The organism is Streptomyces sp. NPDC048565, assembly GCF_040650935.1.
Classification (GTDB): domain Bacteria; phylum Actinomycetota; class Actinomycetes; order Streptomycetales; family Streptomycetaceae; genus Streptomyces.
Genome location: NZ_JBEZIH010000024.1, coordinates 81,925 through 138,161 on the forward strand (window position 1 = coordinate 81,925; position 56,237 = coordinate 138,161).

Consider the following 56,237-nt stretch of genomic DNA (forward strand, 5'->3'; position numbering starts at 1 on the left):
TGAAGACGAGGTTGCCGGCGACGTGCCGGATCGGCAGGCGCATCTCACTTCTCCTTCTCATCGGTGGATGCGGTACGGCGGGCCAGCAGGGCCTGCACGCCGGACGCCACCGCGGGGCCAACAGCGGCACCCAGGGCGGGTGTCCCGAGGTGGTCAGCAAGGGCCGCGTTTGGAGCCGGGGCGGGCGCCGAATCTCTGAACACCTCGGGGGCGGCCGGCGAGAGGCGCGGACCGTCAGGCGCGGCGAGGGTGATGCGGATGTCCTCGCGGGTGGGGCGGGTGGGCCGCAACGGCCGGCCGTGCAGCCGCCCCCATCGCGGCCCGGTGAGCATCGTCATGACGCTGACGAGAGCGGCGGCCGGGTTACGGCCGTCGATGTGCAGGTGCCGCAGCGCGAACGCAGCGGCGAACGGCAGGCCGAGCAGAAGGCCCACGTCCAGCAGCCCGTGACCTCCCCATACCGCGCGGGTCAGGATCAGGACTACGAAGGTGGACACGATCGCGGCGAGCTGGGTCAGCGTGTACGGGCCGCCCGGGAGTCGGATTCCGCGGCCGCCGTTGACGTCACGGATGACGCCGTGGACCAGCGGGGCACGTCGGGCCTTGGTGTAGCAGCGGCCGATCTCTTCATCCGTCTCGGCGGTGTCGACCAGATGCGTGGCCACTACTCATCACCACCGGTGAGCGTGCCGCCGCCACTGCCGCCGTCGTACTGGGTGATGTCCTCGGTCGTCTTGTCCTTGAGAGTGTCCATATTCGCGGAGCCACCCCAGACGATGGCCGCGAGAATCACGGCCAGGATCGTCGGCCCGGGGGCTTTCGTCTTCACGCCGACGATGACGACGAACGCCCCGCACAGCACGGGGATCGCCACGTCGAAGATGAAGGTCTTGATGTCGTTGCCGAGGCCGGTCCCGGTCTGGATCCATCCGGCAGCGAGCGTGACGGTGTCGTAGTTCATGGCGTGTCCCCTTCAGAGGGCGCAGCGGGCGTTCGGGAGGTGGTGCCGGTATCGGGCGTAGGGGAAGCGATGGCGCCGCCAGCAGACGCCGCGGCGGGGTGAGGTGCGCCGTCCAGGCTCGCGATCTCCCACCGTCCGGCCCGGGCTTTGAGCGTCAGCGCGTACGAGAGCGGGACACGGACCTCGTCATGGCCGGTGCCGCGCAGGGCGACCAGCAGCCGCAGCGTTGTGCCGTCGGTGGGAACAGGGCCGACCGGCTCGCTTCCCTTCTCTCCCTCGATGGCCAGGGTGTCGACGGCGACGCCGGTGTAGGGGGCGGGGGCGACCGGGGCGAGGTCGGTGCCCGGGGCGAGATACCGGTCCAGCTCACCTGTACCGGTGAGGTATGCGACCAGGAACTCGGTGACGGCCTGTGTACGGGGGTCCGTGGGAAGGGCCGGCCGCATCGGCCCGTAGACGAGCTCCGGGGCGGGGATCCGCCCGGGCGCGGCGACCTCGGACGGCATGGCGAGCGCCGTGTAGCCGCTCGCTCCGCCGGCCAGGGGGGCGGTGGCGACCGGCACCTGGAAGTACCGCACGGCGGAGGCACCAGCGTCGCGGGTGCCGTCGGCCCGCTTCGTCAAGATGCGGGCGGCCACGGTCACTGACCAGACACCGGGATCGGTTTGCCTCAGTCGGACCACGGCGAGCTGCTCACCATGCTGCCGACTGGAATCTCCCTCCAGGCGCAGGCTGGTGGCGCCGGGGTAGTAGGCGGCGAGCTGCTCCTGGTCGCTCTCCCCCGCGGAAAGGAACTCTGCGACGAACAGCTGGGCGTAACCGGCCGCGCCGTGAGCTCCGGTGGTAGCCGGAGCGGCGGGGGTGGCCTTCCGCTGAGCCGGGCCGCCTTGCGCCGGTACGGACAGGTACGCGACGAAGCCGAGCAGCGGGCCCAGGATGATGAGCCCCCACACGGCCCAGCGCATCATCGTGGCGGTGTTGGCCTGGGCGCCGGTCGACCAGCCGCCAACGTCCCCGGCGGCTTCGTCGATCTGCCAGTCCTCCGGCTCAGGGCCGGGTGCGGTCGCCTCCTTGGCGGGGCGGCGGGCCCATAGGGACTTCATGCCGAGCCTCCCGCGGGCAGCAGGTTGTGGCCTGCCAGTTCGGCGATCCGCTGGCGCAGCTCTGTCTCCGGGCGCTGTCGCAGTGCGTCCAGGGAGGCGAGAACAGCGGCTGCGTCCTCGGCGAGGAAGAGGCGCAGCCGGTCGTGGGTGTGGGTGTCGAAGGGCTGCGAGACCAGCGCGGCGCCCAGGTGGATCAGCAGGCGCTGGGCGCGGGTGACGCGTTCCTCGTCAGCGTCCAGGGGCGTCTTGTCGGGCGGCGGCATGTGGGTCTCCTCGAGTACGGGGCGGCGGTCGGTGGCAGGAGAAGAAGTCGCCTCACGCGGCCTAAGCGAGCGAGGCGGTGAGTCGGGCGACGGCGCGGGAGCGGCGGCGCTGCCAGGCGCCGGCCGTGGTGTTGTTTCGTGCCGCCGCGTCGGTGTCGGTGACCGGCTCGGTGCTGTAGTGCCAGGTGATGGCTCGGCCGTCGGCGTGGGTGAGGGTGCCGGCGTCCAGCGCTTCCAGGACCAGCTCGAGGAGTTCCAGGCGGGCGCCGCGCGAGGTGGCGCTGACGGCCTGGACGGGGTGAAGGCCGGCTACGGCAGCGGCCGAGTGAACGGCGCAGGCTTCGGCGGCCTCGGCCGGATCGCAGCCGCTGTCGGTGAACGCCTCGGCGGCGGCCAGGTCCTCGCCGCGCTCCTCACGGTCGGCGGCGAGCTCACGGCAGACGTAACGCAGTGTGTCCAGGGCAAGGTTCGCCGCAGGGCGACCAGGCCGGGTGTGGATGCGTCCCGAGCGTGCGACTTCGAAGAGCGCGGCCACGGTCACCGATGCGACAGCCTCGAAGGACCGGCCACCGAAGGGACGGACCTGGCCGCGCGTCATTCGGACCGCTGCCGGGATCATCGTCTGAACGATGACGCGTGCGGCGAGCGTGGCCGATCGGTCACGGCCGGCAGCGCGGCGCAGCAGCGAGCGCAGCACGGCATCGGTCACGGTGTCGGCCATGCGCCGGTCGCGTGTCCGCAAGGCAGCCAGTAGCTCGGCCGGGCCGGGGTGGCACGATGCGCGTTCGGGCACCCCATCAGTCACGGATACGACAGCGTCAGTAAGCTGATCGGCCACCAGCCAATCGGTCACCGTGGCGTGGACGGCAGGGTCGGCGCACAGTTCCACCCACTCGGCGTCCAGGTTGCTGAAGATCCCGCCTGCGGTGTGGGCGGGGTGCAGTACGTCGGGCACGGCACGTCTCCTTCCGGATCTCGTGCCGTGAACTCTCCTCAGCCCGGCTTGCCCGAAGGCTTGCCCAGTTTCCTGAAAGACCAGGTGGATGGCTTGCCCGTGCACTGGGCAAGCCCTTCCTGACCGATTGGGCAAGCCTGCCCGGGGGCTGGGTAAGCCAGGGTGACCGGCCGATGCAACTCCCGGACAAGCCCTCTGCCGGGGTGGGCAAGCCGTCGACCTGAAAGCACCTGGCGCCCGCGGGGGTGGGGGTGTGAGGCGGGTGACCGATACGGCGTCTTCGGTCATGACCGGTGACCAATGACTCCTGGATGGGCCATCGGTCACGACAGAGGGGATCGGTCACCGCTTGGTCGGCCTTCGGTCACAGCCATCGGTCACGGCCCATCGGTCACCCGGCGACCGGTCACCCCAGACGGCCCGGAGAGGCCAGTGGCCGGCGACCATCTCCGGTCACCGGCCACTCACAGAACCTGCCGTCGGTCAGGAAGTGACCGACCGAAGATGCCCCCGGCCCTGCTGCCGACGCTGTTCCTGAAGGTACTCGGCGGCCGCCGTCACACGCCGCTGACCGGTCTTCGGAGAGAGACTGAGGCGGCGGGCGACTTCTGCCCCGGACAACTTCTCGCCGGCTTCCTCGGCATCAGCCAGCCACCCCGCAACGGTCACAATCTGTTGCTGCACCGGATCCAGATCGACCTCGTCGACCTGCGGCTCGGGGAGCCGTGCCGTCGCTGCGCCGCTCTCGGTAGCGGTCGATTCCCAGGTGCCCGGTTCACCGGGAGCGGGCTGCGGAGTGCGGGCTGAAGGCACATCCAGGGACGTCTGCTGAGGCGCTTCGTTGCCGACCCGGTGTTCATCGGTCACCTCGGCCGTCGGAGCCGGCACCGGTGCCCCGATGCGCGGCGCGGCATCCAGGGGCGTACTCGGCGCCTCGAAGTGCTGAGGCCCGGCCGACTCCTCGATGAACGCCTGGGCCAACTCCGGCGCCGGCACGTTCGGCAACGGGGTCGTGGAGTCGTCGTCGAGGGGCTCGTTCACGTGCTCCGTGACGTCCAGCGCTCCTGCGGGCTCCTGGTCGTCCAGCGATGGGTAGGCGAGCTTGACCTCTTGCAGTACCGGACGGAGGAGGGCTTCGGGCAGCGGGCCGCCGGTTGCTGGGTCGGTGATCGCGTACTCGGCAAGGAAGAGGCCGAACTGTCGGGCGTTCGGGAACGTGCCGTACTGGGTGATGTAGCCCTGCACCGCCTCCACGTAGTCCACGTCCGGGAGCATCGGCATCTCCGGCTCAGCAGCCTCGAAGGAGTTGGCACTGGCTCCCTCAGGCAGGGCATCGTGATGCCCACCCACAGGATCGATGCTCTCCCCCGCGTCCAGCGCCCGTGCATGCGCGTGGGCCGGCACCAGTTCCCGCTCGGTCTCCACGGCTGCCGGGGCGGGCGGCAGCAGGGCCGGCTCGATGCCCGCGGCGGTGAGGCCGGCCGGGGCGGTCTCGGCGAGCGGGACGCCGTACTTCGCCAGACGCAGCGGCATCATCGACTCGACGGGGGCCTTGCGGCGCCAGTTGCGGCCGAATCGGGCCTGGAGGCGGGCCTGGTAGATCAGCCGGTCCTGTTCGAGCTTGATGACCTGCTCGTAACTGCGCAGCTCCCACAGCTTCATCCGGCGCCACAGCTTGAAGGTGGGCATCGGGGAGAGCAGCCAGCGGGTGAGGCGGACGCCCTCCATGTGCTTGTCGGCCGTGATGTCCGCGATCCGGCCGACCGCGTGCCGTGCGGCCTCGACGGCGACGACGAACAGGATGGGGATCACCGCGTGCATGCCGGTGCCCAGCGGGTCGGGCCAGGCGGCGGCGCCGTTGAAGGCGATCGTCGCCGCGGTCAGCAGCCAGGCGGTCTGACGCAGCAGCGGGAAGGGTATGCGCATCCACGTCAGCAGCAGGTCCAGCGCGAGCAGGACGCAGATGCCCGCGTCGATGCCGATCGGGAAGACGACGGAGAACTCGCCGAAGCCCTTTTCCTCCGCGAGTTCGCGCACGGCGGTGTACGAGCCCGCGAAACCGATCGCGGCGATGAGCACGGCCCCGGCGACGACGACCCCGATCAGGGCCCGGTGCGTTCGGGTGAGCAGGACTGGTGAATTGCCCTTGGTCATGCCCGTCCCTCCTGCATCTGCATCATTTTGTTCACACTCTCACGATGGGTCCCGCGTGCTACTCGTTCGACGAAGTACGTCTCGGATCGTCAGCGAATAGTGATCACAGGGATGGCGGATCGGGCGGGCGGCTTGGCCGCAGAGGCGTCGTGCCAGACCGCTGGGGTTGCCTCCTGGGCGTGCCTTGAGCAGGACGAGTTTTACCGCGTAAAAGTTGGGGCTGAAGCGTCTGCCTCTGGTAGCAGGGGCGGCCAGACTTTTACGCGGTAAAACTACGACGGCGTCAGAGGGCGTCGAGCAGGCGTTGGGCGATCTTCTGCACGGCCTCAGCTGGGCAGCGCTCCAAGATGGCTGCAACGACCGCATCAGGGTTCGTCCAATCGACCGAGGCATCAAGCCTGTCCGGGGCCGGCGACTCGATACGAGGTTCGGGAACGCTCTGCTGCACCGTCGGCACATCAACGCTCGGACTCTGCTCGGGCTGAGGCAACGTTGTTGTGGGAGCACCTGCAGCGGAGGAGTGCTGAGGCTGATCCTTCTTGATGGCAGCGGCCGCCCGGCCCCTCACTGGCTTCGGCTTCCGGGCCTGTTCTGCTTCGCGCTCCGCCATCTTGGCTTCGACGAAGGCGGTCTGCTCTTCACGAGGGAGGGAGCCCGCTTTGCGTGCAATCGCGATCGGCACCTCTTTGGCTGCGACGCGATGCTGGATCGGCTCCGGCAACTTGAGGAGCGCCCGCCGGGTGGAGATCCAAGAGTCGTTGACCGCTCCGCCCAGGACCGTTACGACTGCGGCTGCGCTGCCGTGGAAGGTCACCAAGGCTTCGATGGCCTCGGCTTCTTCAATCGGCGTCAGGTCTTTGCGGAAGTGGTTCGCGCTGAGGGCTGCGGCGAGGAGGTCTTCCCGGGTGCCGACCGACGAGTCGTCGACGGTGATTCGCAGGTCGATGTCAGCCTTGCGCGCTGCCCTGAGTCGGCAGTGACCGTCAATGACAACGTACTCGCGGTCAGCGGGAACGGCGTCCTGGTGCTCAGGGTGCGCAACGAGGAACGCCAGTCGGGTCATGACGGTAGCCGTCTGGATCTGCCCGACTTCTCGCATATTCCGAGCGAGAGTGTCCAGGTACTCCTCGTCGAAATCCCGGCGCGGGTTCTCCGGGTTCTCGGCAACGAGGTCAGGCGGGACGCAGGCCGGGGGAGCGCCTACAACAGAGTCGATGATCTGTCCGCGGGCGCTGCGCTGAGCTCGGGCAGAGCCGAAGGCAGCGCTGGGGCCAGTGCGTTCGGCGGCGGACTTTCGACGGTCGGGGCTCATGAGGAGATCTCCTTGACGATCTGGCGCATGACGCGTGACTGGGCGCAGGACGGGTCATAGGCGAGGAGCGGCCGACGTGCCCGTGCGGCTTCACGCTGTTCCTTGCGCCGGGGGATGACCCCTATGACACGGGGCTCCTCAAGGGCGTACCACTCGTTGAGTGAGCTGGTGACGACGTGTCCGTCGCGGGCGTCGTAGAGGTTGACGACGAGGCCGAGGTAAGTGGTCGTGATCCGCCAGTCGGTCATGCCGTCATCAATCTGCTCGACGAGCATGGTGTAGGCATCGGCTGACGAGTCCTCTGCCTGTACGACGATGACGATTCCGGACTGCCCTTCCAGCTCGCCGTCCCGCTCTCGGCCGTAGTAGATGGCGGCGTCCATCGCCATGCCCAGGCTTGGAGGGCAGTCGACGATGATCACGTCGTAGTGAGCTTCGAGGGGTTCGAGGGCGTGCTCGAGGGTGGCCTGCCGATTTCGGGCCGCCGAGATCATGACGTCCAGCAGGAAGGCGTCCTGACAGGAAGGCAAGAGATCCAGGCGACCGCCGAAGCGGTCGTCGTCCACGGGGATGATGAGGTCATGGATGTCGCCGGTGACCTGCCGAGACATGAACTTCGCAAGGCTGGGGCCATTCGCGGGGAGCTGTTTGACACCAAGCTGCTTGGTCAGGTGGCCCTGCGGGTCGTAGTCCACGAGTAGCACCCGCAGTTGGGGGGCGTCGTACGCGTCATCCGCCTCGATAGGGGCGGACGCTTCCGTCTCGGACGCTTGCTCCGTCAGGAGCGCGGCCAGCCGAGCAAGTTCGGCATCGCCAGCAAATGCCCCGCCGGCGATACGTGCGAGTTCGGCATCCTCAGCGAAGGCGCCTCCAAGGCCAGAGGTGACCGCGGTTTTGCCGACGCCCCCCTTCTGGTTGCAGACGATGAGACGGCGCGTGGTGCGCTCGAGCGGCCGGTGGCGGGGGGAGAGGTGCGCGGTCAGCCAGAGGGTCACGGCCTGCGCAAGCCCCTGAACGTACGGGATCCCTCTTTCGCTGCACTCCGCCTTGAACTGCGAGATGCTCGATTCTGTGAGCCACGTCGCGAATGGCGGCGCTCCCGCCGTGTCGACCTGAGGAACCGTCCCTTGGGGCGCGGCCTTCCACTCGCTCATCGCGTCGGCCACTGCATCTTGGATGTCTACGTGGAGCTCTGCCGCGCGGATCTTGAGTTCGGCTTTCAGGGAAGCCGGTAGCTTGAAGGTAACCTTCTGCCTGTCTGCTTGATCGCCTGAGTGCAACATGGGGAGAGCTTACTTACCTCGGTGCGGTTCGGGGAAGTTGGCACGCCGCTGTACGCCCTCCTGGCGGCCTGCGGCGACTCCAGTCACACCCTTACTCCGACCGTCGAGAGGTCGGCCGTGTGACCCCCCTTTCTGTGTGCCGGTTTTCCGCGGACTTGGGCAGTATTGGTTCAAGGGCGGCTGTCCCGTCTCGCTGAACCTTGACCGACGGCAGTGTGCCCTCAACCACTTATCGTTTTCTGAGGAACACCCGAGCATCCCTCGAAGGGTTCCCCGGAGCCTTCAATCCGTTGGCAGCCAGATATAGGTTCGTCAGCCTCGAACGGGCTCCACCGCCATTGGGCTAGGAGGTCTTCCCCTTCCAGCGGAAGAAGAGCTGCTCCCCCGGGGCGGCTCCCAGCCCAATCGGACGCCCTGTCAGCACGAAACCCACGTCGGTGATCTCGCCTGGTTCCAGCACAATGAACCCGTGGCGCGAGTAGTAGGGGCCCAGGGCGCGTTCGATCTCGAACTCACCGAAGAGCAGCATGAAGTCGAGTTGCCAGTACACCTGAGTGCAGCGTTTCAGAAGCGCGCCCCCCACACCGCGGCCCCGCGCCGCTTCTGTCACAGCAAGGCCTTTGATCTTGACGTACTTCAGCATCGCCAGGAGGGAGTGCTGTTCGTAGCCCGCCTCCTGAACGGTTTGCACCACGCCGCCAGGCGGTAGCGCCAAGAGCGCACCCACCAGCGTGCCGTCCCGGTCTTCAGCGACCAGTGGGAGGGAGAGGGCCAGAGCAGCCTCTTGGAGGCGACCGCTAGTAGCTGCGCGCACCAGAGGCTCCGTTAACGCCCCGCCCGTCAGCAGTCCGTCGACCACCCACTTGCCGCACTGGCCCGCCGCCACCCCGTCGACGTGCTCGACCTCGATCTGTTCAGTGGCCAAGTGCAGCAACTCGCCAAAACGGAGACTATCCTCCGGGCGTGCGAGCCGGATCTTTGTCCCGTCGGGCCCGGATATGCCGTCCACCAAAAGCTGCCGGGTGAGCCGGACGCTGGGGGAGGAGGAAGGACGTTTTCGTCTCTGCAGCTTTGCCTTCTTCGCCATCCCAAGGGGCTACCCACCCCGTTTCGCCAGCACGCCACGAGCAGCGGCTGACTCTGCTGACGAGGGCGACAGGCTAGCTCCTCATTACCATCGCATTCCTAGGGCTGAGAGCTCGTCTGCTCGTTCAGGTGCCAGCTTCGTGGCCTTCACACGCTGCTGGCTGATCCAGGCCCCGAGACGCACGACCTGGTCGCTGATCTGTTCGGTGTGGCTGCGGGGGACTTCCAGGTGCCCTTCCCGCTTGTGGTACTGCCGTGCGGCGGCCAGGTTCTGGGACCACATCTCGGCACGGGACCGCTTCGCCGGTGCGGCACTGATGTCCAGCATGCTGGTGAGCATCCACTGCTGGGTCGCGGTCAGCTTCGTGAAGCCGGCACGTTGGGCGGAGGCCCACTTGCCGAGGTCCTCGCCGTCGGTGGCGGTCAGGCCGGCCTTGTCCGGCAGCGGGTTGCCGCTCTTGACGTGGTTCCAGGAGAGCCGGAAGAGGCGCTGCCAGTCGACACCCCAAGCCGGGCACCACCCGGGGTCGATCTCCTCGAGCGCCGCGCGGCGCTCGTCCGCGAGGGGAGTCACGCCCGCTTCCGGCTCCGGCAGGCCCGCTGCACGACGTTGCTGAATCTCCGCGGCCTTGCGGGCGGCAGCTCGCTGGTTCTTGAGCCAGCGCCCCACCGGATACCCGCTCTGGACCGCGTCGACCGGCGCGGCGAGGCCGACCTGGTGGTCGGCCGCCCAGGCGGCGGCCGCCGCGAGGCCTTCCTCGAAACCGGTATCGAAGGCGGACCACACCATGCCCAGCTTCTCCAGCTGCGCGACGCGGTCACTCTCCAGCCGGCCGGTGTTGTAGAGGCGCCTGCAGTCCGCGATCCACGCGCCGAGCGCGAACTCGGCGGGGTTCCAGGTCGCGGGGGTGCGGTAGCCGTTGGGCACGCGCAGGTCCTGGTGCTCGCCGACGTAGGCCTGGGCGGCCTGGATGCCGCGCCGCCAGTGGACACGCTCGGGATTGAGGACGCGCAGCTCCATGAAAGCCGCGAGCTGACGTGCGTCGCGCGGCGCCGAGAAACGCAGCAGCTCCTTCGCGGGCTTGCTCACCGGCCCTGCCACCTGGTTGTCGTCGTCCAGATCTGCGGCGCCGTCGCCCTGGTCCTGTTGCTGTTCGGGGGCGCGGGAGGCGGACTTCTTGGACTCGGTGAGCTTCTCGATCCGGGCGTCGTGTGCATGCAGAGCGGTCAGGAGCTTGACCAGGCCGGTGTAGGCGGGCGAGGTCAGCATGGCGTCTGGCTTCTCCCCGGGGGCGAGGATCGCGGGCACGACGAGGGTGGCGAGCTTGCCCTGGCCGGGGTGCATGCGCAGGGCGCGTCCGACTGCTTGGACGAGGTCGGACATGGAGCCGCGGACGTCCACGAAGACGACCGCGTCGCATTCGCGGGTGTCGACGCCTTCGCCGAGGACTTTGACCGAGGCGATCAGGGACAGCGATGCGTCCGTGCCGGCGTCCGTGGTTCCGGCGGCGAACTGGCCGAGGGCACTGCGGCGGTGGGCGGGCTTGTGTTCGCCGTGCAGCCACGTGGCCCAGACGTCGTTCCCGCTCGGGTAGACGCTGGGATCCTTCGCGTGGAGCTGCTCGGCCTTGCCGGACAGGCCCAACGAGAAGGCCTCGGCCTCGGCGACGCGCTGGTGGAAGCTGAGGATCCGGCGGAGCTCTTCCTCGGCTGCCACCTTCAAGGTGGCGGCCTGCAGGGCGCCGAGACGCTTGCCGCGTGCTTCCTCGCTCCCGTCGCCGGCGGTGTGGAGGGCGGCGTTCAGGCCTGGGTCCTGTACGTCGACCACCAGGATTTGGTACGGGGCGATGATGCCTCGGCGGATCGCCTCTGCGAGGGGGAGGGAGTAGGCCACCCTGCCGAAGGTGCCGTCGGGGTCGTCCAGCATCGACGCCACGAGTTCGCCCTGGCCGCGGTGACCGGGGTCGTCCTCGTCGGCTTCGCCGGCCTGCCAGATGCGGGGGGTGGCGGTCATGTAGAGGCGTCCCTCGGCGGGGATGCGCGTGTTGTCGTGGACGACGGCCCAGGGCTTACCTGCCCGTCCGCTTGTGCGGTGGGCCTCGTCCACGATGATCAAGTTCCAGGCAGGGAGGCCTGCGGCGTGGGCGGCTTCGAGGAGCCCGAGCCCGAGGGATGCGTAGGTCGCGAAGACGGTGACGCGGCCGGAACCACTGGTGAGCCGCACCAGCTCGGCGGGGTCGGTGGTGTTGGGGAAGCCGACCTCCTCGGACTTCAGGGAGGAGACACCGAAGAAGGCGCCGGGCCGGCCGCCTTCCCGCCATGCGCGGGCCGTCTGGTCCAGGAGGTCGAGGGAGGGGACCAGGACCAGCACGCGGTTGGCGTCGAGTTCCTCGGAGGCATGAACGGCCACCAGCGTCTTCCCGCTGCCTGTCGCCATGATGACCTGCGTACGCAGTCCCTCGGGCGGCGGGGGAGTACCTGCCGGCAGTTCGAGTTCGCGCACCGACGCGACGACCGCTTCGGTCTGGTGCTCCCGCAGGGGTTTCAGCATCCCGTGTCTCACTCTCTGCGCGTTCGATGAGGCTTTCAGATGGCGGCGCCGGCGTCCACTTGCCCCCACGACCTTGCGGATCGTGGTCTTCAAAGACACCGACCCCACCCATTATGCAGAGTCGCAATATGCATTGCAATAGAATGCTTAATGATGGGTGCCGGGGCAGCGAACAGCCCCGGCAAGCAGAGCCTGCCGGGGCGCGGGTCGCAGGGCGTTCAGTTCTCTCGGGGCATCCAGGCGCGGATCTCCAAGCCGACCAGCGGAGTGCCGGCCTCGATCCGGTCGTTGTCGACCAGCCACTTCTGCACCGCGGCGGACACGTCTCCGCCCGCGGCGTCCACCATCGCCTTGAACGCGGCCCCGTCGAAACCCTCCTCACCGCTGCCGGGGCCGCCGCGGTTGTCGGCGTACGCCCGCTCCTCGGTGTTGTCGCGACGCTGAATGACGTTGCGGCGAAGCCCGGGGGAGTCGGTCCTGCGACCGGAGTCATGCTTGAAGGCGCCTTTGCGGGCACGGACCGTGAATGCGATCCTCCCGCCGTGCCGCGCCGCGTCCTCGACGACCGGACGAAGGCGGCTCGCGCCCGACGCGATGTGCTGCCGGCCCGCCCTGGCCAGGGACGAGGACCAGGCCTTCACTGCCTTTCCGTCCGGTCCGATCACCGGCTTCCCCCGGTTGTCCTTGACCGTCTTCTCGGCACGCTGGCGGGACTTGCCGCGCACACGCGCCTTGTAGCCGGCCGCGTTCAGCCGGGGCTGGACCAGGCCGGCCGCGAGGGCCTTGAGGCTGGTGATGTCCCGCGGCCCTCCGGCCTGGACTTCCTGGACGACCGCCCTGAGCGCCTCCACCATCGAAGCACCCTTGTTCTTCGTGAAGAACTGGCTGACCAGGGAGGGGTTCCGGTCGAGGATCTGCCCGACCTGGTTCTTGGTGAAGCCGGCGTCGAGCAGCTCGTCCGTGAGCCGGGCCGCCTCGCTGCGTTGCTGGCGGCGACTACCACCCGAACTGCGCCTTCGCCGCGGTGTCATGCCGCCGCCTCCTCGTCATCGCATTCGTGATCGGCGTAGGTGACGGTGTCGTCGTCGAATTGGCCGTCACCGCCAGCGCCGCAGCCGTGGCACGTCCACTCGGCGCTCCACATCACCTCCGCCCCAGCCGGGCCGATGTTGCAGTCGTCGTGACCAGAGGACGCGGTGTCCGAGTCCTCCCAGACCGCTTCGCCGGCTGCCCCGCAGTCCGGGTGCTCCCACCGGCCGCCCCACACCACCTCGGCGCTCACAGTCCCTCCGCCTCCAGCGCCTGCCGACCGAGGCCCTGCAGGATGTAGAACTCGGCATCGGTCGTGGGCGTGGTCTGCTCCCAGGGCATCGCCCCCTTGAGGAGGTAGTCGCCGGGCTCGCCGGTGTAGGGCCACTCGGGCCGCACCGAGCTGTAGATGGCGTCGGTACGGAACGCGAGGATCGAGCCGGCGGGAAGGTGCAGGGCACCGGCCTTTGCCGGTTTTCCGGTGGCAGGGTCCTTCGCCCCGCTCGGACCGGACAGGAGAGCGGCCCGAGCGGCCGACCACACGCCGGCCGACCACTCCGGGTGCGCGTACTGGTTGCGGCTGAAGCCGGCGTTGCGCTCCCAGGTGACGTGGGTGTCGGTCATGCCCGTGAGGCGGGAGCCGTCGGGGATTTCGGGCACGTCACCGCCCGTTGACAGCTGGATCGAGCCGGTGGTGATCTGCGGGCGCTGGGCGAACGTCCCGATGCCGTACAGCAGGATGCTGCGGACCGCGCGGGAGGCCAGGGCGGCGGCCGTGCGCTGGCGCTCGTCACCGTGGAGCTCGCTCTGGGCGCGCAGGCGCCTCCAGGCGTCCTTCAGCTTGTCGGCCCAGTCCTTGAGCGGGTCGCCCTTCTGCCACACCAGGCCGTCCAGGATCTCGATACGCCAGGGCTGGATCGGGTTGCGCAGAGCGAGGTTGACCTCGGCGCCCCCGGCCCACGTAGTGAAAGTCCTGCCTGCCTGGTCGGGGTAGTGCCAGGGACTGTCACCGCCGCCGGGGACCGGGAGCAGGCCGACGTGGTCCCACCCTTCGGGCACCGTCACCCGGATCTGCCAATGCGACGGCGAGAACAGGGCGTTGGACTGCTCCTTCTCGCTGAGCGCCGCGAAGCGGGCAGCCGACAGGCGCTGCGGCACGCCTACGCCCGACATCCAGGTGTGCTTGGCGTAGGCGAATGTCCGGTCCACCTCGTACCAGCCCGGAACGCGCTCCGGGACGCGAGGCGGTGAGATCAGCTCGGTCCGGCCCTGTCCTGCGGTGGCGTGTAGGAGCCCGCGGATCTCCTGCGACATCACTGGGTATCCGTCGGCCCACTGCGCACCCTCCTTGGCGGGGATGGTGCGGGACCACAGGTCACGGCCCGTCTGCGAGGGCGAGCCCATCAGGACAACGTCTTTCCAGTGCTCGTGCAGCGCCTTCCACAGGGCGATGAACGCTTCGCGCACGGTGGCTGGGTCGGCGCCCTTCGGATCGAACCATTCGCCGACACTGCGGATTTCGGTGTGCTGCTCCTTGCCTCGCTGCCAGCGGCCCACCGGATTGCGCGGGTGGACCAGGTGGCCGGCCTGCCGGTCCTTGCCGCGCGAGGCCTCGACCTGCCAGCCTTCCGGCAGCGGGCCGTTCAGCCACTCGGCCACCGCGTCCCTGAGGAACTGGTGGCTCTCAGCGTTGCGGTGCCAGGGGTCTCCGGCCGTGATGTAGATGCGCTCCACGTCCTGGGGGACCGTCGAGTACACCGCATTCAGGATGTCCGCGACGCCCGCGCGGCCCAGATCGCAGGTGAGCGTGCCGCCGTGCCAGACCAGTACGCCGGTTGCCGCGTCCAGGAACGCCATCTGCCGCACGCTCTGCTTGAACTTGGGACGTGTCGACAGGAGGTTCGGCTCGGCGTAGATCCAGCGGTCCCCGGGCGCGCCCTCGGGAATCGACGGCAGGGTCTTTTCCGGCTCGGCAGGTCCCACGGTGGGGGTCGGCGAGGGCGCGGAAGCTGCTGCGGGGGAGGGGGCGGAGTCCTGGCGTCGGCCGGCCTCGTCGGCGGCCTGGTCGTCGCGCAGGTCGGAAGGCAAAACACCCTCCGACTCCTTGATCGCCTGTGCGGCCTTCTGTGCCTCTCGTGGATCTTCGGCGCCGGTGACCTCCACCTCCGGCGCCACAGGCGCTCCAGAGGGCTCCTGGGGGCCCAGGGAGGGCGCCAGAGCGACGATGTCGATCACCGAAACGCCGGCCGACGTTGCCAGCCTCTCGGCCTTCGCCTGCTCGTAGCCGGCCAGCGTTCGCACGCGCTCATCCCGCCGGGCCCGCAGCTTGCCCAGGTCGTTTTCGAGCTTCTCGAGCTGCCGCTGCAGGGGCTTGATGGCGTCGCGGATCTCCCGCAGCTCAGCGAGGCCCTTCTGGTAGTCCTGTGTGGTCGTCACTGAGACTCCTCGGTGCTGCGGGAACCGTCGGTGTGCCGCTTGGCCTGCTTGAGGATGTGGTCGCGGGTGTAGCCGGTGACCTCGGCGATGTCGGTCTGGGCACCGAAGTACAGCTGGCGCAGGGGATCGATCTTCTTCCAGAACGCCGCCTCGGCGCCGGCCCTGATGCGGTCGGCTTCCGCGAAGCGCTTCGCGCGCTCCTCCATCGCAGCGGTGACCGCGCTCTTGAGCTGGTCTCTCGTCGTGTCGTCAGGACGGGGGGACATGGCGCTCCCGGGGGGTTCGGATGACGCCGGCCCTGAAGTCGGCACGGCGCGCGGCGGTGGACGGTTGCATCCGCCTCGACAGAGAGGTGCAAGCATCACCACAGGATGCGTTACTTGAACATGCATGTCAAGAAAATGCTTTTTAAGATTGGGTCATGTCCACGAACCGCGAGTAGTGCAGCTGGTTCGCGATGGTGATCGTGCAGGTGGGACCGTTGCGGTGCTTGTCGATGATGAGGTCGACCTCACCGGCCCGGGAGGACTGCGGCTCGTAGGCGTCGTCTCGGTAGAGCAGCGCCACGATGTCCGCGTCCTGCTCCAGGGAACCGGACTCGCGCAGGTCGGACTTGTTGGGGCGCTTGTCAGCGCGCATCTCAGGGCCGCGGTTGAGCTGGGCCAGGGCGACGATGGGCACCTGGAGCTCCTTCGCGAGCAGCTTGATGCTGCGGCTGATGTCGGAGACCTCTCGCTCTCGGGACTCCACACGCCCTCCGACGGTGACGAGCTGTAGGTAGTCGATGACCACCAGGCCGAGGTCGGGCACGCGGGACTTCAGGCGCCGCACTTTGGCTTGGATGGCGCCGAGCGTCGTGGCGGACTCGTTGATGTAGAGGGGGGCTTCGGTGATGCGAGGCAGGACGCGGGCCATGCGCGTCCAGTCGTCATCGGTGGTCTGGCCGGAGCGCAGGTGGTGCAGCGCGACCTTGGCCTCGGCGGACAGCAGCCGCATGTTGAGCTCATCGATGCCCATCTCCAGAGAGATGAACGCCGCCGGGACGTTCTGCTTGATGGCGCAGGCGCGGGCCATGTCCATCGCGAATGTGGTCTTGCCCATGCCTGGGCGTCCGGCGACGACGATCATCTGACCGGGCTGGAGTCCGCTGGTGAGCGAGTCGAGGTCGGCGAACCCGGTGGCCAATCCGGTGAGGCCCTCCCGGTTCTTCGCGTCGTCGATCCGGTCCAGGGTGCCCTCCATCGTCGCCCTCGGCAGGATGAAATCGTCGTCCTTCCCCGTACCTTCGACGACGGCGGCGATCTCGGCGGCTGCGGAGGCAACCAGGTCGTCGACCTCGCCCTGCCCGGCGTATCCGGACTGGGTGATGCGGATGCCCGCCTCGGCCAGGCGCCGCAGGACGGCCTTCTCCTTGACGATCTCGGCGTGGTACGAGCCGTTCGCCGGGGTGTCCATGGACTGGATCAGGGTGTGCAGGTATGTGGCCCCACCGATCCGGGAGAGGTCGCCGCGCTTGTTGAGTTCCGCGGCGAGCGTGATCGGGTCGCAGGGTTCGCCCTTGGCCCGCAGGTCCAGGATCGTGCGGTGGATGAGTCCGTGGTTGGGCCGGTAGTAGTCCTCGGGTTCCAGGACGTTCTGGCAGTCGATCGCGGCCTGGTCCGACGACATCATGCTGGCCAAGACCGACTGCTCGGCTTCAACGGCCTGAGGGGGAAGACGCTCGAAGCCGGACTCGTGGGCGTCCGGGGGTCCGTCGTCGGTGGCGGCGTACGGGTGCGGCACTACAGTCATGAGTGATCTCCAGTGAGGTCAGGCGGCGCCTGGGCCGGCCAAGGTTTTCCGGGCGCCGCTTTTGCGTGAGGTCAGACGGCGGGCTGACGCATCGAGGCGAGCATGTCCGCAAGACTGCGGCCGGACAGTTCCTCCTGGGCAGGGGCATCGCCGGTGGCAGCAGACGGCGCGCCCACAGGCTCCCGCTGAGCAGGCGGCCTGGCCGCGGCGGTGGCTGACGCCTCGTCGTGCTTGCACATCACCGCGGCGTCGCCCACCTCGAACTGGCCGTAGTCATCGCAGGTTGCACACGCCGCAATCGCCTTCTGCCGGTCGTCCTGCCCGCGGCGCTGCTCACCCACGGTGCTGCTGCGCACCGGCAGCCTGCCGATCCGGTGCGTCTCCAGAATCAGCTCGTAGTTGTTGACGCCGTTGGGATTCGACATCAACTGAGCCAACAGCCTGCTGTCGAACTCCCAGCCCCGCTCGGCCGTCTTCGAGGCCAGCAGCGGCGCCAGTCGGGCCGCGCTCTCCGGACCCAGCGCCCACGGGCCGCTCAACGTCAGCAGGAACGCCCGGGCCTCCTCGACACGCTCCGGAGTCACACCCTCCGGCAGAGCCGACGCGGCGGCGCCTCCTAGCTTGCCCTCCTCCAGCACAAGCTGCTGACCGGGAACGCGATCACCGGCGGACCGCTCCCGCTCCAGCACCTTGCGGACCGCGAGGTAACGGGGCAGGTCTTCGATCCGTTCACGCAGGACCGCAACGATGCTCCGCCGCGCTTGGAAGCGCCGGGTCAGCTGCTGGACCAGGTCTGCACCCAGCTCCCAGCCCTGTACCTGAACGGCCTCAGCGAGCAGCGGCGCGAGCTCGGCGGATGTCTTCCTGCCGCATGCCCACCGACCAGGAAGCTCCGCGAGGAACTCTGCAGCTGCTGTGACAGCTGCCGCGTCTGTTGCCTGAGCGGCAGACGTTACGGCGGTTGTGGAGGAGGACTTACGGGAGGAGGAATCCTCCTCCTCCCTATAGGGGGGAGTGGGGGGGACGACATCGCCACTCCCCGGAACCAGGGAAGTGGGCTGACCTGCGGGAATGGCCCCGGAGCCACTTCCCGGGACACCAGATCCCGGAACACCAGATCCCGGGTTCCGGGAAGTGGTCTGACCTGCGGAAACGTGATGCGTGTCCACCACTTCCCGGGTTCCGGGAAGTGGTGCGACAGGGCTGCTGCCGTGGTCGGGGTTGTCGGTGACGAACTCGAACACCTGATACACGACGGGGCCCTTACGGCCGCCGCCCTCAGGGTGGGGGAGCCGGCTGCGACGGACGAATCCAGCCGCGATGATGCGGTTGAAGGACTCGTAGACGGAGTTCTTGCCGACCAGCTCCTTGTGGTCCTTCACCGACCGGATGCCGAGTTCCTGGAGGCGCTTCCAGATGCCCGGGACGGTGATCTTCTCGTTCGCTGCGATAGCGAAGAGAACGTGGGTCAGGACCACGTAGTCCAAGCTGTGCACCAGCTGGCCGTCGAACGCCATCTCGCGGTAGAGGGTCACAGAGCGAGGGCCGGCGCCGCGGACGAGAAGGCCGTCCTCGTCGAGCGCACGGGCATTCGTGGGAAGACTCGGCACGGTCACGCCTGCCCCCTCACCGGGTTGCGGGCGTGGCTGAAGGCGGCTTGCCGCGTGCGGCAACGGTTGATCTTGGGCAGGGACGTCTGCATCGGTACGCAGTACACGGCACACCTCCTGGTGGACGCTGTGCCATAGACCCTGCTCAGAGGGGCTTGCCCGATGGCTTGCCCGAGACACGCTAGGAGGAGAGAGCAGGCTTGCCCGTGAGGCTGAGACGACGACAAGCCCGACACGGGCAAGCCGAAGTGCGTACGGCGGGCGGGCCGGGAGGTCGCGCTGATCCGTGAGGCCGCAGGTGCGCATGAGCGGCGAAGATGGAGATTCATTTGTGGCGGTTCTCCCCTTTTGGCGGGGAGCCGTGACCAGGAGACGGGACCTGGCAGATGACCCGGATAGTGGCGTTCCGCGCGGCGGTCCGCTTATTCTGGGTAAAGGTGACCACGCGGACCGAAAGGTCCACGGGCATCACCCCGGCAGGCGAGGTCACTCTCACTGCTCACGACTCGGGTTCCTGGAAGTTCGTCGAGTCGATCGCTAGGAAGCGGTTCCGTTGTGGCGACGGGACCGCTTCGGCGTTCTAGGGCTTCATGGAGTACATCCTCTCCCAAAGAGGCGCCCTAGTAGGGCTGGCTGACGTGTGGTCGGGCCATGTCCGAGTCGGAGCCCTCATCGCTCATCCCACGGTGTGGGGCCAAGGTGCCCGACGTACGCAGCGGTGGCGTCATCCGAGCGTTTGAACCTGGGCCATCGCTCCCCAAGGGGGTCGGCGAGCTCAGCCTCACGGGTTTTTGCGATCAACGCAGTCGGGCCATCGGTCCGCAGCAGCTTCAGGAGAGAGGACCACGTGAGCGCACCGAAGGAATCCACGAGTCGGCTGGCCCCGTCAGTCAGCAGCGCCGCCTGCTGTACCCGCGCCAACTCCACGGAGCCGGTGATGGCCTCGTCAGCCGCCGCTGGATCGGTGGCCGCTACCCAGTAGCCGCCCGGCTTGTTGCGAAGACGCCGTTGGACGGAGACGAGTTTCGAAACTCGTCTGGCGTGCTCGGGAGTGCCGGTTGGCCCCTTCAGCGCTTCGCGCATCTCCTCTGCTGCGACCTCCTCTACACGCTTGTCAACGACTGCCTCGATCCCGTCAGCGCCCAGGTCAATGACCAGCACGTTGTCGGAGAGGACGAGGTAGTCGAAGGCGTCTTCTCGCTCGCGGACCATCACCACCGTAGAGGCGGGCACTGCTTCCTGATCCAGCGCACACGAGCCGCGATGCAGGTCGTTGACCTCTGCAATTGCACGTCGCAGAGCCTCTCGCAGAGTGACTTCGTTGTCGCCGATCAGGTTGATGAGCTTGGTGCCGAGCTGTCGCACGAACCAGGGAGTTCCATGCACGCATCCCATGGGGAGATCTGTCGGTGCGGACAGGCCGTCCAGCACGACGACCCCAGTCGGGCTCACGTGGACTGTGTCCTCGTTCGCGGCGCCCACACCTTGGGTCGATGCCATGGATACCTGCACTTCAGGAGCCTTCCGGGCGATAGAACGGCGTGATGCGCTTGCTGGAGGTGATCTCCAGCGTGTCAGGGTCGAACGTGCTGGAAATGAGCGTTGAGAAGCGCCGTGCTTTCAGCTCACGATGCAGATTGGCCAGCTCAGCGTTGAGCCAATGCACCACACCGCCGGAACCGCGGGCGTGGATACCGGCGATGTACAGGAACGTTCCTTGGCCGTCGGGGCGCGGAAGCCGGCCGAAGTATGCGACATCGCTGTTGCCACCGCCGTCCATGGCCGACCGGTGGATCTCACCGGTCGTTCGGTCGGCCAGGAACCAACCATCGTCGTCCTTGTCGAACCGCAGGTGAGGGTCGCTCTCAAGGATCTGCTCGATCAAGGGCGACAGCCGGGGGCCGCAAATGACCACGAGGTTGGTGCGGTTGAGCCGCACGTTACCCCCGAGCGGGATTCGCTCGAAAGTGATCTCCAGTCCGACGTCCTCTGCCAGCTCACGTAGGTGTTCGTAGGTCTGGAAGTCCTCTGTGGCGATCACCGGGCCCTGGACACGCTTGTCCCGACCATCGTGCAGCTTGCCGTGCTCCAACTTCTCGGCGAGCGCTACGATTACCTTGCCCGATCCGAGGAACAGCCGCTCCGGTGGAGCGCCCTTCGCGAGCTGGCTCACCCGCCCCTTACTGATGCCGAGCTCTGCTGCCAGCTGGGTGCTGTTCAGCTGGCCAACGCGCAGAGCCTCGTTCATGGCCTCATTCCGGACGGCCTGAAACTCGGTGCCGTAGTCCTGGACCCGGCCTACGAGAACGTGCGCAGCTTTTGCCCGTTCCAGAGGATCGGGTAGCTCCTTCAACTGAGACAGGGTGACGTCGAACGCGGCGTCGAGCTGCTCTCTCAACGAGGGATGGTCCTCGGTAAGCCGTTCCTGCTCCATGGTGTGCCTCCCTTCGTTGGGTCATGTTTACCTCATTAAACCGCACCTGTTCAAGATGGTTGACGCGTGGCGTGACGAGCCCTATGGTTTTCGTAGTCGAGCGGTTTAGGGCGCTAAATAGCTCGGTTGCGCGAGCTATAAACTGCAGTTCAGGCGCTCGTGGCGATACCGCACCACTGATCAACAGCAGGGACCCTGCCTCTTCGGAGGCGGCGGCAGAGGGGTGAGCCGAGCTCCCCCGGCCGACCTGTACCGAATAGCTCCACCTGATCGACCTCGAACGGCGCTGCTGCGCTGTCTGTCCGCCAGGACCACCCGCCGAAAGGCTGGCCTGGCGCGGCAGAGAAGGCAGCACCCGCACCCGCCCCTGTCAGGAGGATTCGATGCCCCGCACCCGCCCCGGCCGCGTCCGGACCAAGAACACCAACCGCCGTGCGCCGCTGCTGCTCAGCACCATGGCCCCCGAGGACTACAACGTCCGGCCGCACGAGGTGAAGTCGATCGCTTGCCCCGACTGCCACACCTGGCGCCGCATCATGGGCGACACGGTCCTCAAGATCCGCCCGCACGAGATCGCCGATAAGGTCGCGGAAGGCGAGAAGCCCACCGCATGCCTCGGCAGCGAGCAGCTCGTGATCGTCGACATCGATATCCGACGCTGGCAGGCCCGCCAGGACCGCCTGCTGTGCGACGCGATGCCGCAGGACAACCGCCGCACCGCGCGGCAGTTCTACAAGCCCGTCCCCGCACCGGCGACCCCGGTGTCCCGGATGCGGGCGGAAGTCACGCTGGAAACCACCCGCCAGACCTACCTCGCCCACCGCAAGGGATGCACGAGGTGCACGGGTCGTCAGCACTGCACCGATGGCGGCATGCTCGCCCGCCGCTACGTCCTCGCACTGACGACGGAGCGCCGCCGAAGCGACATCCGCCAGGACCTGGAACGCAAGCAGCAGCGCGCCGTGCGGACGCAGGCCAAGAACTGGCCGGCCGTTCGCAGCCAGCAGTGGGCCAAGCACGCAGGCGCCGCCGTAGAGCGCGCGAACAACACGTGCACGGAACGACTGCCCGGCGCGCACTCCGAGTTCCACGGCCCCGGGCTCCCCGCTTAACCCCCACCGACGAAGACGCCATGGCCCCGCCGCCTCTGAAACGAGGCGACCGGGGCCACGGCTGTACGCGAAGCAGATCCCCGTGGGCCACAAGGGCCCGATCGACTCGACCGAGAGGACCCACCATGCATGTCGCACCGCAGGCCCGAACCCTTCGGCCGGCTGTACCTCCGGCCCTCGAAAAGCCCCTGCTCGCCTACGTCAACGAACGCCTGGAACTGGCCGATCACCGCCGCGGACCCGAGCTCGCCCGCATGGCCTGGACTGCGGCGCTCGGAACGCTTCGGCCGGCGACCGACGCCGGCATGGACGGAGACATCCCGATCTGGCTTGCCCAAGCCGCCCGGCAGGTCATCCGGGAACAGACCTCACCGGTCTTCCACGCCCGGCTCCTCACCGTGGTGAACAGGCCGGTTGACCAGGCGCCTACCAGGGAACGCCTCGCCGCCTGATGTGACGTGCGACCACGGCCGCGCCCACCCGATCACACGTCGGGTGGGCGCGGCCGTGGCTGTTCGTACAGCAGCTAGAACAACGACGCACCCTCGGGATTGAGCCCCGCGGGTGCGTCTTCGCACGGTCTCCCTCTAGCGAAGGGCAACACGCGCATGACCAGCATGACACGCAACTTCCCGTCCCCGAAGAGCGGCACCTTCAGCGACATGGAGGACGACGACAACAACCGTGGACCCGAGCGGGACGAGACGGACAACGCCTTCCAGCAGCTCGTCGCCGGCCTGGTCGTCGACGGCGACAACCGCGCCCGGTCCGCCGACCGGAAGGCGCGGCGCACCCTCGCGGAGATGGCTCCCGGCTACAAGCGGCAGCCGGTCCTCCTCCTCACCCGCCCGTTCGACTTCCGGTCGGCGAACGACGCGTGCGGGCTGTGCGGCTTCTGGGCATGCCGCTGCCCCAGCGCTGCCCCGGCCCCCGCCAAGAACAGCGGCCAGCTTCAGTGCGACACCTGTAGCGGATGGTTCGGCTTCACCGGATGGACGTGCCCCGCCTGCAAGCAACTCCAGGGCGCGGCTCTGCCGATGCGGCCGACGCCGCACGAGCGCGACGGCCGTACTGAGCTGCCCTCGGAGCCCGCCCGGCCGCACTCCGAGCGGCGCCAGCCCTGACCCGACACATACCGACTGCCCGCGCCGCGCAGCACCTCGCGGCGCGGGCAGTCACTGTGTGCGGCCTGGCTCACCCGCTCGCTCTCGCGCTCCTCGCAGCCGCCGCCACGGCGGCTGCGAGGGCGTGGACGACTCCAAGGGCTACGAGCCCGAGGACTTCGTCCGGCCCGACGTCGTCCTGTGGATCGTCCCCAACGCCGCTGCGGCACCGGCCGGTTGGGGGGTGGCGGCGTGATCACCAGCCTCACCGACGCCGAACGCGACGAGCTGTCGCGCAAGAACCAGGAGCAGAACAAGCGCTCGGAGAACAACCGGCGCTGACCGCTCGCACGACCAAGCAGCGCTGAACCCGGCCCTGCCCGTCGTCCCCGCGCCTTCCCGGGCGGGGCCGGCGGAGAGCGCCGGGAACTCCCGCCCGCTTCGGCCGTCCGGCCGCCACACACGCAACAGCCCCGGGGTGGCCGCCCCGGGGCTGCTTCTTCGCTTCGGACCTTCTGGGAGGCCCTGATGAATCGCGGATCCATCGTACGCACGGCGAACTACAACTCGGTCTCCACGGCGGCCGGGCCCGCGAAGCCCCGCCCGGCCTGTGAGGACCAGGACCCCGACCTGTTCTTCCCGGTCGGTGACGGCGCACGCGCCCTCTTCCAGGCCGCGACGGCCAAGGCCATCTGCCGTGGCTGCCCGCTCCAGATCTCCTGCCTCGAGGGCGCCTTCGAGCGCGGCGAGGAGTTCGGCGTATGGGGCGGCACGGACGAACGCGACCGCCGCGCCATGCGGCGCCTGGTCGTCCGCAGCGCGGCCTGACCGCGCCCGCCCGGCGGGAGCGTCGGGCAACTCGCCGCCCGCCCCGCAGCACTACCGCACATCGGCCGCCCGCCCCCCGGGCGGCCCTGTTGTACCGCCTCCAGCTCCTGGTGACAGTCCAGGAGCCACACCCCGAAGGAGTCCCCGATGGCCGGGATATTCGCCCGCATGGTCAGCCCGCTGCGCCGCATCGACGCCGACCCCGACAAGCTGGTCGAGGAGGCGTACTGGCTGCTCAAGGAAGCCGAGAAGAACCACGGTGTCTGGCCCGCGATGACCGCCTACACCGGCATGGCCACGGTGAAGGTGCAGATCGCCCAGTACCTCAAGGAGCACCGCGACGCGTGATCCGGTGCCCGCCCGATACGCCGCGGCCCCGGCCGGAGACAACCTCCGCGCCAGGGCCGGCGGTTCTCCCGCTCCGCCACGACCGACCAGGCCGTGGCGGAGTCGGAGAGCCGGAACGGCTCGGCAAAGCAGAAAGGCCCCGGATCAGGGGGCCTCTCCTTTGTTCTCGCGATCCGCTGACAAGGAGCGATTCGCATGGCCAACGCTACCAGCGGGGGTGCCCGGTGAGTACGACCACAGCCCCGGCCCCCGACAAGACGACACCGGACGACACGTACGCGGCGCACAGCCCGCTCGCGGCGCTGCTGGCCACGGTCATCGCCGTCGCCGCCACCGTCCTCGCCCTGTTCGATCTGTTCGCGAACGGCCTGTGGCCCACCTGCCTGCACCTGGCCGTCGGCCTCGCCGTGTTCGGCGCGGTCCGGCTGTGCGTGGGCCTGGCCCTGACCCCGTTCTTCCCGACCGACGACCCGGAGAGCAGCACATGACCGCCGTCGACTTCCGCAAGCCCGACGTGATCCGCCCGGACGGCGACGACGACCAGCACTCCTGGAACGTCCCCGGCCCGGCCGACCACACCGACCACGACCACTACGAGGACCAGGAGCCGGAGCAGGACACCGCCCCGGAGGCCGACCCCGAGCCGGACGGCGACCCGCGCACCATGCGGCTGCTCGCCGTCGTCGCCGGTGTCGGCGGCCTGGTGCTCGCCGGGATCGGCTTCACCGGCTCGTACAACACCCTGCGCCACCTCGCGGAGAGCAAGGGCTTCGGCACCTTCTCGTACGCGTTCCCCATCGGGATCGACGCGGGCATCCTCGTGCTCCTGGCGCTCGATCTGTACATGATGCGCAAGCGGATGCCCTGGCCGATCCTGCGCTGGACCGCGCACGGCCTGACCGTCGCCACCGTGGCGTTCAACGCGGCCGCGCCGCCGGGGCCGGTGTCGGCCGACCCGCTCGCCGCGTCCATGCACGGCGTCATCCCGGTGTTGTTCATCATCGCCGTGGAGGCCGCCCGCCACTACATCGGCCGGATGGCCGACCTGCTGGCCGGCGAAACCCCGCTCGGGTCGGTCCCGCTGACCCGGTGGATCCTCGCCCCGCTGTCCACGCCGCGCCTCGCTCGCCGGATGCGGCTCTACAACCTCCCGTACAAGGAGGTCGCCGCCCAGCACCAGCAGCTCCGGATCTACCGCGAGGGGCTGCGCCAGAAGTACGACAGCGACGGGCGCTCCTGGCGCAAGGCGGCAACACCGAACGAGATGCTGCCGTTCAAGTTGGCCCCGTTCGGGTTCAGCGTGGAGCGGGCCCTGGGCGTGCCGCTGGATGAGGAGACCAAGCACATCCAGCGGGCGGCACACGCGGCCGTTCAGCGTGCCGAGGCCGAGATTCAGCGAGTCAAGACCGATGTTCAACTCGGAGAGGCTCGCATTCAAGCGGAGGTCGACAAGATCCGCGCCGAGGGTCGGCTGAAGATCGCCAAGGCCGAAGCGGAACGCGAGGCTCAGGCGGAGATTCAGCGCGCCGAAGCCGATGCTCAACTGCGCGAAGCCAAGCGTCAGCACGCGCTCAAGCTCGCGGAGGACCAGGCCGCGGCCGAAGCGCAGGACCTCGCCGACGAGACCGAGAAGCGCCGCACGCTCTCCCGGATCGAGCGGGAGAAGGTGCAGGCCAGTTGGGGTCTGGAGCAGCAGCAGATGACCACTGAGGCCACCGAGCACGAGCGCCGCATCCAGGCCGATTCCGCCGCGCGCGCCCAGCGCGACGAGGCCGCCCGCAAGGCCGGCCTCGCGGAGCAGCAGCAGCGCCTGGCGCTGGCCCTCGCCGGGCAGAAGAAGGCCCTCGAAGAGGCTGCTGAACACGAGCGCAAGGAGGCTGAACACCGCGCCGAAACGGTGAACAAGGCCCTTGAGGCGCAGCGTGGCACCGAGGAGATCGCCCTCTCGAAGGCCCGCGAGGAGGCCGCACTCGAAGAGGCGGCTGAGCGCCGGGAGCGCGCCGCTGAACACGAGGCGCGTGCGGTTGAAGCCGCCGCGCTCGCCCGCATGTCCCAGGTCGACTGGGACGTGCACCGCGTCGTCGCGATGATCCAGGCCCGGGGCGAGAGCGCGGTCACCGTCCGCGTCATCGCCGACGAACTGGGCATCTCCACCGGCTCCGCACAGGACCGCAAGACCAAGGCCGTCGACCTCCTCAAGGGAGGAGGCACCGAGGCTCCGGAGCAGGCAGCAGCCTGAAACGGAACCTGATCAAAGGGTCCTCCTGGCACCCACAGTCGCCCCTCGCGCCACCCTCTCCGGCACCCGTCGGACGGGGCGGTCGCGGGGGCCGGCCGCGGCCGCCAGGCCGACCGCTTCACCCGCTCCACCCAGCACCATCTGGCCCGACCAGCGGCCTGGAAAGCATCTTTTGTACCCCCGACCCCGCCGTTTACGGAAAGTAGCGGCGAGGCGAGGCGAAGCGAGGCGACGCGAGGGGGAAACCCCCTCCCAGCCCCCTGCTGAGCCCTCCAACCGGGGGTGACGGGGGGTGTCTGCCCTCGCCTCGCTTCGCCTCTCCGCTACGCAGTGTGAGGAGATCCGTCGTGGCAGACACCGCGACCGCGCCCCCGGACGCCACCAGCGACAGCACCACCACCGAGGGCACGGACACCGCCGAATACACCGCCGTCAACGAGCCCGAGGCCACCACCGACCCGGCCCCGGACAAGCCGAAAACCAGCCGCAGACGCCCCCAGGCGCTGCCCCTCATGGTCCACGGAACGAACGCAACCGGAATCGCCGCAGGCATCGCCTACGGCGTCGCCGGAGTCCCCGGACTCATCGCCGCCGGCGCGGCCGGAGCAGCCGTCGGCGTCGCCGCGCTGGCCGGGAAAAAGCGCTCGAAGGTCTCCGCCGCACGCAAGGCCGCCGCCGCGAACCGCTCCGGCGGCGGCTCCGGCCGGGGCGGTGGAGGCGCGGGCAAGGGCGGCCTGCTCGGACGCGGCGGTGGTCGCGGCCGGGGAGGCGGCGGTGCTGCCGGTGGCGGCGGCCGGATGAACGGACGCGGCGGCCGGATGAACACCGGCTCCACCGGGACCGGGACCAAGAACCGGCCCGGCGGCGGGCGCCACGGCGCAGGCGGCGGAGCCGGGCGCGGTCCCGGCGGGTCGGGCGGCGGCAAGCACGGCCGCGGCGGCGGCCTGGGCGGTCTGCTCGGCAAGGGCAACCGCGGCAAGGGCGGCGGCGCGAACAGCCCCGGCGCCAACACCCCCAAGGGTACCGGCGGCGGCAAGAACAACCCCGGAGGAAAGGGCGGCGCCGGTCAGCAGTCCCGCACCGGCAAGGCGTGGCAGACCCTCAAGGGCTGGGGCAACAAGATGCGCCGCAACAACGGCGGCGCGAACACCGGCTCGGGCGGCTCCGGTTCCTCCGGCGGCTCGGGCTCGGGCACCGGCGGGAGCGGCTCCGGCTCCGGGACCAAGACCCCCGCCAAGACCCGCCTCGGGCGCGCGCTGCAGAAGATGCGCGGCTGGGCGGGCAAGCTGCGCCGCTCGAAGAAGAAGAGCGGCTCCACCAGCTCCGGCAGCAGCGGCCCGACCACGGGGCGCCTCTACCGGATGCGCCGCGTCGCCGCCCGCAAGCTCGGGCACTGGGCGCGCTGCGCCGGCGCCGGATTCCTCGCCGGACTCGGAGGGCTGCTCACGCTGCCCCTCGGACTCCTGTGGGGTGCCTGGCGTCTGCTCACCGGGCACCGCGACCCGCTTCACGGGTTCGCGTACCCCGTCGCCGCCGGACGGATCTGGCGGTTCTTCTTCCGCCGTTCCAAGGCCCGCCATGACAAGGAAGCCAAGGCGGACACGCTCAATCTCAAGGTCAACAACCCGAGGAAGGACACCGATCCCGTGACTGGACCCTCTCTGGCCGCAGGCACCACGGTGCTGGACGGCAACACCAGCAAGTTCGCGATGGCCATGCGCGCCGCGCACTCCGCCTACACCGGTTACAGCCCGCGCAGCATGATGGAGGTCGCTACCGAGTACGCGGGCCTGCCCAACGGCATCCGGGCTGCGGCGCTGGCCGTGCAGCAGATGGCCGTCAACGCCGACCAGAAGTACCCGTGCAGCAAGAAGGCGCTGGCCAAGCTGAGCGAGGCTTGCGCGAAGCTGGTCGCCGCCGCGGCCCGCGCGGACGGCATGGTCGCCTTCTTCCGCATGGTCCACGCGTTCGACATCGAGCGGATTGTCGCCCCGAGGACGAACGAGTGGATGTGGAACGTCACCCCGAACGGGGCCGATGCCCCCGAGGGCGCGATGTTCATGCCCGGCCGCATCGAGTCCGGGTGCGTCCTGATGGCCGTGCTCTACCGGACGTTCGAGCCGGTCCACATGATGCAGGTTGGCAGCGAGTTCCAGGGCATCGCCTACGGGCTGACCGCCTTGGCCGACTGCGTCCAGGTCCTGTACGAGCGCACCAACGCCCTGTACCCGGTCGACGACCGGGTCACGGATGAGATCGGCAAGCTCGTGTCGATGATCCGGGCGGCGTCCGACGACGCCGACATGGCCGCGAAGCTGTTCGTGGAGGACCACCACCGGGAGATCAGCCACAACGTCAACCCCCGCAAGGGCCCGGCTGCCGAGTCCATGTGGAACACCCCCCGCTGACCGAAGCGGATCCGAGCACGACCCGCACCACCAGGAGCCGGTGGCCGACCCCGAACCCGGGGCCGGCCACCGGCTCCCTTGCTGCCTATCGCCTTGCTGACCCGCCCCTCGCCTCACCGAACAGGAGACCTTCCCCATGTCGATGCGTCACTGGGACTGGTCGCTGCCCAGCGGCCACACCACCTTCCTCGGATACGCCACGGAGACCGCCATTTCCACGGTGGCGCTCGCTCCGATCACCGGACTGCCCTGGCAGGCTGCCGCCCTCACCCTGGGCGGTGCGGCCGCGGCCGGGACCGTCCACGACCTGCGCGTGGGCACCACGGTGGGCACCCTCACCACCCGCGCCATCTCCTGGCTGACCGCGTCCGCATGGGCGTCCTGGGCGCTGGCGACCGCGCCGCTGACCTCCACCGGCTGGGCGACCGGCGTGGGCCTGGCCACCATCGGCATCGCCGCGAACGCGTCGGCGAACCGCACGGAGTCCACCCGCTCCGATCGCAAGAAGCTCCTCAAGCTGCGCCGCGAGTCCGTCGGCATCCTGCGCGACTGGGAAGACCGCATGGCCCGGGTCGCGCGGATCGAGAACTGCCACGGCAAGGAGGTCGAGCACTGGCCCGGCAAGGTCGGCTACACCGTGGAGATGGACCTGCCCTCCGGCGGCACCAACGTCGACGACCTCAACGGCTACGGCCCGAAGTTCGCCAGTGACCTGCGCCTGCCCGATGGCTGCGGAGTCGAGCTGTTCCCCGGCGCCAACCGCGGCACCATCCTGATCGAGGTCACCCTCAAGGACGTCATCACCGCCGACATCCCCTACCCCGAGGACTACTCCGAGATCAGCCTCACCGAGCGGTTCCCGTTCGGCATGTACCGCAACGGCGAGTTCGCGCTCGGCAGCCTCTGCAACGACTGCGGCATCCTCGTGGGTGAGACCGACGCGGGCAAGACCAACACCCTGCGCGTGGTCACCGCCCAGCTCGCCCGGATGCCCGACGCCCTGATCTGGGCCATCGACACCACCGGCGGCGGTGTCGCCCTCCCTTGGATCACCCCGTGGGCCACCGAGGGTCTGGCGTCCGCGCCGATCGTCGACTGGATCGCGCACACCGATGACGAAGCCCGCCTCATGCTCAAGATGGCCGCCGAGATCATCGCCGCCCGGAAGGCCGGCTACCAGCAGCTGATGCGCGAGAAGAAGTCGGACAACAAGCTCCCGATCAGCGCGGAGATCCCCGGCATCGTCATCATCACCGACGAGACCGCCTCCCTGCCGTACGACATCAAGGAGATGATCGACAAGATCGAGCAGGAGGGCCGCGCGATGCGCGTGCGCATGCTCGTTGCCGCGCTGCGCGCCACGCAGGACGCCATCACCGCGATGATGAAGCTGATGTCGAAGTGGCGCGTCGGCATGACGGTCTCCGACCCGGAGGAGCTCGCCTACCTCTTCCCCGGCTACATCAAGATCGACCCGAAGGACGCGCCCGTCGCCGGGTCCGGGTGGAACATGCACACCCGACTCGGACCGAAGAAGCCCACCGCGATGAAGGTCTGGCGCCTGGTCGACGAGCTGATGGACACGATCTGCGCGGCCACGGCCGGGCGGCGCCCCAAGCTCGATGACCTGTCCGCCGGCGTCGACATCGGCGAGCACTACCCGCAGCGGTGGGCGCGCACCCTGCCCGACCTGTACAAGGGGCAGAAGCTCACCGAGTCCGCACAGCACGCCGTCGACAACGCCGGTGAGATCATCGCCGCCGCGACACTGCTCGCCTCCGACCCGGCTCCGGCCGGCACCGGGGCGGCGGCCCCGGCCGCTGCGGCTGTGGTGCCTGCGGGCTTCGAGGGCTTCGGCGGTGCGGCGGAGCTGTTCGCCGCCGTCACCGCGCAGCTGGACCCGAGCATCGTGCCGGTCGCCGTGCCCACGGTCCCGGCTCCGGCCGCCACCCCGCAGGCGGCACCGCTCCCCCGCCCCACCCGCACGGTCGACCCGCGCGAGCAGGGCTGGGAGCTCCTGGTCGCCGCTGGGGAGACCGGCTACACACCCAAGCTCCTGCACGAGGCGCTCCAGCAGCTCCTGGGCAAGGCGACCCCGGCGCCGCGCACGGTCGGCGGCTGGCTCATCAAGTGGGCAGAGGACGGCAAGGCCATCAAGGACGACTCCGGGCAGTACACCCGCTACATCGTCCGCGAGGCCGCCGCCCAGCAGCCCAGCACCGCCCCGGCCGCAGTGGCCGGACCGGAGACCGCGGCCCTGCCCGAGGGCATCGACGCGGCCCTGGTCCTCCAGGCCGTCGACCTGATCGTGTCCACCCAGTTCGGGTCGGCGTCGATGCTCCAGCGCAAACTGCGCATCGGCTTCGCCCTCGCCCAGAACCTGATGGACTTCCTCCACCAGCTGGGCATCGTCGGTCCCTCCGACGGCTCCAAGGCACGCGAAATCCTGGTCTCGACGGGCGACCTCGAGGCGACAATGATGAGGCTAGCCGACGAACTCGGCTACACCGCCCGTGACTTGGGCGCGATGGGCCTTGCGGCTGCCGCCGCTTCGCACACCAAGGAGTGACAGTGACCATGGTCGAGACCGCGGATGAGGAGATTGAGCGCTTGGAGGCCGAACGGCACTCCTACAGCGAGACGTTCCGGAACACCTCCGAGACCGATGCTGTCACCCGCGCGCACCTCCAGTCGGAGATGGACCGGCGCACCGCCCGGATCCAGGAACTCCAGCAGCACCAGCCGCTGGGGTTCTTCGCCCGCTGGGGCCTGCGCGGCGCCTCCCTCGCCCTGCTCTGGGGCGCCTGGGAGATCGGCCCGTGGTGGGCGAAGGTCGGCTGCGTCCTGCTCGCCGCGTTCCTCGCCTTCTACAGCCTCGGCTGACCCCTCACCGCCCCGCCTTCGGCCCGACCCGGGCCACCAAGGACCCGCCCAGCCATCCGGCAGGGCGGGTCCTTCGCGTTCCCCACCCCCCTCTTCCTCCCCGCCAAGGAGCACCCGTGGAACCCCGCGACCTCACCCTCACCGAGTACCAGCAAGCCCCGCCCACCCCGTCGGCCACCGGCATGCCGACCGTCGGCCTGCCGTACGAGGGCCTGGAGAAGATCTGGGAGCTGTTCCCCGACGCCCGCCCCGGCAGCCTCCCCGCCCAGGCCCCGCACGCCGCCGCCGGACTGCCCACCGACGAGGCGTACATGGCCCGGGTCTACGACCTGGTGCGCAGGGAGGAAGCCCTCAACTACATCCGCGCCCAGTACCAGCAGGCCGCGCTCGCCCCGGTCCCGGTCTACTCCCAGATCGTGGCCCCGGCTCCCGCCCCGGCGCTGCCGCCCGCCGCCCCGGCCGCCCCGCAGCGCGCGGTGCCGGCCTTCGTGTGGAAGTACAGCGCCATCGCCCTCTCCACCGGCGGCGGCATCGCCCTGGCCGGGATCGGCGTCGGCGCCGCGGCCCCGACCCTCGCGCAGCTGCCCGCGATCCTCACCGCGACCGGCCAGGCCGTGATGAGCCTGGCCGGACTGTTCGTGCTGGTCTTCCTCGCGATGGCCGTGCGCGGAGCCTCACGCGGCAGCGGCGGGGGCGGCACCACGGTCAACATCCGCAAGGCGGTCTTCCGGCGCAACAAGTTCCACGGATGACCGGGCTGCCTGCCTCGCCCCCGCCCCGCCCACGCCTGGGCGCCGGGGACGGGACAGGCCGCCCGGCCCGCACCATCACCGTCTCGACAAGGAGCAGCCCCACCGTGGCACCCAACGACCCCACCCCGACCGCCGACAACGACAGCACGACGAAGCCGAAGAAGGCCCGGTTCGCCGAAGCCCGCGCCTGGTGGACCGAGGCATGGGAAGAGGGCGGCACCCTCCACGAGATGTGGGAGGACGTACGGCGCGCACCGGACGCCGGATGGCACGGCATGGCCAACTGGATCAAGGCCGTCGCCGCCATCGCCGTGTTCTCGTTTGTCGTCCTGCTCTTCAACGGCGCCGTCGACGTCCTGCTGAACGCCACGCACCACATCCTGACCGCCGTGCCGAACGTCCAGGTAGGCGACAACACCTCCACCGGCGTGTGGGCCACGATCGACAACCCGGTCCGCTCCTACATCGCCGCCCACTCCGCCGGCCTGCCGATCAGCGCCTCCACCGTCTACACCCTGTGGCAGGTCACCGGCCTGTTCTCCCTGATCGCCGGGTTCATCACCCGCAGCAACGGGATCCGGCTCACCTGGTCGTGCTGGGGGTTCGCGGGCATCGCGATGGTCTGGACGACCACTCCGGACGCCTCGCGCACCGTCGCCACCGCCATCGCCGTCCTCGCGTGGACGGTCGCCTCGGCCTTCGCGATGCGCGGGCTGAACCTGCGCCCGCGCGTGTTCTCGCACGTCACCACCGGCGCCCCGCAGATCACCGTCCAGCCCCAGATCCACGTCCCCGCCCAGCCCGACGGCGGCACCCCGGACAACGTCCGCCAGCTCGGCCGCTGATCCGGTCGCTCCGCCTGGCCACCGGCACCGCCGCCCGCACCCCGGGCGGCCGGTTGCCGGTGACCGGGCAGGCCGACCGGCCTACACGCTCAACCCGCGCCCGCCGCCCCGAACTCGAGGCGGCGGGCGCATCCACGTCACCGACACGGAAGGGTTCATCGTGCTCATCCCCCGGCCCCGCCGCAGGATCGGCCGCCCGCGGCCCACCATCCCCGGCCCCCGCTACCCGCTGCCCCAGCGTCAGCTTCCCGGTTCCTGGAGCAGGTGATGGCCGACCAGGACCAGGACCTGGTCGACGTCGACCCGAACGACCCCGGCAACGGCTCGATACCGGTCTTCCGGTGGAAGCAGGCCGGACGCAAGGAGCTCGCGACCCGCCGCCAACTGCGGGACATGGGGCTGCGCCCCGGGGGCCAGGAGCCCGTCGCCCGGATCGAATGCCGTGGCGGCAAACGCTTTGCGTGGCTGTACCGGATCGACCTGGCGAAGCCGAAGATCCCGATGACCTTCGCGAAGGAAGTCGCGCTCGACAAGGCGATGGCCGCGCGCCAGACATGCCCCGGCCCCTGCGGCCGGCGCTATTTCCACTGCCTCCCGCTCAAGACCTTGGGGTCCTGCCTGGAGTGCTACGACGGCACGCCCGCCGACCCCGCCGCATACGTCGCTCCCCTGGCCAAGCACCTGCTGGCCGCATGATCCGAGAGGACACCCGCCCCATGACCACCGCCGTCCGCGCCTCCGCCTTCACCGAGCCCGACCGGCCCAAGGGCCTGCTGATCCGGTTCGTCACCACCGGCGGCAGCTACGTCGACGTCACCGGCCACGGCGAGCACGCCGAGGACAACCGCTGGAACTGCCTCGGCTGCGGCGACGCCTCCGCCCGCCCGGAGCAGGGCTACCTGTTCCGCATCCGGCCGGAGGCCAACGACCACGCCGCCGCCTGCCGCGCCATCCCGCTGAGGTGACCGCACGCCGTCTGCGTGCTGCCCTGCTGCTCGCCGCTGCCGTTCCGCTCACCGCGGCGACGGCCGCCGCCGTGCTCAAGGCCGGCCACCTCAAGCTCTACGCCGACCGGCACCGCATCGAGATCACTGCCCAGCCCCGTCCGGGCTGCCCGCGCTGCCACGGCGAGGGCGGCTGGTGGACCGGCGGCGCCTTCCCCGAGATGGAGGCGTGCGGCTGCTGGTCCGACCGGCGCGAGATCCGCATCCGGCTCCTGCCCGTCCCGGCCTGGGACGAGCCGCCCTTCTGACACCGCCGCCCCCGGCCGGACTCCGGCCGGGGGCGAAAGCGCACCACGGGGCGACCGCAGCATCGGCAAGAGGCCGGCTGCCCCGCACACCCCACCCCGAACACCGAGATGAGGAGCACACCCAGCATGACCGATCGCCTCCGCGCCATCGAGGGCCTCGCCCTGGCCGCCGCCCTGACCGCCGTCTTCGACGGAGTCCACAGCTTCGGGGACCAGTTCGTGCAGGACTCGCACGACGCTTCGACCAAGGGCATGCACGGCTCCCACCTGGTCTACAAGAACGACGGCTCCCCGGTGGAGGAGAACCCGTGGCGCCACGGCAAGGAGGGCCACACCTGCACCGCCAGCGCGTACGGCCGCCGCTCGGTAAGCCGACACGTCGCCAGCTACTCCGCCGTGCAACTCGCTTCGACGCTCGCCGTCACCCGCACCGTCGGCTACCGCGTCCCCGCGGCCGCGCTCCTCACCGGCGCCGCGATCAACGCGATCACCCACGGAATCCTGGACCGGCGCGACCCGCTCCTGTGGCTTGCCGAGAAGGCGGGCAAGACCGGCTACATCAAGCACGCCACGGTCGTACGCAAACAGGGCGGCGAGGGCACCGCGTACCCCGAGCCGGTCCAGGACGTCTCCGGCCCCGGCACGGCGCTCATGGAGCTGGACCAGTCGGCCCACCGCCTGATCGGCGTGGCCGCCGCCCTGGTCACCACCTGGATCACCCTGCGCAAGGGCGACCGCCGATGACCCCCGCCGCCCGCACCCGGCTGGAGCGCGTGCGCGCTTCGGCCGGGATCGCGAAGCTCGCCGTCCAGCAGATCGAGGACGAACTGGGCGGTCCGGCCGACGCCGAGTTCCTCGCCGGGACGCTGCGCGAACTGTTCGACGAAGCCTTCCCGCAGGACGGCGTCCTCGGCTCACTCAACCAGCTCCTGACGATGGCCTCCCGCGCCGCCGCGCTCACGCCGCTGGACGGCGAGGACGCCGAATCCGCCGCCTGCGCGATCGAAGAGGCCGCGGCCTACATCGGCGACTCCGCCGGGATGCGCCTGCACCTGGCCACCTCCACCCTCCACCCGCAAGGAGAACGCGCATGAAGACCACCTTCGAAGGCACCATGCAGCCGCTCGACACGACCATCCCCGACCCGGCGCTCATCGTGATGATCGGGGCGAGCGGCAGCGGCAAGAGCACGCTGGCGAGCAGCTGGCCCGCCACCCAGGTCCTGGAGCTCGACGCCTTCCGGGCGATGGTCTCGGACCGGGCCGGCGACCAGGTGGCCACCGAGGCCGCGGTCACCGTCATGCACGCCGCACTCAAGGCCCGCATGGCCCGCCAGCTCACCACGGTCATCAGCGACACGAACACCGACGCCCGCGTCCGCAAAAGCCTGATCGACGCTGCCCGCGCCCACGGTGTACCCGTTGTCGCGCTGCTCGTGGCGACCCCGGCCGACGTGTGCGTGTGGCGTCAGGCCGTCCGCGACCCGGACCGCGCCGTGCCCGAGGACGTCGTACGCCGCCAGCACGCCGACGCCGTCACCGCGTTCCCGCAGCTGCACGGCGAGGGCTTCGACCACGTCGTCTTCGCCGACAACATTCACCGCCTGGAGCCGCTCCTCAAGCGCGCCAGCGACGCCCGCCGCCGCGACATGGGCTGGGACGGCAGCGCCGGCCTCGGCTCCCTGCTCCTGGTGCGCCGCGTCTTCGGCCCGGACGTGCTGCCGCTGTGGACCTGGCGCGACGGCAGCGACCTGGCGGGCGGCGACCGCGTCGGCGAGATCCGCCTCGGCAAGGACCGGCTCGTGCTCGCCCTGCGCCATGACGTCGACGGCGAGGGTGACATCGGCTTCGACCTGCTCGTGTGCTGCCCGTACGACGACGAGTGCGACGCGCGCGCCTGGCAGCCCGTGCACTCGGTGACCGACCTGCTGGTCGCGCACACCAGCGACCGGCCGCACCCGGACGCCGTGTGCACCGTCCACGGCGGCCCCGACGACGTCGACCAGGAGGCCGACGACCACGACCAGGACGACGACCCCGAGGGCCGCGCGGACCTGGAAGAGCAGTTCGCGGCCGCGGTCCGCGAGTGAGCCGCGCCGCCAACGGTCCGCACCCGCACCCGCTCACCCCGGCCGATCTCCCGGCCGGGGATGAGTGGGCGCACGGGTGCCCGGACTGCCACCTCCCGATCCAGGGCGGAAGCGCCGGCCTCGCCGCGCACCGCCGCACCGTCCACACCAGCGCGGGCGACCCGCGCCGCCAGATCAACATCCAGTTATGAGCGGCCCGGCCGCTCCCACCCCTTCATGGAGGCCCGCATGGCCCGCAAGCCCGTCACCTGGTACATCGCCACCCCCGCCGACGGCATCATCGAGATGTCCCGCGAGGCCGGAACCCCGGTGAACCTCTCCACCAGCGTCGGCAAGGTCATCGACCACCCCAACCCCTGCCGCAACAAGTGGTTCGACGAGAGCCGCTTCTCCTACTTCCGCATGGTCAAGCGTGTCGGCGAGGCGTTGGAGGACACCGGCATCTGGCCCATCACCTGGCCCGTGCGGCTGTGGATCGTGGAGCCGCTCGGTGAGACCGGCAACTGGAGCCAGCGCTACTACCCCTACCGGCTGCTCTCCCACCAGATCCGCGTCCTCGAGGAGACCGACGCCCACCGCGCGCTCGGTCCCGCCGGCCGTGACGTCCTGAACGTCATCCAGCAGGAGATCCCCGAGCGGGCCGCGCGCTGGGCTGCGGACTGGGACGCCGACCCCAAGGGCATGCGCGACCGGAAGTGGAACTGGGAGCAGTGCGGCGGCCCCACCTGCGGCAGCGGCCGGTGGGCGGATTCCCTCGCCATGGCGGTCTCGCACAACCGCCGCGAGTCGGCCGCCCAGACCTGGATCGAGCACCTTGCGCGCAACGCCGTGGACCAGGCCCTCGCCGACACCGACGCCAGCATGATGGCGCGCTGCTACGCCTACGGCCGCGCCACCGGCTGTGCGGTCGCTGCCCAGCACCAGGCCCGCTTCGAGCCGTACGTCCTGGACGCGCTGCGCGGCGTCGGCCTCGACTCCCCCGCCCCGGCCGTGGCCGCCTGATCTGCACGAACAGAAAAGGCATCCTCAAAAGATGCCGAACGCTTGAAACGCATCCTTCGAGGATGCATTATTGGTTGTGCGGGGGCCGCCCGGTCCCCGCACCCTCCTACCAGGGAGCACGCCTTGAGCACGCAGAAGATGCACACCGCCGCCGCCGGGCCGATCGAGCTGGACCTGTCGGTCTCCAACGGTCGGGTCAACGTGCACGTCAACCCGGCGGCCGTGAACGCCACGGTCACCGTGCACACCGCCGCCGAAGACGGCCCGGTCGCTGACGCGGTCAACGACACGAAGTTCACCGAGTACGGCAACAAGCTCACCGTCTCCGTCCCCGACGACATGGCCGGCGGGATCGGCGGGACCAGCGTCGTCCAGGTCGGCGGCTCCACCTTCTCCTTCGGCGGCGGCGTGGTGAACACCGGCTCCATGACCGGCGTGACCATCAGCGATGGCGACATCTGGATCGGCGGGCAGCACGTCGTCGCCAACGGCCAGGTCGTCGCGCAGCAGGGCGCCAAGGTCGGCGGCGCGACCGGCACGATCACGGTCGACGTCGTCCTGCCCGCCGGGTGCTCGCTCGCGGTGAGCACGAGGAACGCGGAAACCACGGTGCGCGGCGACCTGGAGGCGATCCGCTTCGACGCCCGCAACGGCTCGCTGCAGGCGGGCGGCGTGAAGGTCCTGGAGGCCGAGACCCACAACGGCTCGGTCCTGGTCGACCGGGTCGAGGAGGAGCTGGAGGCGTCCACGCACAACGGCTCGATCACCGTCGGGGCCTACAACGGCCGCCGCGGCTCCGCCCGGACGCACAACGGCGACGTGACGATCAGCGCCACCCCGGCGTCCTCCGGCAAGCTCGCCGCCCGCACGCACAACGGCAACATCCGGGTGCGCGGCGCCGGTCACCTGGACCTGAAGACGTCCACCCACAACGGCCGCGTCTGGTAGTTCCGCCCCGGGGCGGCCGCCAGGTCGCCAAACTCACCGGCCGCCCCGGGCCTCCCATCCCGCTCCAACAGGAGCAGGGGGCAGACACATCGTCCCTCGAATTCCTCCTGGAGCCAGCCATGACCCCACGCCCCGACGACGAGGCCCGCACCGAACTGCGGGACCTGGTCGCCAAGGCCAGCCAGCGCCGCGAGTCCGAACGTGAGCGCGTCGAGACCGAGTTCTGGCAGGAGATCGACCGCCTGCAGGGCCGGTACCACGGCGCGCAGCAGGACATCGCCGACGCCCTGGACGTGAAGCGCAACCAGATCTTGAGGCAGACCAAGCGCTACCGGTCCGCCGACCAGTCCGCCACCAACGACTGAACATCCAGGAGCCGTTCCGGCCCCGCCCTGCCAGGCCGGGGCGGCTCCACCGTCTGCGCCCCACGGCGACCTGACGGGCTTCCCCGTCGCCCTGACCTGCAAGGACAGGGCGGCACGGTGGCCCCTCAGCACGCAGTAGCTCCGCCCCGGGACAGCTGCCCTGCTTGACCGGCTGACGACTGCCCCGGGTCCATCCATCCCGTACGAGACGAGACGGAGAACCCAAGTATGTCCTCCCTCCTGCGCTTTCAGGCCCGGATCGGGCAGCGCACCCTCTTACTGACGACCGCCGCTCTCCCTCTGACCGGCTGGACCGTCCACGCCCTGACGCTCCACCGACGCCTGGCCGACGCCCGCAAGGACCTGCTCACCGGGCTGCCGCTGCGACCGGAGTTCACCGCGTACAGCGAGCGGCTCCTGCGCACCCACCACCGGAACGACTTGCACGTCCTGATGCTGGACGGGGTCGACTTCAAGGGCATCAACGACACCTACGGACACGCCGCGGGCGACACCGTCATCCAGACCATGGGCCGACGCCTCGCCCGCTGGAGCGCGAACCGTCAGGCGCTCGCGGCCCGGCTGGGCGGCGACGAATTCGCCGTCTGCGCCGTGCTCCCGCCGGCGGCCGCCCTGGCGGAGATCACCGAACTGCGCGAGCAGCTGCAACAGCCCCTCCAGTACGAGGGGCAGACGCTGCGCCTGGACGTCTCGATCGGTATCGCCCGCGCAGCCGACCTGTCCGGCGAGACCATGAGCCGGATCGTGCGCGGCGCGGACAAAGCGATGTACAAGGTCAAGGAGAGCGAGGCGACGTTCCCGTACTTCGCGACGCGGGCCGACGCCTACGCGAAGACCGTCAACGGCCGCCGCGCAGGTCGCCGCCCAGCCGCACAGTTACGTCACCGAAGTCGACCTCGGCTTCGTGACCGGGCAGGTGGGTCTGCGGGACGAACGCCTCCAGCGGTGCCTTGCCCGACTCGACCAGGATTTCGGGCTTCCGACTGGCGACGTAGTAGCGCACTACTCCGTAGGTGACATCCGCCCCGTGCTCCTCGATCAGCCGGTGAAAGATCCGGGTGACCGTGTGCCGCTGCTTGCGCGGTGCGTCCAGATCTGCCCGCAGGATCTCGTCGATCACCGGCTTGTACGGGTCCAGCGTGGTGGCTCGGGGAGGCAGCTTCTTACGAGGCTCGGGCCAGGACGAGTCCAACGCCTTCCGTACCGTTCGCCAGGTCACACCGTGCTTGCGCTCAAGCTCCCGCATCGACATGCCGCCGCGATGGTCACGCCGGATCGCCGCGTACAGCTCGACCTTCGACATTTGCGGCATGACCAGGACCTTTCACCAGGAGCATCCCGATGCTGCCCTCGCAAGAACCCCAGTGCCTCCCAAACTCATCAACATCACCCGACCGTGTTTCTGGGCGCCTCCCAAACTCGTCGACAAGTGACGTCGCTACTGCTCGATAAAGCCAAGCCGGCACAGAGCGCACACCGCGACAGCCACAAGACCACGCTCCGCCACACCGCCCGCTGACCCCACCGCCCGGCCGCCGTGATCATCGCGATCGCGGCGGCCCTGTCGAACAGGAGGGCCGATGCCCACCGCCGATCAGTTCACCCACCTCACCGCCGGCGTCACCGCGCAACTCGCCGCCCTGGGGATCCAGCTCACCGCACCGGCCTCGCCACCTGCCGCCCTCGACCCCGCCGTCCCGTGGGCCAGCAACTACGCCGCCCCGGTCGACCGCTCCAGCCTCGCCTGGTGCACCGCCGTGACGATGCTTGCCGACCACCATCACACCGGCATCGACCGCCAGGTCCTCGCAGCCGACGCCCTGCTGCGCGAGCTCGGGGTCCGCGGCATCGCCCAGCTCCACTCCGACCTCCACCACGGCGCCCCCGTCGACTACCGCTTCACCCGCTGCCCGTACTGCTCCGGCATGGGCGAGGACCCCACTCAGCCGACCTGCGGAGAACTCGGCTGCGCGCCGTGGCTGGAGTTCGCCGGACACGATCACCTGTGCCCGGTCTGCCACGGCGACGACCACCAGCCCCAGTGGCTCGCCGAACAGCAGATGACCCGACTGGAGGAAAGACTGGCCGAAGCCGTCAAGAAAGCAGGGGAGCGCAGCTCGTTCATCCACCGCCTCAGGGCCCGGGTACGCCAGGCCCCGCACCTGTGACGGCGCGCTTCCGGCGCTGTGGCGGCACGCCCCTGCACCCAGGTGACGGTGTGGCTGTCGCACAGTTCACCGCGATGCTCGCCGCCCGAGCGAATCCGGTCGGATGGACCGATAGCAGCGACGTTGCCGTGCGGATCGGGGAGCGGGCGATGGAGCGCGGACGACCGCTTCCTAAGCAGCGGCCGGAGGCCGACCCCGTCGCCCTCGTCCTCATCCACCCCGACACGGAGACCGTCCTCACCAGCACGCTCCACTGCCCCCGGGACCGCATCCATGGAGCCTGGGTGACGCCCTACCGACTGCTCACCCACGCCTTCGCCGGGTACGATCTTCCACCCGGCATCGACCTGAGCCACTGAGCACACAGCAGAGCGGACTGTCTTGCCCAGGCCGAGGTCTGGGCGGGGCAGTCCGCTTTTTGCGTTGCGGGGAAGGGCGACCGACGGCCTCGCGCTCGGCGGCGATACCGCTTGGACCGCCCTGCACACCCGCCTCCGAACCGGCGTCAGTTTCCGCGGTCATGCCGGATCCTCGACGAGCGGTACTGGAGCGCCTGGGAACCGCCGAGGCCTACGCGCTCCAGGCAGCAGCGGCAACGTGTCAGGAATGTAAAAGGCCGGCGCCCACTTCCGCCGAGGCGGGTGGCAAGGGCGCCGGCCAACCGAAAACACACATCCGCGGGAGAACCCGAGAGGTGGTCTCGCCAGCGAGTGTAGCTCGCCGGGGGCATAAGGCCGAGCCTCCTTGCATCAAGTGATGTAGATGGGTTAACGTTGTCTCGCTGGTGTTGTGGCAGCATCCGACACCCGAAAAACACCCGCCACGCCCGCACCGGCCGGCGCGCCGAACGAGCGCCCGACCGCACCACGCTGGGAGAACAGCAGCATGATCCGCGCCGGACGCCGTAAGTACGCACAAACCATGACCGACCTGGCTGCCCACCTGGGCATCCCCCTGGGCACCTTCCGCAACAAGAAGCTGCACACGCAGGGAGGGCACCCCGCGCCCATCAGCTCCCCGACCTCCCGGGCGCTGCTCTGGGACAGCCAGCAGACCAAGGCCTTCCACGCCGGCAAGCCCGTTCCGGCCCTCCCGGAGACGGACGACGACCAGGACCTGCTCGACCGTCACGAGGCAGCCGCCGAGTTCGGAGTCTCCGCTGCCACCTGGAACAGCTACAAGAGCGACCCGCAGCTGACCCGGCACGTGACGATGGTCCCGGCCGGAGAGGACGGCACGGAGCACTGGCCCCGCGGCGTCGTCCGCGCATTCAAGGAGAGCCGGCCCGGCCGCGGCGCCGGCGGCGGCCGCCGCGTCGGAAGCGGCGACATGGTCCCCCGCGACGAAATCCTGCCGCGCATCGCCCAGCTCCTCGAGGACAACCCGGCCATCACCCTGACCGAAGTCGCCGACACCCTCGGCATCGCGAAATTCCCCACCGCCCAAGCCGGCCTTGCCCAGATCCGCGGCAGCAGGATCGCAGACCTGCTCGAGGCAGACCCCACTCTCACCCCGACCCAGGCCGCCGAGCGCCTCAACTACCCCAAGGTCACCCACCGCGGGGCCACAACGATCGCCCAGGCCGAACTGCACCTCCGCGGTGTCCTCCCCTACCTGCAGCAGGTCGCCGACGCACTCACCGAGGCCGGCCTCGCCGACCCGGTTCAGGTCGAGATGCGCCGGCCCGACGGCGAGCACCTGGCCGCGGCAATCCCCCTCACCAACGACCAGGCATGGCCGGCACTTGTCTGGGACGAGCGCTACGGCTGGCGCACCGCGACCAGTCGGCGCCACCCCATCGGCAAGGACACCGGCGCGCCCCCCCAGGGCGAAGGCATCCGCTACCTCGGAAAGGGCCGACCGGCGCCGGCCGAACTCCTCGAGCAGCTCGCCTCCGCCACCAGGAAGGAAACCCGCTGATACCGACACCCCACGATCCAGGCGCCGGCACCGAGCAGCGCGCGTGCGACCGCGCCTCGGCGAGCTGCCCACTGGGCGTGTAGACCGCGATGTAGGGCCGGTCGACGCCCTGCGGATCAGTCTTGCCGACTACCGGGAGCGGTAGCAGAGCGCCCTCGGCCTCACCTAAGTAAGGCTGCCCGGCGAGGTCACCGCCTACTGCCGCCGCGAGCGGCATCCCATGCCCTCGCCGGCCGCTTCGACGACAGCGGAGCACCGCGACCAGCGACCGCAGCCAGAGGCGATCTCGCCTATCCAGAGCCACCGAGGGAGAAGCGGAAACCCCAGGTGCGAGGCCAGACCGGCTGAGATCATGGCACGAGGGTCAGACCATGACCCACAGCATTGGGGCGAGGGGCGGGGATGGACGACAACAGCACGGTGCGCGCGGTCGCGATCGACCACAAGGCGGTTCTGCGCTCGCCCGGGCGCGCCCACGACGGGATCGCCGACTTCCTTCGATGGCTCGACGAGCACGACATCGCCTTCGTGCTGCTCACCAGCGATCCGCTTGACGCGGAGGCCGCCCTGGCGGCGGCCGGCCTGCCCGCGCCCGTCCTCCACCTGTCCCGTGACGACATCCCCGGCAAGCCGGCCCGCGGCAGCGGTGCCTGGCTGCAGACGGCCGCCGACTGTCTCAAGCTGCGCACCAACCAGATCGTGATCGTGGGGACCTCGGAGTGGGACTGGCGTACCGGCATCAACGCCGGAGTCGTCCACGTTCACGCACGCTGGGCCAGCCACGTCCGCGACAACAAGGGCATGCTCACCCTGGCGGCCGACGAGCCGGCGGACGTCGGCGAGCTCCTGGAGCACTTCTTCCTGGTCGCTCCCCGCTGGGCCTTCACCCACGACGATGACGCCCGTTCCTTCAAGATCCGCTCCCTGCTGCCCCCAAACGTGCGGTTCCCCCAGGCTGCCGACCGGACCTTCGAGCTCCAGGACGTCTTCACCCGAGGCAGGACCATCACCGTCGGCACCCAGGACGCCCGCGACATCCTGATGCTGCGCCTGCTGTCCTCTGCATACCTGGACGGCACCCTGCCCCACCGCAGCCTCTTCTGTGTCTACCCCAGCAGCTCCCCGGGCCAGGTCAGCCAGCAGCTCGCCGGCTTCCTCACCAAGGCGAAGGTGATGGTCGGCTCCTACTACCGCGAGGACCTCCTCGAGCGCGTCGGCCAGGCCCCGGACACCAGCCTGGAACGGTGGAAGCGCAGCACGGGCCGGGCGAGCACGGCGGACATCTCGATCGCCGCCCAGGCCCGCACCGTCCGGATCAACCCCAAGTACCAGGGCAAGCTCAAGGGCAAGACGGTGATCGTCTTCGACGACTTTACCACCGAGGGCAAGTCCATCGAGTGGGCCCGCACCCTCCTGACCAGCGCCAAAGCCGAACAGGTCATCGCCCTGACGATCGGGAAGTACGGCTCCCGCCACACCAGCTATCAGCTCCGCCCCAGTACCGCGCTCAACCCGTTCGCCGTCAACGACCTCATGGAGGCGGACTTCGTGAAGACCACAGGCACCGGAGGGGCGGGAGAGAGCCCCACGGACTCCCTCACTGCGGCCATGAACCACTTCCTCGCCGCTGCGGACGATCAACCCGCGGCAGAGCAGGACCCTGCTCCAGTCCCTGAGCAAGGCCGCAAGGCTCGGCTTCGCGCGCCGGCCGGCAGGTGCACACCCATGACCCCCTACAGGACCGTGCGGCAGCGGCACCTCGCCGACATGCTCACCCACATCCAGCAGGAGCAGGTCTATCCCATTGTCTGGCGCGGCGAGTACCTCGTTCCGGCCGGGAAGACGACGACCACCGCCTTGTGGTGGATCACCCTCCCAGGACAAGCCGAGGAGCACTGGTACCCCACTTCCGAGGCCGAGTCCCTGGTCAGCGCCATTTGTCAGGTGGCCGGGATCATCTGGGAACCAGTCGCGGCGCCCGGCGGGCGCACTCAGCTCGCCGAGGCCCTCGCACGTATGGAACAGCGGCGGCTCGCCTGAGAATCCGGCCCGGGCGGCCCCCTTCTTGCCCGTACGCGGCCTGCGTACGCCATGATGGAAGTGGCCCGAGACACTGCTCCATCCTTCGAACATCCCGGGGCCACGAGTAGAAGGACACCCGATGGACCTCGACCTCACCGCTGACCAGCACGACCTGCTGACCCTGTGCGCCCTGCGCATCGGCGACGCCACCCTGGACTGGAGCCTGCTCGCCCGCAGCGCCCAGAGCCCCGACGGCCTCGCCGCCCTCCTGGACGGCCAGCTGCGCGAGGACTCCCGCGCGGCCACCAAGAACCGGCCCCTGCTCCAGCAGGGCCTGGCCGCTGGCCTCGACGCCGCCCGCGCGCGCGTCGACGAGGAGCTGGCCGCGGCCGCGAAGGCCGGCGCCCGCCTGGTCACCGTCCTCGACGAGGACTACCCAGCGAACTTGCGCGTGATCGGCAACCTCCCACCCTTCCTCTTCTGCTGCGGTCAGCTCGACCAGCGCGACGCCCGCTCCATCGCCGTCGTCGGCACTCGCCAGGCATCCGAGGACGGACTGCGCCGGGCGGCCCGGATGGCCCGCGAGCTCGTCGAACACGACGTCGTGATCGCCAGCGGTCTCGCCAAGGGCATCGACGCCGCCGCCCACCAGGCCACCCTCACCGCAGGGGGCAGGACCTTCGCCGTCATGGGCACCGGCATCGCCGCCCCCATCTACCCGGCCGAGAACCGGCCGCTCGCCAAGGCGATCCTCGCTGCCGACGGGGCGCTGCTCAGCCAGTTCTGGCCCACCAGCCCCCCGGCGAAGTACACCTTCCCGCGCCGCAACGTCGTCACCTCCGGCACGACCCTGGGCAGCGTCGTCATCGAGGCCTCCAGCACCTCCGGCGCCAAGATGCAGGCCCGCCTGGCCGCCGAGCACGGCAAGCTCGTCTTCCTCATCCGGTCCCTCGCCGACACTCAACCCTGGGCGAAGGCGATGCTTGATGAGAACCGGGCCGTCCAGGTCACCCAGACCAGTGACATCACCGACCGCCTCGGCCAAGCCGCCGACATCCAGCGCGCCGGACAACAACGCCAGCAGCTCACCCTGGCCGGCCTGTGACCGCAGGCGGCCTCCCCGAACCGGCCGGCTTCCCCCACTGCCCCGTCTGCGCCTACGTCGTCACCGGCACCGCCCGCCTGTGCTCCGACTGCGCCGGACGCACCCTCCAGCCCCTCTCCGAGCCCCACTGCCCGGTCTGCTCCCAGGCCGTCCAGCCGGGCAGGCCGTGCGTCAACCGGCTGTGTGCCCTGCCGGTGGCGCAGCGGGGATTCTCGCGCGTCGACGCCGTGGCCGTGTACTCCGGGGCCCTCCGCGACAAGATCCACAAACTCAAGTACGACGGCGCGTCCGGCTGGGCCCTGATCTTCGGCCGGCTCCTTGTCGGCTGGATGTACAGCCACCCCGAGCAGATGGAGGGCGTTGACCACGTCGTCGGCAACCCGACCCATGCGGGCCGCCAGCCGATCCAGCACATCGAGGCGATCATGGATGCCGCGTTCACCGAGGACGTGACCCGGGCCTTCCCTCTCAGCGCGCCAGGCGCTCACCGCCTGGTCAAGGAGGCCGAGACGCCCCGCTCCGCCAACAAGAGCCTGGACGGTAAACGCACGGCCGCCACCGCGCACGCAGCTGCCCTGACCTGGACCGGGGACACGGGCGACATCAAGGGAGCCAGGGTCCTCCTCGTCGACGACGTTTTCACCAGCGGATCACAGCTCCAGCACGTCGGCCTCAGGCTTCGGGCCTCCGGCGCGGCCGACGTCCGCGGGCTCGTCCTCGCGCGCGTCCCATGGAGTGGATGACCCCGGGCGAGCCATCGCTGGTCAAGGGGACTGAAGGTGGTGGCGCGCAGCAGCAACGGGCACTGCTGAAGCGGTTGCGCAGCTGACGGCGCTGCTCTTGGATGCTGGTCGCCTCCACGGTCGAGCACCTCGTCGAGACGGCCGGCCAGCAGACGGCCAACCGCAGCCTTGCCGTCGTCGAACCGGCCCCGCCCCGCCCCTGGCCGAGCGCGCCATGGTGATCTCTGCGAGATCCCGGACCCTGGTCGATAGGCTGCCAGGAGACCAGGGAAGCGGGAGGAACGGTGGGGGATCGGCAGCCGTTCAAGTTGCGGCAGGCCCGGGACGCGAACGACCGCGTGATTTCGGCCCGGCAGATCGGTCAGAAACCGGAGCCGTTCACCCGGCCGCTGCGCTGCCCGCACTGCGAGCATGAGGTCACCACGCAGCCGGAACAGCCCCGTATCTCCACCAAGGGCAAGGCATTCACCCGCGGCGCGCACTTCGCGCTGGCCAAGGAGAAGGAGAAGGGCCGCACCGCCGAGCACCTGACGGGTTGCCCGCTGCGCACCGACCACACCCTCCACGCCATCGCCCGCCGCTCCCAGGGCCTGGCCGAGCTGAAGGCCGGCGGCCTCCAACTGCGCCTGGTGCTCGCCACCACCACCGACACCAAGGCCCCCCTCCTGCCGCCACCGGGGTCGCCAGTCCTCGCGCCGCCCGCCGACCCGGTCAACCTCAAGATCCGGACCGTTGAGCCCGTCCTCCCGCCGGCCGTCACAAGCGCCGCCCGCATCGCGCAGCTCCTGGCCATGTACGGCAACGACCCGGACGACGTCGCCCAGTTCACGATCAAGCACCCCGGCCTGCGCACCCCGGTGCCCTGGTCCGACTTCTGCTACGGCCCAGACCCCGACCATCTGGCACGGCTCTACCAAAAGCTGGCCGAAGGCACGATCCGCCACCTCGTTGCGGTCCTCGGCCAGGTCACCGCCACCAAGACCACCGACAGCAACGTCTCGGTCCGCATCGCGACACAGATCCCCACAGGCCTGCCGGGCGTCCTCGCGCACACCGACATCTACCTGCGCGCCGACGCCCATCACCGCCAGCTCCTCGAACCGCTCACCGAAGACGTCCAGGTCCTGGCCCTCGCAGCTCCCGACGTCGCCTGGAAGGTGTGGAAGCCGAACTCCAGCCGGCTCGGGCACCAGATCGTGCTGTGGCCCCGGGCGCACTGGCAGATCGCATACTGGAATCTGAACAGCGCCGGACTCCCGGCCCCGCCCCGCTCCCCCAACCCGTTGACCGAGCTCCCAGCCCGGCCGCTGCGCCGCCGGGCGGCACCACGACCGGCAGCAGCAACCCCGCGCAACATTGCGCCGACAGTCCCTCCAGTCCCTCCGGCTCCAGTTAGCCGCCCCGTTGCGGCCACACCGCCTGCTACTCCACCAGAGCCCACAACGCCGCCCGCGCCGACGATGCCGCCGACACCACCCCGCCCGGTGCTGCCCGCCATCGCGCCCGAGCCGTCGCCACCCGACAAACCCCCGGAACGCCTTCGTGTGGGGAAGGGGCTCTTTGCCCGGTGGCGCCGCCGCTGACATCACGCTCATCGGGCTGCACGTGGCGGCGGTGCAGCGGCCCGGTGACGTCTAGGTCACTCGGGCACCGTCCTTCTCGGCGGCCAGCTGGGTGCGCAGCTTGTCGATCATGTCCAGGCAGGGCTCCGGCGGGGGCGGGAGGGGGGTTGCACCCACGGTTGCTCCCATAGTTGTCTGCATAGGCGGTTTCAGAGTTGCACCGGAGGTACTACCGGAGGTGTGAACCCCCCCTTCGTGATCTTGATCGTTTCCCCTGGTCAGCACCCCTGGGCAAGCCGTTTCCGCTCGACGACACCTCTTTCTCCGCGATAGTCGGAGGGAGAGGTCTTGTTGTCGTCGCCGGGCCCGGCGGCCCGCGGCTTCACCCGCGCCCTCTCCTCCGTGTCCGGACGTCGAGCCCCGCCAGGTGGCTGCCCGCCGGCATGATGCCGAGCCGCTAGCTGTCCTGACTCGCAGCAACTTTCCGGCTGCGCATGACGCACAGAGCGAGGAAGCCCGCCGTGGCGGGTTTCCTCGCTCTGTCGGATCAGAAGTGGTCGTGAGCTTCGCCGCCGAAGCGCTTGATCGTCTTGAGACGGATTTCGAAGTGCTCCTTGTCGAGGTCGGCCAGCTCGCTGTCCAGGGCGCTCAGGGTCACCGGGTCGGTCGTCCGGGCGCGCACCGCGCGCAGCGCGGCCTCGTCGTCGAGGTTGCACATGAGGTCGTACAGCGAGTCGGGGCGAGAGGAGCCCCAGGTGGTCGCACCGGCCCGGCGGAGAGCTTCGGTGGTGGTGCGGGACAGGCTCGTCCAGGGGCTACTCATGCTCAGCGTCACGGTGCTCATCGTGGAATCTCCTCGGTGAGTGTGCGGTCCTCGGCGGTCGCTGGGCTGCCACTGCCCCGGCGACTAAGAAAACAATAACAGGCATAAATCACGATGTCTACGCCCTTGCCACGCGAACCACCTTCCGGGCGCGGGTTCGCAGCTGTGGCGTGAGCGCCCCAGGCGATCCGGCGGCGCTGGGGGCGCGGAGGCTCGCCGCCGGATCGCAGCGCCTGCCTGACTGCTGCGCGGTCCCGCTTGTGTACCGCCCGCTGGAGCAGGGTTCGGCTGCCGTCCTTGAGGAAGGGGGTCAGCCAGGGGCGCTCCTGGTACTGGATGTGGGCGGGACGGTCATGGAAGGTGCGGGCCATCTCGGATGCTCCCGTTCGCTGTTGAGTTGAGTGTTTTCGGTCGCCGCCGGGCTGCCACTGCCTGGTGACTGAAATAACAATAACCTCTACGTATCACGCGGTCAAGGGGGTCGCGTCGTCGGGGTGTCGAGGCATCGCCGATCGGCAACGAGAGAATGCTGCGCTTGTTCTGTGTGATGTGTATGGGTTATAGTTATTGCGTTGGGCGGAGTGGCAGCCGGCCAGCGAACCGAGATCACCCATTCGTCGCAGGAGGACGCAGCATGCTTATTCACTCCCATGTCGTCTTTGGCCACCTCGCCGGTCCGAACTGTGTCTGCGTCAAGGCGCCTTGCGGGGCGTCGATGTACGACGCCGACGTCTACGACCTTTGCCCCTGGCACAGCAAGCACCCGTGTGAGGGGCACCACGCGGCCGAGGACTGCCGCCGCCCGGCAGTGAAGCCCGGCCTCGTCGACCTGGATGACCCGGACGCTGTCACTGCCTGGATCGCGGGCACTGCTGCCCGGCATGTGGCCCGTGACGAGCGCTCCGGCCACGATGTACGCGCCGTCATGAAGAGCATGCTTGCCCCCCGCGTCGCGGACCGAATTCGAAGCGCCTACCGCGCTGTCTCCGTCCGCTCCACCGACCGAATGGAGACGGTCGAGCGCCTCAGCGCCGAATTGGGCGCGGCCTACCGTCGCCGAAACGGCATCTGAGGCCCCGGGGCGCAGCACGACCCGTGCTGCGCCCCCGCCGCCGTCTGGATGTCGCGCGGGCACGCGGCACCCGGTCCTGGCGCAGGTGCTTCGCTCCCCGTGTCCGCGTGCGCGCGCTCGATCCGTACCCACGCCCCTTGTGCGTCGCGACGCGATGGAGGGGAGGGCGGGTCGGTGACCGCCTTGGCGGTCCTTGCGCTGCCCCGCCTGTTCGTGACGCCGTGATCGTCGGCAGGGGAGGTCCTTCCATTTCGTGATGAGTGTGTGTTATAGTTGTCTTGTTGGTCGGCGGTGGCAGTCGCCCAACACCGAGAACACACCACGTCGCTGGGAGACACGATGTTCAACAAGATGAAGCGCACCGCCCGTCAGACCTCCGCCCGCACCCTGGCCGACCTCCTCGCGGCGATGGGCGGCAGTCGGGTCGTCACCATCACCTACACCGACCGGGCAGGCGACGAAACCGTGCGCACCATCGAAATCCGCGACATCCGCACCACGAAAAAGGGTGCCATCGTGGTCAGTGCGACGTGCCGCCTGCGCGGAGAAAAGCGCACCTTCCGTCCCGAGCAGATCGTCGCCTACACCGTCCACCGGATGCGCTTTGAGCAGGACATCCCCATGGGTGAACTGAGCGCCGCCCGCGCCGCGCGGACCGCAACGGAACTGATCGCTCTGGAGCTGGACCGCGACTATCCGGACCTGAAGCCGGTGAGGCTCGCAGCGTAGGGCGAGCGGGCCCGCCCTGCGGGGTGGGCCCGGAGTCCTGCCGTCCTTGCGCCCACGTTGCGGCGCGCCGTCTGTGTCGCGCGCCGCCGCCCAAGTTCTCCGGGGTCGCTGCATGCCTGAACTCGCTGCGCCATCTCGTCCTGTCCTGTACCTGGCTCAGCCGCGCCCCCCTGCCGGGTTTCACTCGGAGCACCCCGCTGGGCGTCGTGCGGCTCTTCGGGTCCGCCTCGACCTGCGCGGGTATCGCCGCGCCCCTGCCTCACCGTGGCTGCGCGTACCTGCGTGCGGCGGCCTGTGGGACTTGCTGTCGGTGCCCACCGCGCGGTCGGTTCGCTTGAGTGCGTGGCGGGGGCGACCTTTGTGTGGGGTGTGTGTTATGGTTGTCTTGTTGGTCGGCGGTGGCAGTCGCCCAACACCGAAGACTCGTCACGTCGCTGGGAGATCCCGATGTTCAACACGAAGCGCACCGCCCTCCAGGTCTCCGCAGAGATCACCGTTTCCACTGTGCGGACCCCGCGCCTCACCCGCGCGCATCACGTCCTTCCCGTCGGTCAGCAGCACATCGACGACGTGGCGGCCATGGGCCAGTGCATTGTGTGCGAGGCCGTCGGCGAGTGGAACGCGCTCGTCGACCTGGCGTCGTCCGCGTATGGCTGCTCCGGCCGCGCGCCCTACGACTTCTCGTAGCCCGAACGGGCCCGCCCCACGGGGCGGGCCCGGCCCTCGTCGCCCCGCGCCACGCGGCGGCGCACGCCTGCATCGCGCGCTGCCGCCCTTCGGTCGTGGCAGCCGTCCAGCGCAGCCGAAGCATGCAACGCGCATCACTCCAGAGGTGTCCATGTCCCATTCCCGCGCAACGCTCCGCCGCCCCCGCGTCCTTGACCTCTTTTGCTGCTCCGGCGGCGCGGCGATGGGCTACTGGCGCGCTGGCTTCGACGTCGTCGGCGTCGACATCGCGCCGCGACCGCGATACCCGTTCACCTTCATCCTGGCCGACGCGCTCGAGGTCATGAGGGAGCTATGCCAGGAGTTCAACCTGGTGCACGCCTCCCCGCCCTGCCAGGCGCACACTGCCCTGACCAGGGGGACCAACCGCGGCCGCAGCTACATCGACCTCATCCCGCAGATGCGGGAACTGTGCGAGTGGTACGGCGTCGACTGGGTGATCGAGAACGTCCCCGGGGCGGACATCCGCAAGGACCTCACCCTGTGCGGCGAGATGTTCGGTCTGGGTGTCCTCCGTCACCGCCACTTCGAGACCGGCTGGCTCGGCACTCCTCAACCTGAGCGACTGCCCCACCTCAAGCATCGCGGACCCGTACGTGGGTGGCGGCACGGCGTCTACCGGGACGGCCCCTACATTGCCGCCTACGGCAAGGGCGGGGGCAAGGGGAACGTCGCAGAGATGCAAGCCGCCATGGGCATCACGTGGACCGACGTCCACGAAGAGCTGACCGAAGCCATTCCGCCCGCCTATACCGAGTACATCGGGCGCCAGTTCATCACTACCGGCATGTGGGGCGCGGCGCACACGCCCGACCCCGCCGACCGCCTCAAGGTGCTGGCCCGAACCGACGTCGCCCTGGCCACCTGAACGACCGGGCCGCCTGTGGGAGCCTCTGCGCTCCTGCCGGCGGCCCGCTGCTCGTTGCCTCAGTGGCGACCAGAGGGTCGTGGCGGGGGAGTTGCATGACCGTGCGGGCGCAATGCCGAACGGGATGCATGCATCCCCCGCCCAGCGGGGGTGCTTCTGTGGCGCCGGGCGGGGCCTCCCTGGATGAGAGGCCCCGCGTTACGGATACCAGTGGCCCGCGTCGTTGCGACGGCGGACGTAGATCTCTGTGCCTGGCGGGCATGGGTTCGTACAGGTGGCCAGGCAGGGCTGTCGGCCGCGCGCAGCGGGAGCGGCGCCGCGATGAAGACGATGGGTTATCTCTTGTGAATTCCGCGCACTGAAAGGCGGTCCGTCTTCATGGCGCCGCGGCGGAGTTCCCTGCGGGGTGAGCTGCAGGAACTGGGCCAGAAAAGCGTGATGCCGCCCTCCGTTTAGTGGTGTTCGTAAGGTATAGTTGTCTTGTTGGTCGGCGGTGGCAGTCGGCCAATACCGAAAACCCGCACTCCGATTCGAAGGAGAACTCTGTGCCTTTCGATCCCGACAACCCGAGCGACGTCAGTCACTTCGGCACCCTGCGCTTCGACCGGCTCGTCGGCGACACCCACGGAAAGCCGACCCAGCGTCTCGACCTCAACCAGGCCCTGCCCGGCGCGGGGCCCTACATGACCCTGCCGCTCACTGCCGGATTGGAGATGCACTACCGCACCGACAGCCCGGACGCGTTCAACGACGTTGCGACGGCCCTTGCCGTGCACTACGGCCACGACGCCCACATCAACGGCACCGTCCACTTCACCGGCGAGAGCGGCGAGACCGACAACGCGCCCGGCATGGACGACGAGGCGTACTGCGCCCTGCACGAGGCGCTGGCCGACGCGCGCCGGGGCCTCGGTGTCCACCTCTGGCGCAAGATCCGGCCCGCAGACAACGTGTTCGTCCGCCCCACCGACTACGCCCCCGGCGACACGCTCTGGTTTCTGGGCGAGGCGCACCGCTTCCTCGGCCTGATCGACTACCCGGCCGACTCCAAGACCGCCCAGATGTTCCCCGGCGTGCAGTACTTCCAGTGCGACGACGGCTTCCGCATGACCGCCAGCGGCACGGTCTACCCGACCCGCGCCGAGCACGCGCCCCCCGGCTACTGGCAGCGCACCGGCAACCAGCTTCTGCCCGCCGCCCCCTGACACCCCCGCGCCCGCCCGGCCCGGGCCGGCCCGGGCGGGCACCACCGAGGAGAAGCCCGTGCGCATCACCGTCGACCACTTCACGGCCGCTGAGCAAGCCGCCCGCGACCAGGCGCGCGGCCTTGCCCGCACGATCGCCGACACCCTCACCGCCATGTACCCGAACGCCGCCTACCTCGTGATGCATCACGACGAGGACGAGGTGCTGTGGCTCCACGGCATCCGCGACACCGTCGGCGTCATCCTGTGCGACTTCGAGGAAGCCGCCCTCACCGCGCCCGTCGCGGACAGCGAACTCCGCCAGGCGTGGGGCGATCTGAACCCGCAGCGGCCCATGCATCTGCTGCACCTGGTCCGCCGCCTGGAGGACGTAGGCGGGTGCTTCGACATCCTGCCGGACACCGCTTACAACGACAGCGACAACGGCGAGGACGGCCTGCGTTGTCTGCTCCTCAGCGATCAGGCCGTGCCGGAACTCTGGGACTGGGGTGGAGAGGAACTGCTGCGCCCGTACAGCGCACCCCGGCCCGACAACGCCTGACGGGTCCACGGGCCCTCCGACGCCGTCACGCGCCCGCTGAGGAGAGCGCGCCCGCCTGCTCCGAGGAACTCACACCCACCGACCGAGGGAGATGCATCTCATGACCGCCCAAGCGCTCGTCGAACTGCCGCTGCGCCTCTTCATCACCGAGGAAGTCACCTACTCCTGGCGGCACACGACGGCCGTGCCGGCCGCCATCAGCGCCGACCTGCCGGCGCTCGCCGCCTGGCTCACACAGAACGAAGATCCCTGGATCAGCGACTGGGACCCCAGCGATGCCGATTCTGCCGAGCACGGCGCGTGCTCCTTGACCGTCGAAGAGGTCCAGATCCGCGACCTGGACACGGACCCCGACCGGGCCCAACCGACCCCGCAGGACATCCATGACCAGGCCCTGGACGGCGCCGCGTACGCGGTCATGCACCTGCTGCGGGCAGAGCTGCCCACGCTCAAGATGACCGCTGCCCCTCAGGCCAGCACGATGCGGGGGCCGGCGGAGACCGGGAAGCGGTCGCCTCGTGGGACGGCCCGCTGCCCGGGGACGTCACGATCACGAACGGCAGCCGCTTCCTCTTCCACATCGACGGCCTCACCGAGCGCACCGCCGACGCCATTGCCGCCGCAGCCGACGAGGTCTGCGACGCCCTCGTCCAGACCTGGCGCACCGACGGAGTGTTCTCCGTACAGATCGGCGAGGCCACCACGGCCGAAGCCGTCGACCTCGCGCACGCCATTGCCCGGTACAACGCACCTGCCCACTGATCGCCGGCCGCCCGGGGCCGCCCGGGCGGCCGCCCGCTCCTCTGCTGAAAGGGAAAACCCGATGACCACTGCAACCGCCCATGCCACCGATACTGCTGACGCACCCACCCTGCGCGCCCCCGACCTCCGGGCCGGCCACCGCATCGCCCTGTACGGCGGCCAGATCGTTCTCACCGTCCAGGAAGCCACCCACGACCCGTCCAACGACGCGGTGCTCCTGCGCCTGGACTCCGTCGGCGCCACCGCTCCGGTACGCCTCTCGTCGGCCGCTGTCGTCGACCTCTACGTCGAGCCTGAGCAGCCGCCCGAAGAGGAAGAGGAGGACCACGAGGTGACGATCACCGTCGAGCTGACCGTGACGGAAGAGGTCACGTACGGCTTCACAGCCGAAGTGGAGGTCCCCTCACGCGCCGCAGCCGACCCCGAAGCGCTGCGCGAATACCTCGGCGAGAACGAAGAGGCATGGCTCGACCACCTCAACCCCCTGTCCGACTGCGAGAGCGTCAACGAGCGGAGCCTGGACCAGGTCCGCCTCGTCCTCGCCGCGTGACCTCCACCGACCCCACCTCGGTGCCCGCGTGAAGGAGATAGAGATGCAGCAGTACACCGTGACCTGGTCCATCGAATTGGACGCCACCGACCCCGTCCACGCCGCCCGCCGGGCGCTCGCCATCCAGCGCAACCCGGCATCCTGGGCGACCGTGTTCACCGTCCAGGACGACGCGCAGACCGCAACGGTCGATCTTGACCCGGATCACCTTGACCCCTCCGGCGGTGGATCCCCTCACGTCCTCGCCGCCTGACACCCCCTCACTGTGCCCAGGAGCG

59 protein-coding genes and 1 pseudogene (1 of these 60 running past the window's edge) are annotated in these 56,237 nt (G+C 69.7%); 38 read left to right on the forward strand and 22 right to left on the reverse strand.

Annotated elements, in window-relative coordinates:
• The 19 genes from AB0C75_RS26625 to AB0C75_RS26715 form a co-directional block, all read right to left on the reverse strand.
• Positions 1–43 carry the start of an ATP-binding protein gene (locus tag AB0C75_RS26625; protein ID WP_362894236.1) on the reverse strand. 2,501 nt of this gene lie to the left of the window's left edge, so only the first 43 of its 2,544 coding nucleotides appear in the window; it begins with the start codon at positions 41–43; its stop codon lies off the left edge, out of view.
• Between the two features lies 1 nt (position 44).
• Positions 45–665 (reverse strand): hypothetical protein, encoded by a 621-nt coding sequence (locus AB0C75_RS26630; RefSeq protein ID WP_362894237.1) that lies wholly within the window; start codon positions 663–665, stop codon positions 45–47.
• Entirely contained in the window at positions 665–961 is a 297-nt protein-coding gene (locus tag AB0C75_RS26635; RefSeq protein WP_362894238.1) for a hypothetical protein, read from the reverse strand. Before AB0C75_RS26635 ends, AB0C75_RS26630 begins: the two co-directional genes overlap by 1 nt.
• Complete coding sequence (locus tag AB0C75_RS26640; protein WP_362894239.1) at positions 958–2,064, reverse strand: conjugal transfer protein; 1,107 nt, start codon at positions 2,062–2,064, stop codon at positions 958–960. Before AB0C75_RS26640 ends, AB0C75_RS26635 begins: the two co-directional genes overlap by 4 nt.
• Positions 2,061–2,327: a hypothetical protein gene (locus AB0C75_RS26645; RefSeq protein ID WP_362894240.1), complete on the reverse strand. Its 267-nt coding sequence runs from the start codon at positions 2,325–2,327 to the stop codon at positions 2,061–2,063. Before AB0C75_RS26645 ends, AB0C75_RS26640 begins: the two co-directional genes overlap by 4 nt.
• Before the next feature lie 61 nt (positions 2,328–2,388).
• Entirely contained in the window at positions 2,389–3,282 is an 894-nt protein-coding gene (locus tag AB0C75_RS26650; RefSeq protein WP_362894241.1) for a hypothetical protein, read from the reverse strand.
• 483 nt (positions 3,283–3,765) lie between these two features.
• Positions 3,766–5,436: a DUF2637 domain-containing protein gene (locus tag AB0C75_RS26655; protein WP_362894242.1), complete on the reverse strand. Its 1,671-nt coding sequence runs from the start codon at positions 5,434–5,436 to the stop codon at positions 3,766–3,768.
• A 283-nt stretch (positions 5,437–5,719) separates the two neighbouring features.
• On the reverse strand, positions 5,720–6,748 hold the full coding sequence (locus AB0C75_RS26660) for a ParB N-terminal domain-containing protein (protein ID WP_362894243.1): 1,029 nt from the start codon (positions 6,746–6,748) through the stop codon (positions 5,720–5,722).
• On the reverse strand, positions 6,745–8,031 hold the full coding sequence (locus AB0C75_RS26665) for a ParA family protein (RefSeq protein ID WP_362894244.1): 1,287 nt from the start codon (positions 8,029–8,031) through the stop codon (positions 6,745–6,747). Before AB0C75_RS26665 ends, AB0C75_RS26660 begins: the two co-directional genes overlap by 4 nt.
• A gap of 343 nt (positions 8,032–8,374) precedes the next feature.
• Complete coding sequence (locus AB0C75_RS26670) at positions 8,375–9,118, reverse strand: GNAT family N-acetyltransferase (protein ID WP_362894245.1); 744 nt, start codon at positions 9,116–9,118, stop codon at positions 8,375–8,377.
• A gap of 84 nt (positions 9,119–9,202) precedes the next feature.
• Positions 9,203–11,668: a Helicase associated domain protein gene (locus tag AB0C75_RS26675; protein ID WP_362894246.1), complete on the reverse strand. Its 2,466-nt coding sequence runs from the start codon at positions 11,666–11,668 to the stop codon at positions 9,203–9,205.
• Positions 11,669–11,886: 218 nt separating this feature from the next.
• Positions 11,887–12,699: a hypothetical protein gene (locus AB0C75_RS26680; protein ID WP_362894247.1), complete on the reverse strand. Its 813-nt coding sequence runs from the start codon at positions 12,697–12,699 to the stop codon at positions 11,887–11,889.
• Positions 12,696–12,950, reverse strand: coding sequence for a hypothetical protein (locus AB0C75_RS26685; RefSeq protein ID WP_362894248.1), 255 nt, complete (start codon positions 12,948–12,950; stop codon positions 12,696–12,698). The genes AB0C75_RS26680 and AB0C75_RS26685 overlap by 4 nt, the downstream gene beginning before the upstream one ends.
• Positions 12,947–15,133, reverse strand: coding sequence for a Mucin-19 (locus tag AB0C75_RS26690; RefSeq protein ID WP_362894249.1), 2,187 nt, complete (start codon positions 15,131–15,133; stop codon positions 12,947–12,949). Before AB0C75_RS26690 ends, AB0C75_RS26685 begins: the two co-directional genes overlap by 4 nt.
• The gene (locus tag AB0C75_RS26695; protein WP_362894250.1) at positions 15,130–15,399 is read right to left on the reverse strand and encodes a hypothetical protein; all 270 of its coding nucleotides are present in this window, start codon (positions 15,397–15,399) and stop codon (positions 15,130–15,132) included. The genes AB0C75_RS26690 and AB0C75_RS26695 overlap by 4 nt, the downstream gene beginning before the upstream one ends.
• 142 nt (positions 15,400–15,541) lie before the next feature.
• On the reverse strand, positions 15,542–16,924 hold the full coding sequence (gene dnaB / locus AB0C75_RS26700; protein WP_362894251.1) for a replicative DNA helicase: 1,383 nt from the start codon (positions 16,922–16,924) through the stop codon (positions 15,542–15,544).
• Positions 16,925–16,995: 71 nt separating this feature from the next.
• Positions 16,996–18,441 carry a hypothetical protein gene (locus AB0C75_RS26705; RefSeq protein ID WP_362894252.1) on the reverse strand — a complete coding sequence of 482 codons (1,446 nt, stop codon included), beginning with the start codon at positions 18,439–18,441 and terminating at the stop codon, positions 16,996–16,998.
• A 762-nt stretch (positions 18,442–19,203) separates the two neighbouring features.
• A complete protein-coding gene (locus AB0C75_RS26710) occupies positions 19,204–20,034 on the reverse strand; it encodes a hypothetical protein (protein ID WP_362894253.1) in 831 nt (276 codons plus the stop codon).
• Between the two features lie 13 nt (positions 20,035–20,047).
• Positions 20,048–20,968, reverse strand: coding sequence for a sigma-70 family RNA polymerase sigma factor (locus AB0C75_RS26715; protein WP_362894254.1), 921 nt, complete (start codon positions 20,966–20,968; stop codon positions 20,048–20,050).
• 383 nt (positions 20,969–21,351) lie between these two features.
• On the opposite strand from AB0C75_RS26715, the gene AB0C75_RS26720 reads away from it, so the two are divergent.
• From AB0C75_RS26720 to AB0C75_RS26830, 23 genes and pseudogenes are all read left to right on the forward strand, one after another.
• Positions 21,352–22,080, forward strand: a complete 729-nt coding sequence (locus AB0C75_RS26720; RefSeq protein ID WP_362894255.1) for a hypothetical protein — start codon at positions 21,352–21,354, stop codon at positions 22,078–22,080.
• A gap of 125 nt (positions 22,081–22,205) precedes the next feature.
• On the forward strand, positions 22,206–22,532 hold the full coding sequence (locus tag AB0C75_RS26725; protein WP_362894256.1) for a hypothetical protein: 327 nt from the start codon (positions 22,206–22,208) through the stop codon (positions 22,530–22,532).
• Positions 22,533–22,688: 156 nt separating this feature from the next.
• A complete protein-coding gene (locus AB0C75_RS26730; protein ID WP_362894257.1) occupies positions 22,689–23,204 on the forward strand; it encodes a hypothetical protein in 516 nt (171 codons plus the stop codon).
• 507 nt (positions 23,205–23,711) lie between these two features.
• Complete coding sequence (locus tag AB0C75_RS26735; protein WP_331719979.1) at positions 23,712–24,011, forward strand: WhiB family transcriptional regulator; 300 nt, start codon at positions 23,712–23,714, stop codon at positions 24,009–24,011.
• A gap of 147 nt (positions 24,012–24,158) precedes the next feature.
• A complete protein-coding gene (locus AB0C75_RS26740; protein ID WP_200719399.1) occupies positions 24,159–24,359 on the forward strand; it encodes a hypothetical protein in 201 nt (66 codons plus the stop codon).
• A gap of 224 nt (positions 24,360–24,583) precedes the next feature.
• Entirely contained in the window at positions 24,584–24,847 is a 264-nt protein-coding gene (locus tag AB0C75_RS26745) for a hypothetical protein (RefSeq protein WP_200719400.1), read from the forward strand.
• Entirely contained in the window at positions 24,844–26,598 is a 1,755-nt protein-coding gene (locus AB0C75_RS26750; RefSeq protein WP_362894258.1) for a DUF2637 domain-containing protein, read from the forward strand. The genes AB0C75_RS26745 and AB0C75_RS26750 overlap by 4 nt, the downstream gene beginning before the upstream one ends.
• 347 nt (positions 26,599–26,945) lie before the next feature.
• On the forward strand, positions 26,946–29,006 hold the full coding sequence (locus AB0C75_RS26755) for a hypothetical protein (protein ID WP_362894259.1): 2,061 nt from the start codon (positions 26,946–26,948) through the stop codon (positions 29,004–29,006).
• A 142-nt stretch (positions 29,007–29,148) separates the two neighbouring features.
• On the forward strand, positions 29,149–31,575 hold the full coding sequence (locus AB0C75_RS26760) for a DNA translocase FtsK (protein WP_362894298.1): 2,427 nt from the start codon (positions 29,149–29,151) through the stop codon (positions 31,573–31,575).
• Positions 31,576–31,583: 8 nt separating this feature from the next.
• Complete coding sequence (locus AB0C75_RS26765) at positions 31,584–31,889, forward strand: hypothetical protein (protein ID WP_073739688.1); 306 nt, start codon at positions 31,584–31,586, stop codon at positions 31,887–31,889.
• Positions 31,890–32,005: 116 nt separating this feature from the next.
• Positions 32,006–32,641, forward strand: a complete 636-nt coding sequence (locus tag AB0C75_RS26770; RefSeq protein WP_362894260.1) for a hypothetical protein — start codon at positions 32,006–32,008, stop codon at positions 32,639–32,641.
• 104 nt (positions 32,642–32,745) lie between these two features.
• Positions 32,746–33,486 carry a hypothetical protein gene (locus AB0C75_RS26775; protein WP_362894261.1) on the forward strand — a complete coding sequence of 247 codons (741 nt, stop codon included), beginning with the start codon at positions 32,746–32,748 and terminating at the stop codon, positions 33,484–33,486.
• Positions 33,487–33,753: 267 nt separating this feature from the next.
• On the forward strand, positions 33,754–34,182 hold the full coding sequence (locus AB0C75_RS26780; RefSeq protein WP_362894262.1) for an RRQRL motif-containing zinc-binding protein: 429 nt from the start codon (positions 33,754–33,756) through the stop codon (positions 34,180–34,182).
• A gap of 20 nt (positions 34,183–34,202) precedes the next feature.
• Positions 34,203–34,451 carry a hypothetical protein gene (locus AB0C75_RS26785; RefSeq protein ID WP_362894263.1) on the forward strand — a complete coding sequence of 83 codons (249 nt, stop codon included), beginning with the start codon at positions 34,203–34,205 and terminating at the stop codon, positions 34,449–34,451.
• The gene (locus tag AB0C75_RS26790) at positions 34,448–34,738 is read left to right on the forward strand and encodes a hypothetical protein (RefSeq protein ID WP_362894264.1); all 291 of its coding nucleotides are present in this window, start codon (positions 34,448–34,450) and stop codon (positions 34,736–34,738) included. Before AB0C75_RS26785 ends, AB0C75_RS26790 begins: the two co-directional genes overlap by 4 nt.
• 126 nt (positions 34,739–34,864) lie before the next feature.
• Positions 34,865–35,482, forward strand: coding sequence for a hypothetical protein (locus AB0C75_RS26795; protein ID WP_362894265.1), 618 nt, complete (start codon positions 34,865–34,867; stop codon positions 35,480–35,482).
• Positions 35,479–35,832 (forward strand): hypothetical protein, encoded by a 354-nt coding sequence (locus tag AB0C75_RS26800; protein ID WP_362894266.1) that lies wholly within the window; start codon positions 35,479–35,481, stop codon positions 35,830–35,832. The genes AB0C75_RS26795 and AB0C75_RS26800 overlap by 4 nt, the downstream gene beginning before the upstream one ends.
• Positions 35,829–36,827 (forward strand): ATP-binding protein, encoded by a 999-nt coding sequence (locus AB0C75_RS26805; RefSeq protein WP_362894267.1) that lies wholly within the window; start codon positions 35,829–35,831, stop codon positions 36,825–36,827. Before AB0C75_RS26800 ends, AB0C75_RS26805 begins: the two co-directional genes overlap by 4 nt.
• Complete coding sequence (locus tag AB0C75_RS26810) at positions 36,824–37,018, forward strand: hypothetical protein (RefSeq protein ID WP_362894268.1); 195 nt, start codon at positions 36,824–36,826, stop codon at positions 37,016–37,018. Before AB0C75_RS26805 ends, AB0C75_RS26810 begins: the two co-directional genes overlap by 4 nt.
• A gap of 37 nt (positions 37,019–37,055) precedes the next feature.
• The gene (locus tag AB0C75_RS26815; protein WP_362894269.1) at positions 37,056–37,829 is read left to right on the forward strand and encodes a hypothetical protein; all 774 of its coding nucleotides are present in this window, start codon (positions 37,056–37,058) and stop codon (positions 37,827–37,829) included.
• 123 nt (positions 37,830–37,952) lie between these two features.
• On the forward strand, positions 37,953–38,777 hold the full coding sequence (locus tag AB0C75_RS26820; RefSeq protein ID WP_362894270.1) for a hypothetical protein: 825 nt from the start codon (positions 37,953–37,955) through the stop codon (positions 38,775–38,777).
• 119 nt (positions 38,778–38,896) lie between these two features.
• Complete coding sequence (locus AB0C75_RS26825; RefSeq protein ID WP_331720202.1) at positions 38,897–39,142, forward strand: hypothetical protein; 246 nt, start codon at positions 38,897–38,899, stop codon at positions 39,140–39,142.
• Between the two features lie 228 nt (positions 39,143–39,370).
• Positions 39,371–39,892: pseudogene (locus tag AB0C75_RS26830) on the forward strand (GGDEF domain-containing protein); the annotation flags it as partial.
• A 109-nt stretch (positions 39,893–40,001) separates the two neighbouring features.
• Here the strand turns inward: AB0C75_RS26830 and AB0C75_RS26835 are convergent.
• Positions 40,002–40,475, reverse strand: a complete 474-nt coding sequence (locus AB0C75_RS26835) for a hypothetical protein (protein WP_362894300.1) — start codon at positions 40,473–40,475, stop codon at positions 40,002–40,004.
• Between the two features lie 268 nt (positions 40,476–40,743).
• Here AB0C75_RS26835 and AB0C75_RS26840 point away from each other — a divergent pair, with 268 nt between their 5' ends.
• The 7 genes from AB0C75_RS26840 to AB0C75_RS26870 all read left to right on the forward strand — a co-directional run bounded on the left by AB0C75_RS26840 (position 40,744) and on the right by AB0C75_RS26870 (position 48,704).
• On the forward strand, positions 40,744–41,331 hold the full coding sequence (locus AB0C75_RS26840; RefSeq protein WP_362894271.1) for a hypothetical protein: 588 nt from the start codon (positions 40,744–40,746) through the stop codon (positions 41,329–41,331).
• Between the two features lie 50 nt (positions 41,332–41,381).
• Positions 41,382–41,690 (forward strand): hypothetical protein, encoded by a 309-nt coding sequence (locus tag AB0C75_RS26845; protein WP_362894272.1) that lies wholly within the window; start codon positions 41,382–41,384, stop codon positions 41,688–41,690.
• A 562-nt stretch (positions 41,691–42,252) separates the two neighbouring features.
• Complete coding sequence (locus AB0C75_RS26850) at positions 42,253–43,251, forward strand: DUF6292 family protein (RefSeq protein WP_362894273.1); 999 nt, start codon at positions 42,253–42,255, stop codon at positions 43,249–43,251.
• 402 nt (positions 43,252–43,653) lie between these two features.
• Positions 43,654–45,291 carry a phosphoribosyltransferase gene (locus AB0C75_RS26855; RefSeq protein WP_362894274.1) on the forward strand — a complete coding sequence of 546 codons (1,638 nt, stop codon included), beginning with the start codon at positions 43,654–43,656 and terminating at the stop codon, positions 45,289–45,291.
• A gap of 121 nt (positions 45,292–45,412) precedes the next feature.
• Positions 45,413–46,378 carry a DNA-processing protein DprA gene (locus AB0C75_RS26860; protein ID WP_362894275.1) on the forward strand — a complete coding sequence of 322 codons (966 nt, stop codon included), beginning with the start codon at positions 45,413–45,415 and terminating at the stop codon, positions 46,376–46,378.
• The gene (locus AB0C75_RS26865; RefSeq protein WP_362894276.1) at positions 46,375–47,121 is read left to right on the forward strand and encodes a ComF family protein; all 747 of its coding nucleotides are present in this window, start codon (positions 46,375–46,377) and stop codon (positions 47,119–47,121) included. Before AB0C75_RS26860 ends, AB0C75_RS26865 begins: the two co-directional genes overlap by 4 nt.
• 284 nt (positions 47,122–47,405) lie before the next feature.
• The gene (locus AB0C75_RS26870; RefSeq protein ID WP_362894277.1) at positions 47,406–48,704 is read left to right on the forward strand and encodes a hypothetical protein; all 1,299 of its coding nucleotides are present in this window, start codon (positions 47,406–47,408) and stop codon (positions 48,702–48,704) included.
• A gap of 526 nt (positions 48,705–49,230) precedes the next feature.
• On the opposite strand, the gene AB0C75_RS26875 is transcribed toward AB0C75_RS26870, so the two are convergent.
• A complete protein-coding gene (locus tag AB0C75_RS26875) occupies positions 49,231–49,527 on the reverse strand; it encodes a hypothetical protein (protein ID WP_362894278.1) in 297 nt (98 codons plus the stop codon).
• A gap of 613 nt (positions 49,528–50,140) precedes the next feature.
• Here AB0C75_RS26875 and AB0C75_RS26880 point away from each other — a divergent pair.
• The 6 genes from AB0C75_RS26880 to AB0C75_RS26905 all read left to right on the forward strand — a co-directional run bounded on the left by AB0C75_RS26880 (position 50,141) and on the right by AB0C75_RS26905 (position 54,647).
• Positions 50,141–50,578, forward strand: coding sequence for a hypothetical protein (locus AB0C75_RS26880; RefSeq protein ID WP_362894279.1), 438 nt, complete (start codon positions 50,141–50,143; stop codon positions 50,576–50,578).
• A 339-nt stretch (positions 50,579–50,917) separates the two neighbouring features.
• Positions 50,918–51,307 (forward strand): WYL domain-containing protein, encoded by a 390-nt coding sequence (locus AB0C75_RS26885; RefSeq protein ID WP_362894280.1) that lies wholly within the window; start codon positions 50,918–50,920, stop codon positions 51,305–51,307.
• Positions 51,308–51,754: 447 nt separating this feature from the next.
• Positions 51,755–51,994 carry a hypothetical protein gene (locus AB0C75_RS26890; protein WP_362894281.1) on the forward strand — a complete coding sequence of 80 codons (240 nt, stop codon included), beginning with the start codon at positions 51,755–51,757 and terminating at the stop codon, positions 51,992–51,994.
• 151 nt (positions 51,995–52,145) lie between these two features.
• Positions 52,146–52,901 carry a DNA methylase gene (locus AB0C75_RS26895; RefSeq protein WP_362894282.1) on the forward strand — a complete coding sequence of 252 codons (756 nt, stop codon included), beginning with the start codon at positions 52,146–52,148 and terminating at the stop codon, positions 52,899–52,901.
• A 545-nt stretch (positions 52,902–53,446) separates the two neighbouring features.
• The gene (locus AB0C75_RS26900; RefSeq protein ID WP_362894283.1) at positions 53,447–54,106 is read left to right on the forward strand and encodes a hypothetical protein; all 660 of its coding nucleotides are present in this window, start codon (positions 53,447–53,449) and stop codon (positions 54,104–54,106) included.
• A 58-nt stretch (positions 54,107–54,164) separates the two neighbouring features.
• Complete coding sequence (locus AB0C75_RS26905) at positions 54,165–54,647, forward strand: hypothetical protein (RefSeq protein WP_362894284.1); 483 nt, start codon at positions 54,165–54,167, stop codon at positions 54,645–54,647.
• A gap of 468 nt (positions 54,648–55,115) precedes the next feature.
• Here the strand turns inward: AB0C75_RS26905 and AB0C75_RS26910 are convergent, their stop codons facing one another.
• Positions 55,116–55,376: a hypothetical protein gene (locus tag AB0C75_RS26910; RefSeq protein ID WP_362894285.1), complete on the reverse strand. Its 261-nt coding sequence runs from the start codon at positions 55,374–55,376 to the stop codon at positions 55,116–55,118.
• A gap of 94 nt (positions 55,377–55,470) precedes the next feature.
• Here AB0C75_RS26910 and AB0C75_RS26915 point away from each other — a divergent pair, with 94 nt between their 5' ends.
• Positions 55,471–55,959, forward strand: a complete 489-nt coding sequence (locus AB0C75_RS26915; RefSeq protein WP_362894286.1) for a hypothetical protein — start codon at positions 55,471–55,473, stop codon at positions 55,957–55,959.
• 43 nt (positions 55,960–56,002) lie between these two features.
• Positions 56,003–56,212 carry a hypothetical protein gene (locus AB0C75_RS26920; RefSeq protein WP_362894287.1) on the forward strand — a complete coding sequence of 70 codons (210 nt, stop codon included), beginning with the start codon at positions 56,003–56,005 and terminating at the stop codon, positions 56,210–56,212.
• Positions 56,213–56,237: the final 25 nt, after the last annotated feature.

Coding starts and splice junctions, on each gene's coding strand:
- AB0C75_RS26635 (WP_362894238.1), bottom strand. CDS start 961: ATGAACTACGACACCGTCACGCTCGCTGCCGGATGGATCCAGACCGGG.
- AB0C75_RS26640 (WP_362894239.1), bottom strand. CDS start 2,064: ATGAAGTCCCTATGGGCCCGCCGCCCCGCCAAGGAGGCGACCGCACCC.
- AB0C75_RS26645 (WP_362894240.1), bottom strand. CDS start 2,327: ATGCCGCCGCCCGACAAGACGCCCCTGGACGCTGACGAGGAACGCGTC.
- AB0C75_RS26655 (WP_362894242.1), bottom strand. CDS start 5,436: ATGACCAAGGGCAATTCACCAGTCCTGCTCACCCGAACGCACCGGGCC.
- AB0C75_RS26660 (WP_362894243.1), bottom strand. CDS start 6,748: ATGAGCCCCGACCGTCGAAAGTCCGCCGCCGAACGCACTGGCCCCAGC.
- AB0C75_RS26665 (WP_362894244.1), bottom strand. CDS start 8,031: ATGTTGCACTCAGGCGATCAAGCAGACAGGCAGAAGGTTACCTTCAAG.
- AB0C75_RS26670 (WP_362894245.1), bottom strand. CDS start 9,118: ATGGCGAAGAAGGCAAAGCTGCAGAGACGAAAACGTCCTTCCTCCTCC.
- AB0C75_RS26675 (WP_362894246.1), bottom strand. CDS start 11,668: ATGCTGAAACCCCTGCGGGAGCACCAGACCGAAGCGGTCGTCGCGTCG.
- AB0C75_RS26680 (WP_362894247.1), bottom strand. CDS start 12,699: ATGACACCGCGGCGAAGGCGCAGTTCGGGTGGTAGTCGCCGCCAGCAA.
- AB0C75_RS26695 (WP_362894250.1), bottom strand. CDS start 15,399: ATGTCCCCCCGTCCTGACGACACGACGAGAGACCAGCTCAAGAGCGCG.
- dnaB (WP_362894251.1), bottom strand. CDS start 16,924: ATGACTGTAGTGCCGCACCCGTACGCCGCCACCGACGACGGACCCCCG.
- AB0C75_RS26705 (WP_362894252.1), bottom strand. CDS start 18,441: ATGGCGTTCGACGGCCAGCTGGTGCACAGCTTGGACTACGTGGTCCTG.
- AB0C75_RS26710 (WP_362894253.1), bottom strand. CDS start 20,034: ATGGCATCGACCCAAGGTGTGGGCGCCGCGAACGAGGACACAGTCCAC.
- AB0C75_RS26715 (WP_362894254.1), bottom strand. CDS start 20,968: ATGGAGCAGGAACGGCTTACCGAGGACCATCCCTCGTTGAGAGAGCAG.
- AB0C75_RS26720 (WP_362894255.1), top strand. CDS start 21,352: ATGCCCCGCACCCGCCCCGGCCGCGTCCGGACCAAGAACACCAACCGC.
- AB0C75_RS26725 (WP_362894256.1), top strand. CDS start 22,206: ATGCATGTCGCACCGCAGGCCCGAACCCTTCGGCCGGCTGTACCTCCG.
- AB0C75_RS26730 (WP_362894257.1), top strand. CDS start 22,689: ATGACCAGCATGACACGCAACTTCCCGTCCCCGAAGAGCGGCACCTTC.
- AB0C75_RS26735 (WP_331719979.1), top strand. CDS start 23,712: ATGAATCGCGGATCCATCGTACGCACGGCGAACTACAACTCGGTCTCC.
- AB0C75_RS26740 (WP_200719399.1), top strand. CDS start 24,159: ATGGCCGGGATATTCGCCCGCATGGTCAGCCCGCTGCGCCGCATCGAC.
- AB0C75_RS26750 (WP_362894258.1), top strand. CDS start 24,844: ATGACCGCCGTCGACTTCCGCAAGCCCGACGTGATCCGCCCGGACGGC.
- AB0C75_RS26760 (WP_362894298.1), top strand. CDS start 29,149: ATGCGTCACTGGGACTGGTCGCTGCCCAGCGGCCACACCACCTTCCTC.
- AB0C75_RS26765 (WP_073739688.1), top strand. CDS start 31,584: ATGGTCGAGACCGCGGATGAGGAGATTGAGCGCTTGGAGGCCGAACGG.
- AB0C75_RS26780 (WP_362894262.1), top strand. CDS start 33,754: ATGGCCGACCAGGACCAGGACCTGGTCGACGTCGACCCGAACGACCCC.
- AB0C75_RS26785 (WP_362894263.1), top strand. CDS start 34,203: ATGACCACCGCCGTCCGCGCCTCCGCCTTCACCGAGCCCGACCGGCCC.
- AB0C75_RS26795 (WP_362894265.1), top strand. CDS start 34,865: ATGACCGATCGCCTCCGCGCCATCGAGGGCCTCGCCCTGGCCGCCGCC.
- AB0C75_RS26800 (WP_362894266.1), top strand. CDS start 35,479: ATGACCCCCGCCGCCCGCACCCGGCTGGAGCGCGTGCGCGCTTCGGCC.
- AB0C75_RS26805 (WP_362894267.1), top strand. CDS start 35,829: ATGAAGACCACCTTCGAAGGCACCATGCAGCCGCTCGACACGACCATC.
- AB0C75_RS26815 (WP_362894269.1), top strand. CDS start 37,056: ATGGCCCGCAAGCCCGTCACCTGGTACATCGCCACCCCCGCCGACGGC.
- AB0C75_RS26825 (WP_331720202.1), top strand. CDS start 38,897: ATGACCCCACGCCCCGACGACGAGGCCCGCACCGAACTGCGGGACCTG.
- AB0C75_RS26835 (WP_362894300.1), bottom strand. CDS start 40,475: ATGCCGCAAATGTCGAAGGTCGAGCTGTACGCGGCGATCCGGCGTGAC.
- AB0C75_RS26840 (WP_362894271.1), top strand. CDS start 40,744: ATGCCCACCGCCGATCAGTTCACCCACCTCACCGCCGGCGTCACCGCG.
- AB0C75_RS26850 (WP_362894273.1), top strand. CDS start 42,253: ATGACCGACCTGGCTGCCCACCTGGGCATCCCCCTGGGCACCTTCCGC.
- AB0C75_RS26855 (WP_362894274.1), top strand. CDS start 43,654: ATGGACGACAACAGCACGGTGCGCGCGGTCGCGATCGACCACAAGGCG.
- AB0C75_RS26860 (WP_362894275.1), top strand. CDS start 45,413: ATGGACCTCGACCTCACCGCTGACCAGCACGACCTGCTGACCCTGTGC.
- AB0C75_RS26875 (WP_362894278.1), bottom strand. CDS start 49,527: ATGAGCACCGTGACGCTGAGCATGAGTAGCCCCTGGACGAGCCTGTCC.
- AB0C75_RS26880 (WP_362894279.1), top strand. CDS start 50,141: ATGCTTATTCACTCCCATGTCGTCTTTGGCCACCTCGCCGGTCCGAAC.
- AB0C75_RS26885 (WP_362894280.1), top strand. CDS start 50,918: ATGTTCAACAAGATGAAGCGCACCGCCCGTCAGACCTCCGCCCGCACC.
- AB0C75_RS26890 (WP_362894281.1), top strand. CDS start 51,755: ATGTTCAACACGAAGCGCACCGCCCTCCAGGTCTCCGCAGAGATCACC.
- AB0C75_RS26895 (WP_362894282.1), top strand. CDS start 52,146: ATGTCCCATTCCCGCGCAACGCTCCGCCGCCCCCGCGTCCTTGACCTC.
- AB0C75_RS26915 (WP_362894286.1), top strand. CDS start 55,471: ATGACCACTGCAACCGCCCATGCCACCGATACTGCTGACGCACCCACC.
- AB0C75_RS26920 (WP_362894287.1), top strand. CDS start 56,003: ATGCAGCAGTACACCGTGACCTGGTCCATCGAATTGGACGCCACCGAC.